This window comes from Streptomyces sp. NPDC030165 (assembly GCF_055573595.1).
On sequence record NZ_JBVIBD010000003.1, the window covers coordinates 212,622 to 269,915 of the forward strand.

45 protein-coding genes (1 of these 45 cut by a window edge) are annotated in these 57,294 nt (G+C 72.6%); 19 read left to right on the forward strand and 26 right to left on the reverse strand.

The window, feature by feature from the left end; translation table 11 throughout:
* The 6 genes from ACZ4Z1_RS07375 to ACZ4Z1_RS07400 form a co-directional block, all read right to left on the reverse strand.
* Nucleotides 1-488, reverse strand: the 5' portion of a protein-coding gene (locus ACZ4Z1_RS07375) for a DUF1796 family putative cysteine peptidase (protein WP_468485600.1). 166 nt of this gene lie to the left of the window's left edge; 488 of the gene's 654 nt are visible here — the first part of the coding sequence; its start codon is at nt 486-488; its stop codon lies beyond the left edge, outside the window.
* An 89-nt stretch (nt 489-577) separates the two neighbouring features.
* Entirely contained in the window at nt 578-2,095 is a 1,518-nt protein-coding gene (locus ACZ4Z1_RS07380) for a glycoside hydrolase family 3 protein (protein WP_468485601.1), read from the reverse strand.
* 169 nt (nt 2,096-2,264) lie between these two features.
* Nucleotides 2,265-3,461 (reverse strand): methyltransferase domain-containing protein, encoded by a 1,197-nt coding sequence (locus ACZ4Z1_RS07385; RefSeq protein ID WP_468485602.1) that lies wholly within the window; start codon nt 3,459-3,461, stop codon nt 2,265-2,267.
* Nucleotides 3,462-3,723: 262 nt separating this feature from the next.
* On the reverse strand, nt 3,724-4,185 hold the full coding sequence (locus tag ACZ4Z1_RS07390) for a universal stress protein (protein ID WP_073766926.1): 462 nt from the start codon (nt 4,183-4,185) through the stop codon (nt 3,724-3,726).
* Between the two features lie 101 nt (nt 4,186-4,286).
* The gene (locus ACZ4Z1_RS07395) at nt 4,287-7,148 is read right to left on the reverse strand and encodes a peroxidase family protein (RefSeq protein WP_468485603.1); all 2,862 of its coding nucleotides are present in this window, start codon (nt 7,146-7,148) and stop codon (nt 4,287-4,289) included.
* A 128-nt stretch (nt 7,149-7,276) separates the two neighbouring features.
* Nucleotides 7,277-7,945, reverse strand: coding sequence for a PAS domain-containing protein (locus ACZ4Z1_RS07400; protein WP_468485604.1), 669 nt, complete (start codon nt 7,943-7,945; stop codon nt 7,277-7,279).
* A gap of 105 nt (nt 7,946-8,050) precedes the next feature.
* Between ACZ4Z1_RS07400 and ACZ4Z1_RS07405 the strand changes: the two genes are divergently transcribed.
* From ACZ4Z1_RS07405 to ACZ4Z1_RS07415, 3 genes are all read left to right on the forward strand, one after another.
* Nucleotides 8,051-11,251, forward strand: a complete 3,201-nt coding sequence (locus ACZ4Z1_RS07405; protein WP_468485605.1) for a bifunctional cytochrome P450/NADPH--P450 reductase — start codon at nt 8,051-8,053, stop codon at nt 11,249-11,251.
* 144 nt (nt 11,252-11,395) lie between these two features.
* Nucleotides 11,396-12,568 carry an FAD-dependent monooxygenase gene (locus ACZ4Z1_RS07410; protein WP_468485606.1) on the forward strand — a complete coding sequence of 391 codons (1,173 nt, stop codon included), beginning with the start codon at nt 11,396-11,398 and terminating at the stop codon, nt 12,566-12,568.
* 57 nt (nt 12,569-12,625) lie between these two features.
* A complete protein-coding gene (locus tag ACZ4Z1_RS07415; protein ID WP_468485607.1) occupies nt 12,626-13,096 on the forward strand; it encodes a hypothetical protein in 471 nt (156 codons plus the stop codon).
* Nucleotides 13,097-13,161: 65 nt separating this feature from the next.
* Here the strand turns inward: ACZ4Z1_RS07415 and ACZ4Z1_RS07420 are convergent, their stop codons facing one another.
* The 6 genes from ACZ4Z1_RS07420 to ACZ4Z1_RS07445 are packed head-to-tail and all read right to left on the reverse strand — an operon-like array spanning nt 13,162 to nt 21,064.
* On the reverse strand, nt 13,162-13,695 hold the full coding sequence (locus ACZ4Z1_RS07420) for a DUF2165 domain-containing protein (RefSeq protein WP_468485608.1): 534 nt from the start codon (nt 13,693-13,695) through the stop codon (nt 13,162-13,164).
* A 46-nt stretch (nt 13,696-13,741) separates the two neighbouring features.
* Entirely contained in the window at nt 13,742-15,775 is a 2,034-nt protein-coding gene (gene glgX, locus ACZ4Z1_RS07425) for a glycogen debranching protein GlgX (RefSeq protein WP_468485609.1), read from the reverse strand.
* Entirely contained in the window at nt 15,775-17,028 is a 1,254-nt protein-coding gene (locus ACZ4Z1_RS07430; RefSeq protein WP_468485610.1) for a cupin domain-containing protein, read from the reverse strand. Before ACZ4Z1_RS07430 ends, glgX begins: the two co-directional genes overlap by 1 nt.
* Nucleotides 17,029-17,040: 12 nt before the next feature.
* Nucleotides 17,041-18,171 carry a cupin domain-containing protein gene (locus tag ACZ4Z1_RS07435; RefSeq protein WP_468485611.1) on the reverse strand — a complete coding sequence of 377 codons (1,131 nt, stop codon included), beginning with the start codon at nt 18,169-18,171 and terminating at the stop codon, nt 17,041-17,043.
* A 1-nt stretch (nt 18,172) separates the two neighbouring features.
* Nucleotides 18,173-19,981 (reverse strand): GMC oxidoreductase, encoded by a 1,809-nt coding sequence (locus tag ACZ4Z1_RS07440; protein WP_468485612.1) that lies wholly within the window; start codon nt 19,979-19,981, stop codon nt 18,173-18,175.
* Between the two features lie 12 nt (nt 19,982-19,993).
* A complete protein-coding gene (locus ACZ4Z1_RS07445) occupies nt 19,994-21,064 on the reverse strand; it encodes a gluconate 2-dehydrogenase subunit 3 family protein (protein WP_468485613.1) in 1,071 nt (356 codons plus the stop codon).
* 92 nt (nt 21,065-21,156) lie between these two features.
* On the opposite strand from ACZ4Z1_RS07445, the gene ACZ4Z1_RS07450 reads away from it, so the two are divergent.
* The 3 genes from ACZ4Z1_RS07450 to ACZ4Z1_RS07460 all read left to right on the forward strand — a co-directional run bounded on the left by ACZ4Z1_RS07450 (nt 21,157) and on the right by ACZ4Z1_RS07460 (nt 25,658).
* Complete coding sequence (locus tag ACZ4Z1_RS07450) at nt 21,157-22,143, forward strand: NADPH:quinone reductase (protein ID WP_468485614.1); 987 nt, start codon at nt 21,157-21,159, stop codon at nt 22,141-22,143.
* A 165-nt stretch (nt 22,144-22,308) separates the two neighbouring features.
* Complete coding sequence (locus ACZ4Z1_RS07455) at nt 22,309-23,790, forward strand: NAD(P)/FAD-dependent oxidoreductase (RefSeq protein ID WP_468485615.1); 1,482 nt, start codon at nt 22,309-22,311, stop codon at nt 23,788-23,790.
* Nucleotides 23,790-25,658, forward strand: a complete 1,869-nt coding sequence (locus ACZ4Z1_RS07460) for a transketolase (protein WP_468485616.1) — start codon at nt 23,790-23,792, stop codon at nt 25,656-25,658. The genes ACZ4Z1_RS07455 and ACZ4Z1_RS07460 overlap by 1 nt, the downstream gene beginning before the upstream one ends.
* Nucleotides 25,659-25,712: 54 nt before the next feature.
* Here ACZ4Z1_RS07460 and ACZ4Z1_RS07465 read toward each other — a convergent pair whose 3' ends face one another.
* Nucleotides 25,713-26,357 carry an HhH-GDP family DNA glycosylase gene (locus ACZ4Z1_RS07465; RefSeq protein WP_468485617.1) on the reverse strand — a complete coding sequence of 215 codons (645 nt, stop codon included), beginning with the start codon at nt 26,355-26,357 and terminating at the stop codon, nt 25,713-25,715.
* Nucleotides 26,358-26,590: 233 nt separating this feature from the next.
* Here ACZ4Z1_RS07465 and ACZ4Z1_RS07470 point away from each other — a divergent pair, with 233 nt between their 5' ends.
* Nucleotides 26,591-27,625, forward strand: a complete 1,035-nt coding sequence (locus tag ACZ4Z1_RS07470; protein WP_468485618.1) for a phosphatidylinositol-specific phospholipase C domain-containing protein — start codon at nt 26,591-26,593, stop codon at nt 27,623-27,625.
* Nucleotides 27,626-27,644: 19 nt separating this feature from the next.
* Here ACZ4Z1_RS07470 and ACZ4Z1_RS07475 read toward each other — a convergent pair whose 3' ends face one another.
* The 5 genes from ACZ4Z1_RS07475 to ACZ4Z1_RS07495 form a co-directional block, all read right to left on the reverse strand.
* Nucleotides 27,645-28,703, reverse strand: a complete 1,059-nt coding sequence (locus tag ACZ4Z1_RS07475; RefSeq protein WP_468485619.1) for a trypsin-like serine peptidase — start codon at nt 28,701-28,703, stop codon at nt 27,645-27,647.
* 65 nt (nt 28,704-28,768) lie between these two features.
* Nucleotides 28,769-29,890, reverse strand: a complete 1,122-nt coding sequence (locus ACZ4Z1_RS07480) for an alpha/beta hydrolase (RefSeq protein WP_468485620.1) — start codon at nt 29,888-29,890, stop codon at nt 28,769-28,771.
* Nucleotides 29,891-29,976: 86 nt separating this feature from the next.
* Nucleotides 29,977-30,882 carry a phosphatidylinositol-specific phospholipase C domain-containing protein gene (locus tag ACZ4Z1_RS07485; protein ID WP_468485621.1) on the reverse strand — a complete coding sequence of 302 codons (906 nt, stop codon included), beginning with the start codon at nt 30,880-30,882 and terminating at the stop codon, nt 29,977-29,979.
* A 152-nt stretch (nt 30,883-31,034) separates the two neighbouring features.
* Nucleotides 31,035-32,078: a phosphotransferase family protein gene (locus ACZ4Z1_RS07490; RefSeq protein WP_468485622.1), complete on the reverse strand. Its 1,044-nt coding sequence runs from the start codon at nt 32,076-32,078 to the stop codon at nt 31,035-31,037.
* A 71-nt stretch (nt 32,079-32,149) separates the two neighbouring features.
* Nucleotides 32,150-32,908: a bestrophin-like domain gene (locus ACZ4Z1_RS07495; RefSeq protein WP_468485623.1), complete on the reverse strand. Its 759-nt coding sequence runs from the start codon at nt 32,906-32,908 to the stop codon at nt 32,150-32,152.
* Between ACZ4Z1_RS07495 and ACZ4Z1_RS07500 the strand changes: the two genes are divergently transcribed.
* The 9 genes from ACZ4Z1_RS07500 to ACZ4Z1_RS07540 all read left to right on the forward strand — a co-directional run bounded on the left by ACZ4Z1_RS07500 (nt 32,883) and on the right by ACZ4Z1_RS07540 (nt 45,041).
* Nucleotides 32,883-33,674 carry a hypothetical protein gene (locus ACZ4Z1_RS07500; RefSeq protein WP_468485624.1) on the forward strand — a complete coding sequence of 264 codons (792 nt, stop codon included), beginning with the start codon at nt 32,883-32,885 and terminating at the stop codon, nt 33,672-33,674. The two genes, ACZ4Z1_RS07495 and ACZ4Z1_RS07500, sit on opposite strands and share 26 nt — an antisense overlap.
* Nucleotides 33,671-34,966, forward strand: coding sequence for a cytochrome P450 (locus ACZ4Z1_RS07505; RefSeq protein ID WP_468485625.1), 1,296 nt, complete (start codon nt 33,671-33,673; stop codon nt 34,964-34,966). Before ACZ4Z1_RS07500 ends, ACZ4Z1_RS07505 begins: the two co-directional genes overlap by 4 nt.
* 29 nt (nt 34,967-34,995) lie before the next feature.
* Entirely contained in the window at nt 34,996-35,814 is an 819-nt protein-coding gene (locus ACZ4Z1_RS07510; protein WP_468485626.1) for a thioesterase family protein, read from the forward strand.
* Nucleotides 35,815-36,103: 289 nt separating this feature from the next.
* The gene (locus tag ACZ4Z1_RS07515; RefSeq protein ID WP_468485627.1) at nt 36,104-37,627 is read left to right on the forward strand and encodes an AbfB domain-containing protein; all 1,524 of its coding nucleotides are present in this window, start codon (nt 36,104-36,106) and stop codon (nt 37,625-37,627) included.
* A 67-nt stretch (nt 37,628-37,694) separates the two neighbouring features.
* Complete coding sequence (locus ACZ4Z1_RS07520) at nt 37,695-38,243, forward strand: RICIN domain-containing protein (protein WP_468485628.1); 549 nt, start codon at nt 37,695-37,697, stop codon at nt 38,241-38,243.
* Between the two features lie 61 nt (nt 38,244-38,304).
* Nucleotides 38,305-38,844, forward strand: coding sequence for an RICIN domain-containing protein (locus ACZ4Z1_RS07525; RefSeq protein WP_468485629.1), 540 nt, complete (start codon nt 38,305-38,307; stop codon nt 38,842-38,844).
* A gap of 151 nt (nt 38,845-38,995) precedes the next feature.
* On the forward strand, nt 38,996-40,108 hold the full coding sequence (locus ACZ4Z1_RS07530) for an ALF repeat-containing protein (RefSeq protein ID WP_468485630.1): 1,113 nt from the start codon (nt 38,996-38,998) through the stop codon (nt 40,106-40,108).
* A gap of 164 nt (nt 40,109-40,272) precedes the next feature.
* Nucleotides 40,273-44,538 (forward strand): Hint domain-containing protein, encoded by a 4,266-nt coding sequence (locus tag ACZ4Z1_RS07535; protein ID WP_468485631.1) that lies wholly within the window; start codon nt 40,273-40,275, stop codon nt 44,536-44,538.
* Nucleotides 44,535-45,041, forward strand: a complete 507-nt coding sequence (locus ACZ4Z1_RS07540) for a hypothetical protein (protein ID WP_468485632.1) — start codon at nt 44,535-44,537, stop codon at nt 45,039-45,041. Before ACZ4Z1_RS07535 ends, ACZ4Z1_RS07540 begins: the two co-directional genes overlap by 4 nt.
* A 350-nt stretch (nt 45,042-45,391) precedes the next feature.
* On the opposite strand, the gene egtD is transcribed toward ACZ4Z1_RS07540, so the two are convergent.
* From egtD to egtA, 4 genes are all read right to left on the reverse strand, one after another.
* Nucleotides 45,392-46,354: an L-histidine N(alpha)-methyltransferase gene (egtD, locus tag ACZ4Z1_RS07545; RefSeq protein ID WP_468485633.1), complete on the reverse strand. Its 963-nt coding sequence runs from the start codon at nt 46,352-46,354 to the stop codon at nt 45,392-45,394.
* Complete coding sequence (gene egtC, locus ACZ4Z1_RS07550) at nt 46,351-47,106, reverse strand: ergothioneine biosynthesis protein EgtC (RefSeq protein WP_468485634.1); 756 nt, start codon at nt 47,104-47,106, stop codon at nt 46,351-46,353. Before egtC ends, egtD begins: the two co-directional genes overlap by 4 nt.
* A gap of 61 nt (nt 47,107-47,167) precedes the next feature.
* The gene (egtB, locus tag ACZ4Z1_RS07555) at nt 47,168-48,484 is read right to left on the reverse strand and encodes an ergothioneine biosynthesis protein EgtB (protein WP_468485635.1); all 1,317 of its coding nucleotides are present in this window, start codon (nt 48,482-48,484) and stop codon (nt 47,168-47,170) included.
* Nucleotides 48,481-49,836 carry an ergothioneine biosynthesis glutamate--cysteine ligase EgtA gene (egtA, locus tag ACZ4Z1_RS07560; RefSeq protein WP_468485636.1) on the reverse strand — a complete coding sequence of 452 codons (1,356 nt, stop codon included), beginning with the start codon at nt 49,834-49,836 and terminating at the stop codon, nt 48,481-48,483. The genes egtB and egtA overlap by 4 nt, the downstream gene beginning before the upstream one ends.
* Before the next feature lie 395 nt (nt 49,837-50,231).
* On the opposite strand from egtA, the gene ACZ4Z1_RS07565 reads away from it, so the two are divergent.
* On the forward strand, nt 50,232-50,744 hold the full coding sequence (locus ACZ4Z1_RS07565) for a phosphatase domain-containing protein (RefSeq protein WP_468485637.1): 513 nt from the start codon (nt 50,232-50,234) through the stop codon (nt 50,742-50,744).
* Between the two features lie 98 nt (nt 50,745-50,842).
* Here the strand turns inward: ACZ4Z1_RS07565 and ACZ4Z1_RS07570 are convergent, their stop codons facing one another.
* Nucleotides 50,843-51,454: a CGNR zinc finger domain-containing protein gene (locus ACZ4Z1_RS07570; RefSeq protein WP_468485638.1), complete on the reverse strand. Its 612-nt coding sequence runs from the start codon at nt 51,452-51,454 to the stop codon at nt 50,843-50,845.
* Nucleotides 51,455-51,567: 113 nt separating this feature from the next.
* On the opposite strand from ACZ4Z1_RS07570, the gene ACZ4Z1_RS07575 reads away from it, so the two are divergent.
* Nucleotides 51,568-52,437 carry an alpha/beta fold hydrolase gene (locus tag ACZ4Z1_RS07575; RefSeq protein ID WP_468485639.1) on the forward strand — a complete coding sequence of 290 codons (870 nt, stop codon included), beginning with the start codon at nt 51,568-51,570 and terminating at the stop codon, nt 52,435-52,437.
* Nucleotides 52,438-52,500: 63 nt separating this feature from the next.
* Here ACZ4Z1_RS07575 and ACZ4Z1_RS07580 read toward each other — a convergent pair whose 3' ends face one another.
* Nucleotides 52,501-53,319: a class I SAM-dependent methyltransferase gene (locus tag ACZ4Z1_RS07580; RefSeq protein ID WP_468485640.1), complete on the reverse strand. Its 819-nt coding sequence runs from the start codon at nt 53,317-53,319 to the stop codon at nt 52,501-52,503.
* Nucleotides 53,320-53,624: 305 nt separating this feature from the next.
* Here ACZ4Z1_RS07580 and ACZ4Z1_RS07585 point away from each other — a divergent pair, with 305 nt between their 5' ends.
* Nucleotides 53,625-54,749, forward strand: a complete 1,125-nt coding sequence (locus tag ACZ4Z1_RS07585; protein WP_468485641.1) for a selina-4(15),7(11)-diene synthase — start codon at nt 53,625-53,627, stop codon at nt 54,747-54,749.
* A gap of 58 nt (nt 54,750-54,807) precedes the next feature.
* Here the strand turns inward: ACZ4Z1_RS07585 and ACZ4Z1_RS07590 are convergent, their stop codons facing one another.
* Together ACZ4Z1_RS07590 and ACZ4Z1_RS07595 are read right to left on the reverse strand one after the other, a co-directional pair.
* A complete protein-coding gene (locus tag ACZ4Z1_RS07590) occupies nt 54,808-56,445 on the reverse strand; it encodes a phytoene desaturase family protein (RefSeq protein WP_468485642.1) in 1,638 nt (545 codons plus the stop codon).
* A gap of 148 nt (nt 56,446-56,593) precedes the next feature.
* Nucleotides 56,594-57,049 carry an SRPBCC family protein gene (locus tag ACZ4Z1_RS07595; protein ID WP_468485643.1) on the reverse strand — a complete coding sequence of 152 codons (456 nt, stop codon included), beginning with the start codon at nt 57,047-57,049 and terminating at the stop codon, nt 56,594-56,596.
* Between the last annotated feature and the right edge of the window lie 245 nt (nt 57,050-57,294).

A 57,294-nucleotide genomic window follows, 5' to 3' on the forward strand; every position in this document is an offset into this window, starting at 1 on the left:
GCGGTGCGGCGCAGCCAGTGCAGGCCGAAGCGGTGGCCCGGGTGCTGCGCCGCGATCACCGCGCGCAGCCGGCGCAGGTCGGCGGCGGTCAGCTCGTCCCAGGCGTCGTGGTGCACGTACAGCACCCGCTCGGCGGAGCCGGCGAGGGCCCGCCAGCGCCCGGCCAGGGCTGCGAACTTGGCACGTACGCGCGGGAGTTGCGTGTCGATGTCCTGCTGGGTGAGGGGTGTCCCGGCGCCGGCCGCTGGATGGAACTCGTGGTAGAAGCGGATGTCTGAGCCGCGGTCCAGGGCACACCGGCCCTCGTCGAACGGCTCGACCAGGCCGGGGCGCAGCACGTTGCGGAAGTCCTCCGCGACGGCCTCGACGACCGACTCGAAGTCGAGGTCCAGCCAGTCGAAGAAGTGGGCGCGGGTGACGCCGGTGACGCGCCGGATCTGGTACGTGGACTCACAGTGGTACCCGAGGCCCACGCAGTGGTCGTACACGCTGCTCGCTCCTTGTCCGTACCGGGCCGCCGCCCCTGTGCGCATCGCCCGGTGCGGGGCCGCTGCCCGGGTGCGCGCCTGGCGGGGGCTCATGGCCGCAGCGGGCCGCGCCAGGCGCGCCCGGTCAGGTACTCCGCCGCCGCGGTGGCGTTGGCCAGCCCGGCGCCGCGGGTGAACAGCGTCGCGGGGGCGCCGGCGGGCAGCGGCCGGGCCGGGGCAAGGCCCATCTCCACGGTGATCAGGTCCGGGCGCCGGGCCCGCAGCGCCTGGAGGACCGCGCGCTGCCAGGAGTCGCGCTCCGCGTCCCGTACGACGACCGCGAGCGGGCCGCCGTCGGCCGCCGGCGGGACGACCGCGGCCGGGTCGGTGCCCGGTGTCACATCGGCGGCGGAGGCCAGGGCCCCGAGGTCCCGCAGCGGGGCCGCCAGCCCCCACGGCGCGTCGCCCACCGCCATGTTGCCCGCGGTGGCCAGCCGTACGGTGTGCACGCCGCGGACGTCGGCGGCCCGGGGCACGCCGTGCGCGAGCAGGGCCCGGCGGGCGGCGGCCAGGCCGACGGGCGCACGGTGCCGGTCGGACGCGGGCGGGCCGGTGTCCGGCGTGCCGGCGCGTCTGGCCGGGTCGGCCCAGGCGCGCAGCGACGCGACCCGGCAGGCCGCCTCCGCCACCCGTTCGAGGGTCAGCGTGCCCCGGTCCAGCGCCTCCTGCACGGCGTCGTGGATCTCGGGCAGCAGCTTCTGGCCGTCGGTCGCGCCGAGCACCACGAGGTCCGCGCCGGCGGCCAGCGCGGCGACCGCCGCACCGCCGTACCCCCAGCGCCGTACGACCGGTGCCATCTCCAGCGCGTCGGTCATCACCACGCCCCGGTGGCCGAGCTGTTCGCGCAGCAGGCCGGTGACGATCCGGCGGCTCAGCGTCGCGGGCAGCCCGTCCAGCCGGGAGAGCCGGATGTGACCGGTCATCACGGCCTTGACGCCGGCCGCGATCCCGGCGCGGAACGGCGGCAGGTCCACCGCGTCGAGGGACGCCGCGTCACGGTCGATGTCCGGCAGTTCGGAGTGCGAGTCGGTACGGGTGTCACCGTGCCCGGGGAAGTGCTTGACGGTGGCGGCGACGCCGAGTTCCTGCACGCCTCGTACGTACGCCGCGGTGTGCCGGGCCACGAGGTCCGGGCGGTCGCCGAAGGAGCGGACGCCGATGATGGGGTTGTCGGGGCGGGAGTTGACGTCCGCGCACGGGGCCAGGCAGAGGTTGACGCCCTCGGCCCGCAGGTCGCGGGCGATCGCCGCGCCCACCTCCCGGGTGAGCCCGGTGTCGTCGACCGCGCCGAGGGCGTGGCTGCCCGGGTAGACGCTGCCGCGCCGGTAGTCGAGCCGGGTGACGTCACCGCCCTCCTCGTCCAGGGCGATCAGCAGGTCGGGGCGGACGGCGCGGAGCGGGGCGGTGATCTCCTCGCGCAACGAGCCGGAACCGGCGGGGAAGTTGGTCCCGAACAGGCCGACGCCCGCCAGGCCCTCGTCGGCCGCGCGCAGGATCCAGTCGGCGGGCGAGCGGCCCGCGTAGGCGGGGAGCAGGCAGGCGTTGACCAGGGAGATGTCGGCGCGCATGGGGGCCTTCCGGTACGGGGCGAGGGGGCGGCGGCAGCCCGGCGGACGGCCGGGCCGCGGCCGGTGGCGGCGCGGCGGGACCGGGACGGCGGGTGGCGAAGGCACGCCGGGAAAGGTGTGCCGGGTCAGGTGTGCTGGGTCGGGGGTGTGCCGGGTCGGGTCTGCCGGGTCAGCCGTCGGTGCGGCGCAGGACGAGCCCGACGCTGCCGCGCTTGCTCAGGTACGCGCGGCCGCCGCAGACCGGCTCCACCCGGGGTGCGACGAGCCGGGTCTCCTCCACCGTCCGCCACACCGCGGACGCGGCGAGCCACGGCCGCAGCCGCGTCTCCAGCGCCTCGGGTTCCAGGGCGAGGAAGAGCAGGCCGGTGGACAGGTCGTCGAGCAGGGCGAGGTCCTGGCCGTAGTACAGCATCTCGACCAGCAGGTACGCGGCGCCCTCCGGTCCGCCCTTGGCCAGTTCGGCGAGGTCTTCGTCGCCGGCCCGTACGGCGTCGGTGTCCCGGATCGCGGTGGCGAGCCGGGCCCGGAAGTGCGGGTTGGGCTCGGTGGCGTACACGGAGAAACCGTCCGCCGCAAGCCGGGACGTCAACGCGCCTTCACACGCGCCGACTTCGACCAGCGGTTGCCCGCCGGGCGGGCAGTGCCGCCGCACCCAGGCGGCGGTCGCGTCCAGGCGCCGGGCCTCGTACGGGGAGGTGGCGAACTCCCACGGGTCGGCGACCGCGGCGGCCTCGTCGCCCAGGCTGGCGAGCAGGGCGAAGAGCCGTTCGCGTTCGGTGGGGTCGGCGCCGAAGAACCGCTCGGCGGCCGGGATGCGGGGCGTCTGCACCACGAACTCGCCCGACGGTGTGTCGAGCAGTCCGGGGGCCGCGCGGTTGACGAAGTCCAGTTTGGCCGCGATCTGTTCGCGGCCGAGCGGGCGGTCGAGGTCGCTGACGAACTGGAGGTAGGGGGAGTATCCGACGGCGTGCCGCACGGTCAGCACCCGCGCGGCGCTCTCCCCGGCGGCGTCCGCCAGGCGCGCGCAGGCGATGGCGGTGTCCCGGCCGACGCGGCCCCGGCTGCGCCGGTTGTCGGCGGGGGAGTGGGTCCACACACGGGCGGAGTGGCCGCCTGCGGCCCGGCGTAGCAGGTCGGCGAGGGCGGCGGGGCCGGGGGAGACGGCGTCCTCCTCGGCCGGCCGTACGTGCGGCGCGAGCAGGGCGAGCCGTGCGGAGGGCGGTGTACCGGCGGGCAGGGGAAGGATGTCGCCGCGGTCGGCGAGGACCACGGCGGCCGGGCCGGCGCCGGGGCCGGGGTCGGTGAGGACGGAGAGGAAGTCGAGGACGGCGTCCTCGACCCGGAGTACGACCACGATTTCGATCATGGACCGGTCCCAGGGGCAGAGCTGGCGGGGGTGGCGGAGCGGGGTGCCGGCACCGGGTGGTCCGCGCCGGGGCGCGCCGGACCGGACCGGCAGGGCGGTGCTGTGAGCAGGGCGGTACGCGAACCGTACGGCCGGAGCGCCGTACGGGAAGGACCCTAACCGCCCCCACCTCCGTGGTCCAGACCAATCTGGTTGACCCCTGCATTCCGGCCGCCGCGGTGGCCGGAAACCGCCGGTGGGTGCACTCCGCGTCCCCGGCCGGTCACGGCACCACCGTCACCGGCCAGCGCCCCGCCTTGACCAGCCGTACCGCCACCGACCCCATGATCCGGTGCCCCGCCGACTCCGACGCCCCCACCACCACGGCGTCGGCCGTCAGCTCGTCGGCCATCTGCACCATGCCGGAGTACGGGTCGCCGCGCAGCGTGTGGAACTCCCAGCGCAGGTCGTAGGTCCCCTGCACCCGCTCCGTCGCCGCACGGATCTCCGCCATCAGCTCCTCGGCCACCTCGTTCGTCGCGTCCACGACCGGCGCCCCCATGGCGGCCCCGGCCGGCAGCACCGGCTGGACGTACACCAGGGCCAGCTTGGACCCCTGCCGGCGGGCCAGCCCCGCCGCGTAGGCGGCGGCGCGCCACGACGAGTCCGACCCGTCGACGCCGACGACGATGACCTTCGGGCCGTCCGTACCGCGCTCGAAGGGCGCGGGCGTGTTCTCCTCCACGTGAGGAGGTTATCGGGCGCCCTTCCGGAGCTTTCCGCAGGGCTGCGCGGGGCCCGCGCCGGGCCCCGCGCCCCGCCGAAGACGCGGCGCGGCCGCGTCCCTCACGACTCCGCGCCGCCGCCGCGCCCCGGGAGCACCGGCCGCCACGGCGCGAAGGCACTCGCGTCGCGCGGCAGCATCGCCGCCAGCTCCGGGCAGTGCCGCAGGATGACCGAGTTCATCCCGCCGCGGGCGACCCAGTCGATGCCGAGCGGCGTGTACAGCTCCGGCCGGAAATCGACGGTCAGGAACCGGTCCGACTGGATGCGGCGGGTCGCCATCAGGATGAAGATCCGGAAGGCGGTGTCGCTGAAGCCGAAGCCCTCCGGCGGGTTCTCGGCGAACAGCCCCACCATCGTGTCGACCTCGTCGACGTTGCGGTAGACCTCCTTGAGCTGCGCGACCGTCTGCGGGTCGGAGCTGATGTCCTCGAAGCGGCGCACCCGCGGCTTGCGCAGCCCGGCGCGGAAGTCGTTGTAGCGCGGCACCCCGCGCCGCCGGGTCCGTACGAGGTCGACCACGGACAGGTCGATGATCTCCCCGTCCCGCTCGAAGCGGGTCAGCGCCTGCGGGTAGTTGTGCAGGGTGATCGCGCCCGGGTGGGCGATGCCGAGGGAGTACAGCGTGTCGGTCAGGCCGGTCTTGCGGGCCATCCCTTCGGCCGCCGTGCCCTGGATGTCGTCGAACGTGACGGTCTCCACGCGCTGCCCGAAGCGGTGCTCGCGCAGCTCGTAGTCGTCCGGGATCAGCGGATGCATCCGGTAGACGGTGACGAAGTCCTCGGTCAGGGAGTACGGCACCTTGTGGTGGTCGGGCAGGGTCTCCGGGATGCCGCGCAGCGCGTGCGAGTCGACCAGCCACAGTCCCAGCTTGCTCAGCCACCTGTCCGGCGGGCCCTGCCAGTTCGTCTTCAGACCGACGTCGATGGCCTCGGTGGCCAGGATCGCCGGCGTCCACTCCACCGTGTGGATCTTCGCGATCAGCGCGGAGACGATCAGCCGGGCGGTGTGGTAGATCCGGTCCTGGCTCATGGCGGGGTACTCGGCGTGCAGCGCGTCGCACAGCGCGTTGTGCTCCCGGGCGAAGAGCGTGTGCATCACGCTCAGGCCCAGCCACCAGTTCTCGCTGAAGCCGGTGAGCGGGATGCCGCCGGCGCCGACCGGCAGATGGCCGTCCTCCAGGCGCAGCTTGGCGCCGTCCGGCTCGCGCAGCGACCGCGCGGTGGCCTCGTCGCCGCCGTACACCTCCGAGCCGTCCCACCACGGCGAGGTGGTGTTGGTGAACAGCAGCGGCGGCTCACCGGGCCGCTCCACGCCGATGTTCTCGGCGAACCGCATCACGTCCTCGGGCGGGCCGCCGGGGGTGTTGGTCCAGGCGCTGCCGGGCGGCATCGGGATCTCCACCGCCCGCTCGCCGGGCTTGTACCGCCGGTGGTTGACCCAGTCGTGCACCTGGAACTGGATCCACGCCGCGGCCAGGATGTTCAGCGAGGACGCGGGCTGGAACGCCGTACGGTGCAGCAACTGGCGGGCCGTGGTGACCGGGTTCGGGACGGTGTCCAGGTCCGGCCGGTACACCGGCTTGAGGTTGCGGCCGAACGCCGAGCCGATCGCGCCCATCCGGGGCTCCGACAGGTCGGTGGACGAACCGTCGTAGGTACGGGCCGTCCGTGCGCCCTCGTCCACCGTCTCCGGCACCGGCACGGCCTGCGGCGGCGCCTCCGGGACCTCGGCGTCGATGAGGTTGAAGCGGCGCAGCGCCTGCCGCAGTGCCACCAGGTTGAGCAGGCTCAGATCCAGCGGCAGCTTGTGCCACGGCACGTACCGGTTGAGGACCCGGAAGGCCGCGCGCACGGGCACCCCGATCACGGTGTTGCGCAGCGGCTCCTCCGTACGGAACCGGGTGCCGAGCCGGTGCCCGGCGCTCGCCCGGTACGCGGCCTTGCGCGCCCGGTTCAGATTGCCCAGCGGGCGGAACGCGTCCGTGGTGTGCCACGGGTTGAACGCCAGCGCCTCCACCCGGCGGCCCGCGGAGCGGGCCTCGGCGGTGGTGACGTCCTGCCGCGGGATGGTCAGCCGCCCGACCGGGACGACCGGCGCGTCCGCCTCCCGCCACTGCGCCGCCCCGTCCTCGACGGGCGTGCGCTCCTCGCTCACGTACCGCTGCACACACAGCTCGAACTCGACGTCGGCCAGCGCCAGCCGCCCCGCCAGCTCATGGCGCAGGTGGTCGGGGTCGTGCCGGTCCGGCCGCGGCGCGGGGGCACTGCCGGGGGCGGGCCGCAGCTGGTAGCGGACGGGTCCCGCGTCGCCCCACATGACCGCGCCCCGGCTCCAGTACGTCTCCCGCGCCAGCGAACCGACCACGTGCCGGGTGGCGGCCCGCACGTTGCGCCGCATCCGCGCCGCCGTGCCCCAGCCCACCGCCAGGGGCAGCTTCACCAGCAGCCCGAACGCCTTTTGCAGGGTGCTGTCCGCTCCGGCCATCGCCTTGGCGAACGCCACGAACTCCCGTGCGTCGCGGGCATGCGAGACCGGGAAGTTGGTGGCGAGCAGATCATGGGTCTCTTCCGCCGAAACCTCCACCCGTACGGCGATCCCCCGTAGATCGGGCGAGATGTCCGGCTGTGCCGTCCCGCTCGCGTTCGACAGCCGCACCACCGCCGGGTACTGCGCGCCCGGCTGCACGAACCCGGACGCCAGTGCGGCGGGCAGGTCTTCGTCGAACCGCAGCCGGGCGTTCTCCACCCCCAGCACCGCCTTGGCGTGGAAGGCCCGCTCGACCCCGTGCGCCCCGCCGCTCCCGCGGTTCACGAGCTGCACCCGCATCAGCTGCCGCGCCAGCTCCTCGAAGACCACCCGTTCCGCTTCCGGGCTGCCGCCCTCGTACCTCTCGTACTGCGTGTGACTCACGGTGTCGGCCATGGCAGGACACCCTCCGTACGGAAGAAGGGCGCCCGACGCTACTCGCCTCCCCGGCGGCCGGACAGGGTTCGTTTCGGGCGGATTCGTGGATCTTTGCGGCCGGGCGCTGCCGTCGGTGGCCCAGGGGGTCAGCCCTCCGGGGACTCCGGTTCCGGCGCCTTCGCGGGCGCCGGCGGCCACACCCCCGGCGCCAGCACGCCCAGCACGTACGCCTTGGCCACCAGGGCGGTACGGCCCTGGACGCGCCAGCGCCGGGAGAGGCGGGTGAGGTGGTAGTTGACGCCGTCGACGGTGAGGCCGAGGTGGCTGCCGATGGCCGCGGTGGTGGCACCGGAGGCGGCCAGCGCGAGGATGCGGGTCTCGACGAGACTGGCCGCCCCACGTGCCGGGCCCGGGGCGGGCGGCGCGTCCTCGTGGGCGCGGAGCAGCGCCAGCAGGGCGGGCGGGTTCTCCGACGGGTCGCCGACCGGATCGACCGTCAACTCGCCCTCCCGCTCGGTGCCGTCCTCGCCTGCCCGCCAGCGCACCCCGACCGGGTACCGGGACCTGCGGCCCAGGCGCAGTGCGTCGACCAGACGGTCTATCTGCGCCTGGGAACGGGGCCGGAAGAGGTCCAGCAGATTGCGGCCGCGCAGCTGACCCGGCGCCGCGCCCCACTCGGCGGCCATCGCGGGATTGGCGATCAGCACCTCGCCGTGTGCCGTGCACACCGCGATCGGCACCGGGATGCGGTACAGCAGGATCAGGAAGTAGTTGCGCCACGGGCCCGCCGGGCCGCCCGCCGTCGCGTCGTCCATTGCTCCTTCTCCGGTCCGGCCGCAAGAGCGGACAGCGAAAAACCACTGCACAATCATGCAGTTACCCGGCGTCGCACGGTACACCGGGCCGGTCACGCTGGAGTCATGACCGAGACGATCCCGTTCGAAGCAGTCGACGGCGCGGCGCGCCCGACCGAGGAGGTGCCGGTCGTCGATCTGTCGGCCACCGGGCTCACCACCACCCCCCTCCAGCAGGCCATGGACCTGGCCCGCGAGCACGGCCCGGTGTACCGGCGGCGGCTGCACGGCCACGAAGCGATGTTCGTCTCCTCGCTGGAGCTGGTCACCGAACTGGCCGACGAGGAGCGCTTCGCCAAGGGCATCGCGGTCGCCCTGGAGAACGTCCGCGAGTTCGCCGGGGACGGCCTGTTCACCGCGTACAACGACGAACCGAACTGGGCCAAGGCGCACGACATCCTCATGCCGGCCTTCGCGCTCGGCTCGATGCGCACCTACCACCCGGCCATGCTGAAGGTGGCCCGCCGGGTGACCGGCGCCTGGGACCGGCGCGCGGCCGACGGCACGCCCGTGGACGTCGCCGACGACATGACCCGGATGACACTGGACACCATCGGCCTGGCCGGCTTCGGCTTCGACTTCGAGTCGTTCTCCCGCGACACCCCGCACCCCTTCGTCGAGGCGATGGTCCGCTGCCTGGAGTGGAGCATGACCCGCCTCGGCCGGAAGCCGGGCGGCGACTACACCGAGCAGGACGCCGCCTTCCGGGCCGACGCCGACTACCTCGCCTCCGTCGTCGACGAGGTCATCGCCACCCGTACGGGCGAGGGCGGCGACGCGGACGGGACCTCCGACGACCTGCTCGCACTGATGCTCGGCGCCACCCACCCCGCCGACGGCACCACGCTCGACCTGGCCAACATCCGCAACCAGGTCATCACCTTCCTCATCGCCGGCCACGAGACGACCTCCGGCGCGCTCTCCTTCGCCCTCCACCACCTGCTCAAGGACCCGGCCGCGCTGCGCCTGGCCCAGCGCGAGGCGGACGAGCTGTGGGGCGACGAGACCGACCCCGACCCGTCCTTCGAGGACATCGGGCGGCTGCCCTTCACCCGGCAGGTCCTCAACGAGGCGCTGCGGCTGTGGCCCACCGCCGCCGCCTTCAGCCGCCAGGCCCGTACGGACACCCTGCTCGGCGGCCGCTACCCGGTGAAGGCCGGCCAGCTGATCACCGTCCTCACGCCGATGCTGCACCGCGACCCGGTCTGGGGCGACAATCCGGAGCTGTTCGACCCCACGCGGTTCGCGCCGGAGGCCGAGGCGGCCCGCTCCCCGCACGCGTACAAGCCCTTCGGTACGGGCGAACGCGCCTGCATCGGACGGCAGTTCGCGCTGCACGAGGCGACCATGCTGCTCGCCATGCTGGTGCACCGCTACCGCCTCATCGACCACACCGGTTACCAGCTGAAGATCAAGGAAACCCTGACCCTCAAGCCGGACGGCTTCACCCTCACCCTCGGCCGGCGCACCCCCGCCGACCGGGCGGCCCTGCGCGCCGCACTGGCCATCCTGCCCGGCGGGACGCCGGAGCCGGACGACACCCGTCCCGGCACGGACGACGGGCTGCCCACCCGGGCCCGGCAGGACACCGCCCTGCTCCTCCTCCACGGCACCAACTACGGCACCTGCCGCGACTTCGCCGAACGCATCGCCGACGAGGCCACCGGACTCGGCTTCACCACCGAGGTGGCCCCGCTGGACGCCGAGGCCGGCGCACTGCCCACCGACCGCCCGGTCGTCATCGTCACCGCTTCCTACAACGGTCAGCCGACCGACGACGCTGCGCGCTTCTTCTCTTGGCTCGACAGCGACGAGGCACGGGCCGAAGGAGTCCCCTACGCCGTCCTCGGCGTCGGCGACCGCAACTGGGCCGCCACGTACCAGCGCGTACCGACCGTGCTCGACGAGCGGCTGGCCGCCCTGGGCGCCGAGCGGCTGCTGCCGCGCGGCGAGGCCGACGCGTCCGGCGACCTGAACGGCGCCGTCAAGGCGTTCACGGCCGCGCTGCGCACCGAACTGCTGGTGCGCTACGGCGATCCCGCGACCATCGGCGCGAGCGCCGCGGCCGAGGCCACGGACGCGTCCTACACCGTCCGCGAGGTCACCGGAGGTCCCCTGGACGCACTCGCCGGCCGCCACGGTCTCCGGCCGATGACCGTCACCGAGGTCCGTGACCTCACCGCCCCCGGCCACCCCCGGGTCAAGCGCTTCCTGCGCCTCGCCCTGCCCGACGGCGTCACCTACCGCACCGCCGACCACCTCGCCGTACTCCCCGCCAACGGCCCGGCGGCGGTCGAGCGCGCGGCACGCGTACTGGGCGTGGACCTGGACACCGTCCTCGACATCCGCGCCGGCGCGGGCCGCGCCGGACGCGACGCCCTTCCCGTCGACCGTCCGCTGACCGTACGGCAACTGCTCACGCACCACGTGGAGCTGGGCGCACGGCCGGCCCCGGAACAGCTCAGGACCCTCGCCGCCCACAACCCCTGTCCGCCCGAGCGCACCGCCCTCCAGGCGGTCACCGGCGACGACCCGCGCACCACCCTGGACCTCATCGAGGAACACCCCGCCCTGTGCGGCGCGCTGCCCTGGCCGGTCGTCCTCGACCTGCTGCCCGCGCTGCGCATCCGCCACTACTCCCTGTCGTCCTCACCTGCCGCCGACCCGCGTCACGCCGACCTGATGGTGTCCCTGCTGCCCGGCGGCACCGGCTCCGAGCACCTGCACACGCTCCGGCCCGGCGACACCGTCCTGGCCCGCGTCCAGCCCTGCCGGGACGCGTTCCGCCTCGACCCCGCCGACCCGACGCCGGTCATCCTGGTCGCGGCCGGCACCGGCCTGGCCCCCTTCCGCGGCGCCGTGGCCGATCGCGTGGCCGCCACCCGCGAGGGCCGGCTGGCGCCCGCCCTGCTCTATTTCGGCTGCGACGCCCCCGAAGCCGACTACCTGCACGCCGACGAGCTACGAGCCGCCGAGACCGCCGGCGCGGTCTCCCTGCGCCCTGCCTTCAGCGCCCGCCCCGAGAACGGCTGCCGCTACGTCCAGCACCGCATCGCCGCCGAGGCCGACGAGGTGGGAGCCCTGCTGGACGCCGGAGCCCGGGTGTACGTCTGCGGCGACGGCAGTCGGATGGCACCGGGCGTCCGGGCCGCCTTCCGCGAGCTGTACGCGGCCCGCACAGGTGCCACGGAGGAGCAGGCCGAGGCATGGCTGCGCGACCTGACGGCCGCCGGGCGCTTTGTGGAAGACGTGTACGCGGCGGGGTGACACCCGGCGCCACGGCCTCCCGGCGGGAGCCGGGCCCCCGCCTCCGCGCACAGGTCTGGCTCCCCGCCGGGCACCGGCGGCATCGTGGACGGTGGCGGCGCGGCTCCGCGCGCCGCCGTCCGGCGATTCACCTGGGGGAACGCCATGACCAAGGCCCTGATCATCGGTGGTGGCATCGCGGGCGCGGTGACCGCGATGGCCCTGCGGCAGGCGGACATCGACGCGGAGGTCTTCGAGGCGTACGAGGAAGGCGCCGACGACGTCGGCGCCTTCCTCGTCGTCTTCGCCAACGGCCTGGAGGCGCTGCGCGTCATCGGCGCCCACGGTCCGGTCCTGGCCGCCTCCTTCCCCGCCGAGCGGGTGGAGTTCCTCAGCGGCACGGGGAAACGGCTCGGCGAGCGCCCGCTCGCGGGCTCCGCCGGCGATACGGGCATGGGGCCCCGTACGCTCACCCGCGCCACCCTCTACCGCGTGCTGCACGACGAGGCGCGCCGCCGCGGGATCGCCGTCCGGCACGGCAAGCGGCTGGTCGCCGCCGAGACCGTCGGCGACCGGCGGGTGGTGGCGTCCTTCGCGGACGGCAGCCGTGCCGAGGGGGACCTGCTCATCGGCGCGGACGGCATCCACTCGGTCGTCCGCAAGATGATCGACCCGGCGGCGCCCCGCCCCCGCTACACCGGCCAGAACACCGTCTGCGGCTACACCCGCGACGTCGAGCCGCCGTCCGCGCCCGACACCTACACCATGATCTACGGCAGGCGGGCCTTCTTCGGCTGTACGGCGGCGGACGGCGAGGTGTGGTGGTTCTCCAACGTGCCGGGCCCCGAGCGGTCCCGGCAGGACCTGGCCGCCGTCACCGCCGACCAGTGGCGCCGGCGCGTCACCGCGCTCCTCAGCGGCGACCGCACCCCGGCCGCCGACATCGTCCGGGCCACCGGCGACCACATCATCGGCTCCATGGCCTACGACCTCGCCACCACCCCGCGTTGGTTCTCCGACACCATGGTGATCATCGGCGACGCGGCGCACGCCGCCGCGCCCAACGCCGCCCAGGGCGCCTCGATGGCCATCGAGGACAGCGTCGTGCTCGCCAAATGCCTGCGCGACCAGCACGAACCCCGGCGGGCCTTCGGCGCGTACGAGGAATTGCGCCGCGCGCGCGTGGAACGGGTGGTGGCGCACAGCGCCCTGATGGCCCGCCGGGCGGCGCCGGGCACGCTGCGGCGGGTGGTGCGCGACGTGATGCTGCCGCGCAGCGTCGGGCGCGGAGGCGACGGCGCCGACACGTGGCTGACCGGTTACCGTATCGAGTGGTGAGAGGGCGGGTCCGACACTTCTGAGTCGGTCCGTGCCCAAGAGTGGGGAGTGAAGTGCGTGACGGGTACGGGTCTCGCGGGGCTGCTGCGAACCGGGGCGCTGGGTGTGGCCACGCCCGGGGTCCACTACCGCGACGTGGTGGCCCGCTGGGGCGAGCCCGAGGCGTTCGCCAGTGAGGCTCCGGAGCCGGTCTACTGCCTGTACGGCGACCTGGAGCTGGCGTTCACCGCGAAGGGAAGACTCTGGCATCTTCAGATCGAGCCCGGGGCCGGCGTCGTCTCCCTGCCCAGCGCACCGGGACAGTGCGTCCGTGAACCCGTTCCGGAGATCTCCCGGCTGGTCGCCGAGCTGACCGCGGACGGCTGCCGGATCACCGAGTGCGCGCCTTTCGACCCGGAGGATGACGTCTGGTACCGCGTCGGCCCCTCCGGTGTGCTGTTCCGCCGGGATGCGCCGGACGGGCCGACGAGGTTCCACAGCACCGCCATGGACATCCACCGTGAGGACGAGGGGAACAGCACCCGCTGACCGCGGTCGAGAGCCTGGGCCGCGCCCGGCCAGGGTGCGGGCCGGGCGTCGCGAGGCCACGGAGATCAATCAGAAGCGCCCTGGCGTTCGTCGGCCGCCCGCAGTTGCACGACCACCAGCGCGACGCCCGCCAGCACGAAGTTGCGCGTGGCGGCCTCCAGGCCGTTCCAGGTCTTGGACTGCCACATGGAGAACCACTCGCCGCCGATCGCGATGAAGCCCGCGCCGAAGAGCAGCAGCACCATCAGCAGGCCGGCGGTGGCCGCGCGCCGCGCGCCGGCGTATCCGGTGCCCCGGCGCAGTTCCCGCGCCCACAGTACGGTCGCCGCGATCAGCACCAGCGCCGCGAGCGTCTCCCAGGCGATGATCAGGACGTACGCGATGTTCTGGAGGGTGCGTGACTCGACGGCCCGCCACATCAGGTCGGGGTCCTTGAAGGTGGTGTCCATGGCCAGGACGTGCTGGACGAACGCCTGGTTGGTGCCGAAGTCGGTGATGTTGCCGAACGCGACGAGCGCCATGTAGAGCGCGACCGTGCCGGTGAGCACGGTCGCGGCGAGCGGTAGGGCCTGGAACGGTCTGGTGGCGCGTATCGGCATCCTGGTCTCTCCCTGCCTGCGGTGAGCGTGATTGTTCCCGGGCACCTTACGGGCGCCGGCGCCCGGCCGGCAGCTCCGCCGTCGCGATCAGGACCGTGCGGGCCGGGACGGTGCACACGTCGCCCGCCTTCAGCGTGGCCGAGGCCGCCGGGGCGCCGTCCGGCGCGGTGGTGTCCAGCACCACCTCGTAGACGGTGCCGGTCCGCCCGGGCACCGGGAAGTCCACCGCGTCAGCGCCCGAGTTGAGCAGGGCCAGGAGGTCGGTGTCCGGTGCCGCCGCGCGGTCCCCGGCGAGGAGGAAGGCCAGGAAGCGGGTGGCCGGGTCGTCCCAGCGTGCCGGGCTCATCGGGCGGCCGTCGCGGTCGTACCAGGCGATGTCCGGGGGATCGCCCGAGCCGGTCAGGAAGTCGGTGCGCCGGAGCACCGGGTGCTCGCGCTGGAGGGCCACCACCCGGCCCACGAAGTCGGTGAGCGGGGTGGGCGCCGACCAGTCGTACCAGCTCGTCGGGTTGTCCTGGCAGTACGCGTTGTTGTTGCCGCCCTGCGTACGGCCGAGTTCGTCGCCGCCGTACAGCATCGTGCAGCCCTGGGAGAGGAGCAGGGTGGCGAGCAGGTTGCGGCGCTGGCGTTCGCGGAGGGAGACGATGGCCGGGTCCCGGGTCGGGCCTTCCACGCCGTAATTGGCCGACCGGTTGTCGTCCGTGCCGTCCCGGTTGTGCTCGCCGTTGGCCTCGTTGTGCTTGGTCGCGTACGTCACCAGGTCCGTCAGGGTCATGCCGTCGTGGCAGGTGACGAAGTTGATGGAGGCGTCCGGGCCGCGCCGCTCGGGGGCGTACAGGTCGGACGAGCCGGCGATCCGGCTCGCCAGGTCGCCGACGGCCGGGCGGCCCCGCCAGAAGTCGCGCACGGTGTTGCGGTAGCGGTCGTTCCACTCGTTCCAGCCGGGCGGGAAGCGGCCCACCTGGTAGCTGTCGGGCGCGCCCACGTCCCAGGGTTCGGCGATGAGTTTGACGCGGCCGACGACCGGGTCCTGGTAGAGCAGGTCGAAGAAGGCGGCGAGGCGGTCGACGTGGCCGTACTGGCGGGCCAGCGTCGCGGCCAGGTCGAAGCGGAAGCCGTCGACGTGGGTCTCGGTGACCCAGTAGCGCAGTGAGTCCATGATCAGGCGCAGTACTTCGGGGCGGCCGGCGTTGAGGGTGTTGCGAGTGCCGGTGGTGTCGAGGTAGCGGGACGGGTCGGCCGGGTCCAGGCGGTAGTAGATCTCGTTGGCCAGCCCCCGGAAGCACAGTGTCGGGTCGTCGGGCGGGCCCTCGGCGGTGTGGTTGTAGACGACGTCGAGGATCACCTCGATGCCGGCGGAGTGCAGGGCCTTCACCATCTGTTTGAATTCGGTGATCTGGCCGCCGTCGTGGCCCGCCGAACTGTACGCGGCGTGGGGCGCGAAGAAGCCGACGGTGGAGTAGCCCCAGTAGTTGGTCAGGCCGCGGTCAAGGAGGAACGGTTCGGGCAGGAATTGCTGTACCGGCATCAGTTCGACCGCCGTCACCCCGAGACGGTTCAGGTGCCCGATGACGGCGGGGTGCGCCACTCCGGCGTACGTGCCCCGGACGGCCTGCGGCACCTCGGGGTGCCGCGCGGTCAGGCCCTTGACGTGCGTCTCGTACAGGAACGTCCGCGACCACGGGTGGCGCGGCGCCCGGTCGTCACCCCAGTCGAACGCCGTGTCGGCGACCAGCGGCAGCAGCGTACGCGCCCCCGTCGGCTTCAGGACTTCGGCGTACGGGTCGAGCAGCAGCCGGGACGGGTCGAAGCGCAGCCCCCGCTCGGGCGCGAACGGGCCGTGTGCGCGGTAGCCGTAGCCCTGGCCAGGTCGTACGCCCGGCACGTACGTGTGCCAGATGTCGCAGTCCACCGCCATCGGCACCCGCCGCTCACCGCCCTCGTCGAGCAGGCACAGCTCGACGGAGCCGCCGTACGCGCCCGCCGAGGAGTACACGGCGAAGAAGGTGCCCGAGCCGTCCCCATGGGCGCCGAGTCGGTACGGGTCGCCGGGGGTGGGGAGCATACGGGGGGTCGCCATCAGTCGTAACCGCCGAACATGAAGAGGGACGCCCGCTGGTCCGCGGGGTTCATCAGCCCGTGCAGGTTGCCGCCCTTGAGGAGGGCGAGGTGCCCGGCGGGCAGCCGGCGCATCTCGAAGGAGCGTGCCCGGCTGCCGGAGTCGGCCCAGTCGCCGATCACCATCAGCCCGTCACCCTCCAGCATCAGGAAGACCTCCTGGTTGTCGCGGTGCCGGTGCAGGCCGATGCCGCAGGCCGGATCCAGGACGTGCAGGTCCATGTAGGTGACGGCGAGGAACGGCTCCACGTCGCCGCTGGCGTGGCCCTTGCGGCCGAACGCGTCGAGATTGTACGGCTCCAGGCTCCGCCGCAGGTCGCCGGTGCCCGCCCAGCGGCCGTACTCGCTGAAGAGGGTGCGGTATTCCAGGAAACCGACGCCGCCGTGCGGAGTGGGGCTGGTACCGACGCCCAGGTAGTGGTCCCAGCCGCGGATCTTCATCTCGAAGCCCAGCCGCACCGACCCGGACGGCGGGTCGGCCGAGCCCGCGCCGTCCGGACTCGCGGTCCAGCGCACGTCGATGTAGCAGGGCAGTACGGGGTGCATGGCGTGCCGCGGGGCGACCAGCCGCAGATCCTGGTTGGTCATCTGGTCCCGGTGGAAGTCCTGGCCCAGGCCGGTGACGATGTCCGGGCGCGGTTGCAGCAGTCCGGAGTCCAGCGCGGTCCGCCCGCGCGGGCCGAGCAGGTCGCGCAGCCCCTCGCCGACCCGCCCCCACAGTTCCACGGTGTAGAAGTCGCTCTCCTCGTCGTACGGCACCCGGACCGGCACCGGCCGGCTGCCCTGGACGGACAGCACGCAGCCGATGGTGTCACCGAGCTGGCCCGCCTCGCGCCACAGCGCGGAGTCCGGGCCGCCCCGGTAGGAGAGCTGGAGGAACGGCCCGCGCCAGTCGCCGATCTCGGCCCAGCCGCGTACCGCCCGGGTGTCGGCGAGGGTGAAGTCGCGGACGTTCTGCTTCTGGAAGTCGGTCTTGTCGTCCTGCTGCGCCGGATCCAGCTGGTCCTGGTCGGGGGAGGCGGGCCCGTACAGCTGGAGCGAGCGCAGCGGGAACAGGTGCTGGAGCGAGGCGGGCTCGTAGTGTTCGCGCTCGGCGGCGAAGCGGGTGCGCTCGACCAGGCCCAGCAGCTTCAGCAGCGGGTTGGCCTCCGCGTAGTCCGGCGGTTTGACCGGGTCGACGCGGAAGACCGAGTCGGTGTGCACGATCTTGGGCATCGCGGGACCGCCTCAGGTGGTGTGGTAGAGGAACGCGACGAACTTCAGCGGCTCGGTGCCGGGATTGCGGATGCCGTGCACACCGCCGCTCTTGGTGTACAGGACACTGCCCGGTTTGACCGGCAGCTCCCGGCACTTGACCGGGCCGATGCCGAAGACGGGCCGCTCGACCAGCGGGTAGGCGGCCGTCGTCGGGTCGTCGCCGTCGCTCAGGTACGCGGTGCCGGTGCCGGAGACGACGTAGTACAGCTCCTCCGAGCCGATGTGCCGGTGGGTGCCCTCCACCGCGCCCGGCGGCACCGTCACCTCGTGGAAGAACACCAGGTCGCTGCCGAGTTCGCGCTGGAACAGCCAGCGCATCTGCACGATGTTGTCGTCCCGGCGCTCCGGGTTGCCCTCGTCGCTCATGGCGTTGCGGTAGTTGACCGGTGGGATCTGTGAGGCGTCGGGGATGAAGAAGCCACGCTGGAAGTCGAGCAGGTAGTTGCTGTCGGCGACGGTGTTGCGCGGGTCGCTGGGCTCCTGGGTGCGCGGTTCCTGGTGCGAGCGGAGGAAGGCGTTGTCCCACTGCGGATTGCCCAGCCGCTGGCCGGTCGGATACAGCACACCGTCCTCACGGAAGGCCATCGCGACCTCGGAGACCGAGCCGAGCAGCGGGGACAGCCGGGGCACCCGCGTGATCGGCGCGTCGCGGCCCATCAGGGGCAGTACCCGGTGGTCGTGCGCGGTGCCGTCCGGCGGCTCCAGCGTCTCCCAGATCTCCGTCGCGTACGCGCCGATCACCGGGTCCCAGTGCAGCGTGACGATGGCCTCGGCGGAGTCGGCCGGGTCCTCGCCGGTGACCTTCAGCCACGCCTTCGTACGGGGCCCGAGGCGCCGGTTGAACTCCCTGGCCTGCTCGACGAGCCGGATGCCGGAGTACTCGATGCGCAGCATCGGGCACAGCTTGGAGCCGCCGAGGAAGACGTCGCCCTTGATGGCGGTGCCGTCCGCAGAGCCGCGCACCTCGGCGACGTGGTAGCGGTAGCGGGAGGAGCGGGTCGCGTTGAGGTAGCGGGCGTGGTAGATCCGGTCCGGGTAGAAGACGACGCGGAAGATCTCGTTCTCGGGGTGGGTGTAGACCTCGTCGAAGCGGCTGTCCATGTCACGGCCTCCCGACCCTGTCCAGCAGCACATCGCCGACGCGGAAGGAGTTGGCCTCGATGGTCAGCGTCGGGTTGGCGCTGCCCGAGGTCGGCATGAACGCCCCGTCGGTGACGTAGAGGTTGTCGAAGTTCCAGGCCCGGCAGTCGGGGTCGAGGACGGAGTCCGCAGCGTCGCTGCCGAACCGGGCGCCGCCCAGTACGTGGTTGGCGATCCGTACCACCGAGCCGCCCACCGACCCCGAACTGACGTCACGCACGTCACCGCCGCGCACCAGGATCTGCCGGCACTGCTCGGCGAGGGCGTCCATCAGCGCCCGGTCGTGCGGGTGCCAGGTCTTGATGATGTACGCGACCGGGCGGCCCCACTTGTCCTTGACGCTCGGGTGCAACTCGATGCGGTTCTCCCGCTGGGGCACCTGGTTGGCCATGAACGCCACGGACAGGCGGCGCCCGAAGCTCTCCTCCAGGTAGTCCTCGAAGCCGTTGCCGACGAGGCTCGTGTCGTAGAGGTAGCCCTTCCACATGGTGTCCATGTCCATCGCGTGCCAGGTGCGGGCGAGGGAGATGGGCAGGGCGCCGTCGGAGGTGTTGTTGTAGATCACGCCGCCGGCCCACAGGCCCTGGGCGCGGTACCACTCGGGGCGCGCGCAGTGGTCGGTGGCCCAGTCGGAGTCCAGTGTCTTGGACTTGTCCGAGCGGTCCGGCACGGTGCACTGCGCGCCGCCGAAGCAGTGCGTCAGGAAGTACCGTCCCAGCAGCCCGTTGGCGTTGACGCGCTTGTCGAAGGCCGGGTCGAGCAGCCCGGACAGCTGGAGCAGCCGTACGGACTCGATCGCCGAGCAGGCCACGACGACGGTGCCGGCGGCAATCGTACGGGGCCGCCCGCCGGGGTCGCGGTAGTGCACCTTCGTCACGCGCGGGCCGTCCGCCTCCAGGTGTGTGACGGTGCAGTTGGCCCGCAGGTCCAGGCCGCCGCTGCCGTTCACGTCGCGCAGCGGCGCCAGCAGCGACACCCAGACGTTGGACTTCAGGCCCAGCGGGTCGCCGTAGCGGTTGACGAACGCCGTCTTGATGGTGTCGGCGTCGGCGGGCGCCGTGCGGCCGCTGGGCGCGTGGTCGCGGGTGATGACCGCGAGCGGGGTGCGGTAGCGGCGCATGCCGAGCGCGTCCATGCCGGCGGCCGCGTACGCGCTGATCGGGTTGGGCTCCAGCGGCGGCTGGTAGCGGTCCTGGGACGGGACCTTGGCCTGCCCGTCCCAGGTCCCGTTGATACCGACCAGTTCCTCGGCCTTGGTGTAGTACGGCTCCAGCGCGGCGTAGTCCAGCGGCCAGTCGCGGGCCTCCCGGCGCACGTCGCCGCCCGGGTCGTCGCGCAGGTCGCCGCGCGACGCGTTGAGGGTGGCCAGCCGCAGGTCCTCGGGCATGAAGCGGGGGGACACACCGCCGTACAACTGGGTACCGCCGCCCACTACTTGGGCCGTGTAGCCCTCGATGGTGACCCGGTCCTGCCCGTCGCTGCCGCGGTAGACGTGCGGCTCGTCGTTCAGGTCCGGCTCGACGTGGCTGGAGAAGTACGACTCGCCCGTGTTGGCCACGCCCTGGACGGTGATGCGCTTCTCCGACCCGGTGGCGAAGCACTCGTCGCGCTTGAAGTCCGACAGACCGGTGGGGCTCTGCGCCTGGGTGCGCAGCAACGGCCCCTTCTCCAGTACGACCACCCGGTGGCCCGCCCGTACGAGCGTGTGGGTGAGCGGCGCGCCGCCCGCGCCGCTGCCGATGACGACGACCGTGGCGCTCTCCCCGTCCATGCCGTCCTCCACTCAGCCGCGGTAGTCGGTGTTGTGGCCCAGCGGTGACTCCAGCGCCCGCCGCCAGTCGAAGAGCGTGCCGTCCCGCGCGTCCCGGAACCGGCTCTCCAGGTACATCCAGCCCGCCGCACCGGAATTTCCGCCGTGTTTCGGGTGCACGAACGCACCGGTCATCGCGTGCCGGCGCAGGAGCAGCAGGAAGAACCGCGGACTTCCGTAACGGGAGTAGTCCCAGCCGTCCACCTTTTCGGTTTCCATCTGCCGGTAGAGATCCGCGTACAGGTCCGCGGGCGCGGCCGCAGGATCGAGTCCGCCGAAACGGGACCGCATGATTTCACCGATGATTTTGAGGCAGGTGTGGTAATCATCGGCGTGGTGCTGTTCCTGGCGGGCGATCAGTTTGTCGATGTAGTTGACCGTGCCCACCTCGTCGTCCAGCTGGTAGGCCAGCGGGAATTCCTCGTCCCGGCTCGCGCGGTCCAGCGACTCGTACACCCCGCGGATCAGCCGCCGGTTCTCGTCGAGCCGGAAGGGCAGCAGGTGGCACACCAGCCGGCCCAGCAGGTCGCGCTCGGCGCGGCTCAGCGACAGCGGCACGGTGCAGGCGTCGGTGAAGAAGCGGGACCAGGGCTCGCCGTTGTCCAGGACGGTGCGCTGCGGGTTGACCGGGTCGAGCGCGTACACCCCGTCCACCGCGAACTTGTACGTGTGCACCTGCCCCTTCGGCACCCGCACGGTGGTCGCGTGGAAGCCGGTCGGCTCGCCCGCGAACACCAGCGGCCGCAGCGGCACCGGCGAGTGCAGCGGCCCGAAGGTGCCCAGTACGGCCACCGAGGCAGGGGCGTCGCGGCGGCCGTCGTAGACGAACGTCACATCGTTGTACGGATACGAGGCGGCCGCCGACGCCCCGTCCCAGTGCGCGTCGACGACCGGGAAACGCCAGGCCTCGCAGATCGCCGCCCGGTCGTCACCCGGCGCGTACTGCCCGAAATCATGGCGCGCGTCCCGGCTTTCCCTGGCGAGGTATTTGGTGCAGTGATTGAGAATGTACTGATCGTCTTTCTCGATGACCTCGATCTTCACCGCGCACCCCCGGGACGTCTTGAGGTGCCATTGAAAGTATTGCGCGGGACGGGAGTTGTCCACGCCGTCGGCAGACGCCGTATCGTGCCCGTATGCGCGCCGCTTGGTACGAGAACAGGGGCCCGGCCCGAAAGGTGTTCCAGGTGGGGGAGCTGCCCACACCCGAGCCCGGCCCCGGGGAACTGCGCATCCGGCTGGAGTTCTCCGGGATCAACCCCGGGGACGTCAAGAAGCGGCAGGTCTGGCTGGGCGCCGCCACGCCGGACTTCCCGCGGATCGTGCCGCACTGCGACGGCGCGGGAGTGGTGGACGCCGTCGGTGACGGGGTGTCCGCCGCCTGGGTGGGCCGCCGCGCCTGGTGCTCGTACGCGCAGAGCTACCGCCCGTACGGGACCGCCGCCCAGTACACGGTCGTCCCCGAGGGCTGCGTCGGCGCCCTGCCCGACGGCGTGACCGCCGAACAGGGCGCCTGCCTGGGCATCCCCGGCATCACCGCGCACCGCGCGGTCTTCGCGGACGGCCCGGTGGCCGGGCGGACGGTGGTGGTGGCGGGCGCGCTGGGCAGCGTCGGCCGCGCGGCGGCCGTCCTGGCGCGCCGCGCCGGCGCGCAGGTCATCGGCACGGTCAGCAGCCCGGACCAGCTCGACGCGCTACGGGAACTGGGGGTGGACCGGGCGGTGTGCGCGGGGGGTGATGTGGCGGACGCGGTGCTCGCGCTGACCGGCGGACGCGGCGCCGACCGGGTCGTCGAGGTCGCCTTCGACGCCAACGCCGCCCTCGACGCGCGTCTGCTCGCCCCGGGCGGCACCCTCACCGCCTACGCCACCCGAGAGCCCGCCCCCGCGCTGCCCTTCTGGCCGCTGGCCTTCAAGAACGCGACCGTACGGCTCCTCGGCTACGACGACTTCCCCCGGGAAGCGGTACGTCTGGCCCTGCCCGACATCACGGCGGCGGCCGCCGCGTCCGCGCTGCGCTACCCCGTCGCGGCCGTCCACCCCTTGGACGCCGTCGCCGCCGCGCACGAAGCCGTCGAACACCCGAGGAGGCCGGGGCGGGTGCTGCTCGCCCTGCCGGACTGAGCGGCCGCGGCGCCGTCCCGGTACACGGCGGCCGAACGCCGCCCGGTTCCCGGTGGCCGAACGCCCACCGGTACGGCGCGACTGGGCCGGACGGCGTACATACCCGCGCGGAATGCGGGCACCCGGGCCGATCAGGGCAGGACCCCGAGGTGAGAGGAGACGCAGATGACGGCGGAGGCCCATAACGGGAGGCGGCCGCGCGTGGTGATCGTGGGGGCGGGCTTCGCCGGGTACGAGTGCGCCCGCACGCTCGCCAGGAAGTACCGCGGCGCCGCGGAGGTCGTGCTGATCAACCCCAACGACTACTTCCTCTACCTGCCGTTGCTGCCCGAGGTCTCCGCCGGGATCCTGGAGCCGCGCCGGGTGTCGGTGTCGCTGACCGGCACGCTGCCGGACGTCCGGCTGGTCCTCGGCCAGGTCGGCGGCGTCGACCTGGACGGCCGCCGGGTGGAGTACACCGACCCGGAGGGCCGCACCGGAACCCTCGGCTACGACCGCCTCGTCCTGACCGTCGGCAGCGTCAACAAGCTGCTGCCCATCCCGGGCGTCGCCGAGCACGCGCACGGCTTCCGCGGCATGCCCGAGGCGCTGTACCTGCGCGACCACATGACCCGCCAGATCGAGCTGGCGGGCGCCGCCGAGGACCCGGCCGAGCGGGCCGCCCGGATGACCTTCGTCGTGGTCGGCGCCGGCTATACGGGGACCGAAGTCGCCGCGCACGGCGTGACGTTCACCCGGTCGCTGGCGCGCCGCAACGCCGGGCTGCGCGGCGAGCCGCAGCCCCGCTGGATCCTGCTGGATCTCGCCGACCGGGTGCTGCCCGAACTGGACCACCGGCTGTCGCGCACCGCGCACCGGGTGCTCAGCAAGCGCGGCGTCGAGATCCGCACCAAGACCTCCGTCAAGGAGGCCACCTCGGACGGGGTGCTGCTGGACGACGGCACGTCCGTCGACACCCGGTCGCTGATCTGGTGCGTCGGCGTGCGGCCGGACCCGCTGGTCGAGTCGCTGGGCCTGCCCACCGAACGCGGCCGGCTGTGCGTGGACGAGTTCCTCGCCGTACCCGGCCACCCCGAGGTGCTCGCCTGCGGCGACGCCGCCGCCGTACCGGACCTGACCCGGCCGGGCGAGACCACGCCGATGACCGCCCAGCACGCGCAGCGCCAGGGCAAGGTCGCGGCCCACAACGTCGCCGCCTCGTACGGGCAGGGCGAGCCGCGCGCCTACAAGCACCACGACCTGGGCTTCATGGTCGACCTCGGCGGGGTGCAGGCCGCCGCCAACCCGCTGCACGTCCCGCTGTCCGGCCCGGTCGCCAACGCCGTGACCCGCGGTTACCACCTGATGGCGATGCCCGGGAACCGGGTCAGGGTCGCCGCCGACTGGCTGCTGGACGCGGCACTGCCGCGCCAGGGCGTCCAGCTGGGCCTGGTGCGCTCCTGGTCGGTGCCGCTGGACACGGCGGCGCCGGAGCTGGCCCGGATACCGGCCGGCGGACGGACGGTGAAAACGGACAAATCGGGGGAACCGAAGGTGTCGGGGGAACCGAAGGGACCGGGGGGCCCGGGGGAGAAGACCGGCCCCGAGGGCCGGCCCGAGGCGGCCGGCGAGCAGCCCGACGGGACCCGAAAAGCGGAAGGAACCTGATGACCACGCAGAACGACCCGGGTGCCGACGCCCGGTACGACCGCCTGCGCGAGCTGGCACAGCAGCTGCGCGTCGACTCCGTACGGGCCGCCGACGCCGCCGGCTCCGGCCACCCGACCTCCTCGATGTCCGCGGCCGACCTGGCCGCCGTACTGCTCGACGAGCACCTGCGCTACGACTTCGACGACCCCGAGAACCCCGGCAACGACCACCTGGTCTTCTCCAAGGGACACGCCTCGCCCCTGGTGTACGCCATGGGCAAGGCCGCCGGGGCCCTCACCGACGAGCAGCTGCTGACCTTCCGCAAGAACGGCAGCCTGCTGGAGGGACACCCCACTCCGCGCATCCCGTGGGTGGACGTGGCCACCGGCTCACTGGGCCAGGGCCTGCCCATCGGCGTCGGCCTCGCCCTGGCGGGCCGCGACCTGGACCGCGTCCCGTACCGCGTGTGGGTGGTGTGCGGCGACAGCGAGATGGCCGAGGGCTCGATGTGGGAGGCGTTCGAGCACGCCGGGTACGAGCGGCTGGCCAACCTCACCGCGATCATCGACGTGAACCGGCTCGGCCAGCGCGGGGCCACCCGGCACGGCTGGGACCTGGACGCCTACGCGCGCCGAATCCGGTCCTTCGACTGGCACACCGTCGAGGTGGACGGCCACGACGTGGCGGCCGTGGACCGCGCGTACACCGAGGCGGCCGCCACCACCGACCGGCCCACCGCGATCATCGCGAAGACCCGCAAGGGCCAGGGCGTACGGGCCGTGGCCGACCAGGAAGGCAAGCACGGCAAGCCGCTGAAGGACGCCGCGGAGGCGATCGAGGAACTGGGCGGCGTGCGCGACCTGCACGTGGCGGTACGGCCGCCGCGCGAGGCCGCACCGCGGCTGCGGGCCGGCGGCGGCGAGCCCGAGCTGCCGGACTACAAGGTCGGTGACGCGGTCGCCACCCGCAACGCCTTCGGCGAGGCGCTCGCCGCGCTCGGCGCGGCCCGCGGCGACGTGGTCGCGCTGGACGGCGAGGTCGGTGACTCCACCCGCGCCCAGGCCTTCGGTGACGCCCACCCCGACCGGTACTTCCAGTGCTACATCGCCGAACAGCAGATGGTGGCCGCCGCCGTCGGCATGCAGGTACGCGGCTGGGTGCCGTACGCCACCACCTTCGCCGCCTTCCTCAGCCGCGCCTACGACTTCGTCCGGATGGCCGCCGTCAGCCGGGCCGACCTCAACCTCGTCGGCTCGCACGCGGGCGTCGCCATCGGCGAGGACGGCCCCTCGCAGATGGGCCTGGAGGACCTGGCCGCGTTCCGCGCCGTGCACGGCAGCACCGTCCTGTACCCGTGCGACGCCAACCAGGCGGCCCGCCTGACCGCCGCCATGGCCGACGCGAGCGGCATCCGCTACCTGCGCACCTCCCGCGGCGAGAGCCCCGTCATCTACGGCCCCGGGGAGGACTTCCCGATCGGCGGCAGCAAGACGCTGCGGGCCACCCCCGAGGACCGGGTCACCCTCGTGGCCGCCGGGGTGACCGTCCACGAGGCACTGGCCGCCGCCGACACCCTGGCCGAGGAGGGCGTGGCCGCCCGCGTCATCGACCTGTACTCCCTCAAGCCGGTGGACCTGCCCACGCTGCGCGAGGCCGCCGAGGTCACCGGGCGGATCATCACCGTGGAGGACCACCACCCCGAGGGCGGCCTCGGCGACGCGGTGCTGGACGCCTTCACCGACGGCGGCCCGGTGCCGCGCCTGGCCCGGCTCGCGGTGCGCACCATGCCCGGGTCGGCGTCCCCGGAGGAGCAGCTGCGGGCCGCCGGCATCGACGCCGAGGCGATCGCGGCGACGGCCAGGGGGCTGCTCACCTCGACACCGTGAGCGCCCGCGGCCGGCGGCCCCGCCCCCTCCTCGGGGGCCGGGGCCGCCGAGGGCTCAGCGGGCCTGGCGGATCTCCTCCGCCCCCTTCTTGTCGAGCGCCGCACGCACGAGCGCTGCCGCCAGTACGGCGGGCTCCGTCTTCCCCGCGGCCTTGCGCAGCGCGTCGGGTGAGGTCGGCAGCCCGACCCGCTCCGCGCCCTGCAGCGCCTTGGCGTCCAGGTGCGGAGCCAGGTCGGTCCACACGGCCTGGGCCTCCCGCAGGAAGATGTCGATGCCGGCCGGTCCGAGGCCGGGGACCTCGCGCAGCAGCTTGCGCAGCCGGTCCGTGTCGCCGTCCGCCGCGTCCCGCATCCGGCGCAGGTCGCCGCCGTACGTGTCGAGCAACAGCTCGGCGCCGTCCCCCAGTTGGGTCGCGGTGCGTTCGTCGTAGCGCCGGTAGCCGCCCTCGCCGAGGGCGTCCACCCGCTGCTGCCAGGTCGCGTCCTTCATGCGCCGCGCGGTGCGCAGCCCCGCCCCGGACAGCGCGCGGCTCGCCGCCACCGCGATGCCCGCCTGGATGCGGGCGCTGAGCAGGCAGGAGAGCACCAGCAGCTGGTAGAGCGGCTGCGGCGTGTCCTTCAGCCGGATGCCGGCCTCGTCGGCGTAGGTCCGGCCGTACGTGTCCAGAAGGGCCCGGACCCGGGCGCGGTCGCCGCTCATGACCGCCTCCGGAAGGCCGTGCCGTACAGAGGTGTGTCCACGGTGTCCACGATGCCGTACATCTTCCTTCCCTCCTGGTTTGCTCGTTCTTCCCGGCGTTTCCCGGCCCGCGTACCCACCCGGCCACCGGACCACCCGTCACCTCCCGTACGCTGCTCCTTCGACCGGAGGGGCTGGTGATTCCGGGGCCACAGGGGGCTGCCGGGGGGCCAGTGGAGTGAAAGCGGGGGAACGTGAACAGAACACGGTGCGCGGGGACGGCCGCGGTCGCGACGGCAGTGGTCATGGCGCTGGCGAGCCCGGCCGGCGCGGCACAGCCCGCGGGATCGTACGGCGCCACCACGTCCGTCGGCGTCCACAACGCCTACGAGAAGACCAAGTACCCGTACTTCGCCGACGCGTTGGACTCCGGCGCGAGCCTCCTCGAACTGGACGTGTGGACCAACGCGCTCGGCACGTCCTGGCGCGTCTCCCACAGCAACCCGTTCGGCAACAACAGCAACTGCGTCAACGCCGCCACCGCGGGCGAGCTGCGCACCAAGAAGCGCGACCAGGACCTCGCCGGCTGCCTCGCCGACATGAAGGCGTGGCACGACGCCCACCCCGGCCACCGGCCGGTCACGGTCAAGGTCGAGCTGAAGGACGGCTTCAACGACAAGGGCGGCCGGGGCCCGGCCGCCTTCGACGCGCTGGTCCGCGCCCGGCTGGGCGACGCCGTGTACGGGCCCGGCGACCTGGCCGCCGGCCACCGCGACCTCGACGCGGCCGTACGGGCGGACGGCTGGCCCACCCGCTCCGCGCTGAACGGCAAGTTCCTCTTCGAGCTGATACCGGGCACGGTCGAGGAGGGCAACCCGCTCGACAAGTTGTGGACCGACCGCGAGTACGCCACCCACCTGAAGAACCTCGCCGCCCAGGGCAAGCTCGCGCAGTCCACCGCCTTCCCCGCGGTGCACGGCGCGGCGGCGGGCGACCCGCGCGCCCGGTACACCGACGCGGCGCTGCGCTCCTGGTTCGTGGTCTTCGACGGCGACGCCGCGACGTACCTGAAGAACGGCATCGACACCGCCTGGTACGACAGCCGCCACTACCTCCTGATCATGACCGACGCGCACAAGGTGCCCCCGGTCATCGACGGCACCAGGCCCACCGAGGCCCAGGCCCGTGCCCGGGTGAACCAGCTCGCCGCCGCCCACGGCAGCATCGCGACCGCCGACTGGTACCCGCTGCCGCAGGTCCTCAAGACGGTGGTGCCGCGCGGGAAGTAGGGCGTACGGGCGCGCCGCCTCAGGCCGGTTCCGCGGTGGCGCGCCGGTAGAGGGCGGCGATGTCCGGTCCGAACCAGCTGCTGTAGGAGGTTGCGTCGTCGCCGCCCTCGTCCAGGCCGCCGATGACACCGGTCACCGTACCGAGGCCGGTGTCCGGGTCGACGGCGGTGAGCATCGGGCCGCCGCTGGTCCCGTTGGGGAAGCCGGCGCAGTCGAAACGCAGCTGGCCGGGCACCGCGGTGGTGGTGTTCTGGCAGCTGACGGGCGTCTCGCGGTCGTCCGGGTAGCCGACGGTCCGCGTCGGCAGCCCGGCGGGCGGGGCGAACCGTATCCGCTCGGCGCCGGTCAGCTCCTCGACGCGCTGCTCGCCGGAACCGGACCCGGTGCCGTGCGGGCGGCGCACCCGGAGGAACGCCACATCGAGGTCCTCGTCGCGGCCGTCGGCCCAGCGCGGGTCGACGACGATGCGCGACGGCACCCAGACGCCGTACGGCAGGACCCCGTCGTGATACCCGGGCGCGAAGACGAGATTCGTACGGAAGCCGCCGTCGTAGACGCAGTGCGCCGCGGTCACGACCAGGTCGCCTGCTGCCGAGTGCACCACGCTCGCCGTGCAGTGGTGGTCGGCGTCGCCGTCACCGCCGGGCGAGAACAGCGGGCCGACGGCGGGGGAGACGGTCGCCGGAGCGGCTTCGAGGGGCCGGGAGACGGGCAGCTCGGCGGTCTGCCGCGGAGCTGCCGGTGCGGGTGCCGTGGCCCGTTCGGTCTCCGCTGTCCGACCGGTCCGCGTGGCCCGGCCTCCCGCCGCGCGCGGCGGGCCGGGGCGTTCGGTGTACGGGCCGGAGAGCAGCGCGTCGGCCGCCGCGTCCCCGTCGGCCGCTTCCCCGGCGTACGAACCCTTGGCCGGGTCACCGGACGCCAGGTACCCGCCGTGCGCGAAAGCCCGTACGGCCAGGACCGTGCCGGCACAGGTCAGGGTGAGTGCTGCGCAGAGACCGAGGGCAGTGGTCCGGCGGCGCCTGCGCGGCCCGCCCGGGGCCGGGGGCCACGGGACGCGGTCACGCTCGGTCGTACTCACCAGCAGATCATACGGTTCCGGGACGCCGTCCTTCCGTCCGGGCCGATCTCCGGCGGCACGGTTCCTCAGGCGCCCAGCGCGCTCATGAGCATCGGGAACGACGCCACCAGCTCACGCTCCCAGTACGGCCAGGTGTGCCCGCCCTTGGAGGCGCACACCGTCGCCGGAATGCCCAGCCGCGTCAGCTTGCCGCGCAGCTCCTGGTTCATCCCGTACACGGCACGCTCGACCGGGTCCTGGGTGCCGTGCACGGGCGGGTCGGTGCAGCGTGCGGGCGACGGCGTGGGCGGGCGGTCGCCGTCGCCCCACGACCAGCCCGGACCGCCGTCGGTCGTCCCGTCCCCGTACGAGAGGTACAGCGGAGTGCCGCGCAGCGAGGCCGCCTGCTCCAGCGGGCTGTTGCGCTTCCACAGCCACTGCTGGCGCAGGTCGGCCGGGTCGTCCGTGTCGAACGGGTAGCCGGGCTCGCCCCAGACGCGCTTCCAGTCGACGAGGCAGGTCAGCGCGCCCAGCTTGACGCCGTCCGGTCCGGAGAAGCCGCCGTCCGGCGACCGGTACAGCGGGTGGACGGCGCCGCTGTACGAGGCGGCGGCGCGGAACATCCCGGCGCGCGCCGCGGTGAACTTCAGCGCGCCGAGCCCGCCCATCGACAGCCCGGCGACGGCCCGTGCCGTCCCGGCCCGGTAGTTCCGCTCCAGCAGCGGCCGCAGCTCGTCGAGGAGGTACGTCTCCCAGGCCGGGGAGCCCCAGGCGCCGTAGTTGTACCAGTTGCTGTAGCTGCTGCACCCGCTCGTCTCCGGCATGACCACGATGACGTCGCGGTCGGCGGCCAGCTGCTCGACATGGGTGTTGGCGGTCCAGTCCTGGTGGTTGCCGCCACCGCCGTGCAGCAGCCACAGCACCGGCCACGTACGGGAGGCGTTCTTCGACCAGCCCTTCGGCAGCAGCAGCCGCACCCACTTGACCGGCGCGTCGGTCTCGGGGGACGAGATCCCGAGGTCGAGCATCCGGTCGCCGACCGGTACCTCGGCGACGACGCGTGCCGGATTGCGCGCCGGGGCGACGGCCGGATTCGCCGGGGCGACGGCCGGCCCGCTTGCCGGGCCGCCCGCCGCGTACGCCGCCCGGCCGGTCGCCGGAACGGTGAGCAGCGGCACCAGCAAGGTCAGCACCAGCAAGGCCGGCATCAGGCCCGCCCGGGCCGCACGTCGCGCTCCGGAAGGACGTAAGGCCGGAGGGGACAGGCGGCGACGTCGTCCACGTGTCCGCATGATCAGCCTCCCGTGTTGTGCCGGATCAGCGTCTCGGCCAAGCCCGTTTCGTCGGGGAAGTCCATCGGGACGATGCCCAGCCCCGTCCAGTCGCGCGCCTCCGCGCCGTTCAGGAAGTTCTTCACCTGCGGGTTGAGCCGGTCCGCGTTGGAGCGCGGCGGCAGCAGGGCAGCGGTGCTCACGTAGTTGACGAACAGCTTGCCGGGCTCCTTGACCGCCTTGCGGAACTGCCCCTCGATCAGCGGGTACTTGCGCAGCGGCTCGGCCATGTACGCGTCCTGGATGTCGAAGACACCCGGATCGGCGTACCGCACGCCCGGCAGCCCGTCGGAGTCGGCCAGCAGCACGACCTTGCCCCGGGCCTGCCCGAGGGAGGGCAGTGAGCCGTCCAGCCGGAACAGCGGCCGCCAGCCCTTGCCGTCCAGGTAGATGTCGAAGATCCGCCGGAACTCCGCCGCGCTCTCCTCGGAGTACTCCTGCTTGACGCGCATCAGCACGGTCTCCGACGGATGCGCCTGGAGGAACGCCCGGCACGCCACCAGCACGTCGCCGAACATCAGGTTCTGGTAGAACGCGCCGTGGTGGATCGCGAAGACCGAGTCGACGGCCCGGCAGCGTACGTCCAGGAAGCGGATGCCGCTGTCCAACTGCTGCGCGACGGTGGTGCTCTGGCAGGCGACCCAGGGACCGCCGAACCGCGCCCCGGAGTCGTGGGTGCCCGGTATGGACAGGCGCCGCATCTCCGTACCGTCCGGGAGGGCCGCCATCCAGTCCTGTACGGAGACGGCGCGCCGGCTCCGTGCCGCCGCACGCCCGACGGCCGCTGCGGACGGCCCGCTCCCGACTCCCGCCAGCACCCCCGCGGCCGACACCGCTGCCGTCCCCTTCAGGAACCCCCGCCGGTCCATGCGCCCACCCGGTCCCTCCGCCGCTCCGCCGCCCCTGTGCGAACGGGTGATCGCAGCATCGAAGCACAGGAAGAGCACGCTGAACAGACAGCTGAACAGGCAACGACGTGAACGCGCGGGGAAGGCCGTGACGGTCGGCCGTGGAACGGCCGCTATGCGTCCGCCGGACGTTCCCGCGGCGGCGGCGCGAGGCCGGGCCAGCGGCTGAGCATCCGCTCGCGCAGCGCGCCGGCGAGGCGGCTCAGACCGCGCAGGTCGTCACGGCCGGCGGTGAGCCGGGCGACGACACCGAGCCGGTACGCGAGCCGCTGCCGCGCGGTGACCGTGCCCCACTCCCAGTCCTCCTCGGGGAGCCGGGCGAGGTGGTCGGCGGTCCCGCGGTGCGCGCGCTGGACCAGCGCGTCGCCCCTGACCAGCCAGCCCGCGCAGGCGTCGACGAGATCACCGGCCGGTGCGCTGCCGGTGGCCGCCTGCCAGGCCGCCCCGTACGCGGCTTCCGCCTCGCGCAGCAGCGGCCCGGGCGTGTCCGTGACGCACCAGCAGGTCGGGAAGCCCATCCGCAGGTAGGCGAGTTCGGTGAGGCCGTTGCCCAGGGACGCCTGCTCGAAGTCGATGAACCGGATGCCGTCCGGGGTGTGCAGATCGTTGCCCGGGCACGGATCGCCGTGCAGCAGGGCGCGTCCGGGCGCGGCGCCGAGCCGCCGCACCAGGGCTTCCAGTTCGGCTCCCGTACCGTCCGGTACCGGCACCGCGAGGCGTCCGGCGAGGGCGAGGAAGGCGCCGAGGTCCGCGTGGACCGGGCCCGACCAGACGGGCAGGGACACGCCGTCCGCCGGCACGGACGCGGTGGCCGCGTGCAGGCGGGCCAGCGCCGACGCGTAACCGACCACCCAGTCCGGCGACGGCCGCCGGTGGGTGACGTGTTCCAGCACCAGCACGCGTACGCCCGGGTCGGTGCCGAGCAGCCGCGGCACCACCGGCGGCGTCACCCGCGAGGCCAGCCGCAGCGCGGCCACCTCACGGGCGTACCGCTCGCCGGCGTCCGCGCTCTCCACGGCCTGTTTGACCACCGCGGGCGTGCCGCGCAGATCGACGCGCCACACTCGGGAGCGCGGGCTGCTCCCCAGCCGCACCGCCTGGCGGGCCGGGCCGAGCCGGTCCCGCAGATCATCCGTGAACGGCATCTCCGTCGCCATGCGCGCATGGTCGCACGAGGTGATCGCCGCCGTCGCCGGAATCACGCCCGCACACGGGCCGTGTGGTCGCGTCACACCCGCGGGAAGAGATCCGTGAACGGCTCGGCGGAGGTCGTGATGCCCCGGCTGAACGGCGCGTCGAAGTCCCAGACCAGGAACAGCAGGAACGCGATCAGCGCGCTGAAGAGCGCGGCCATCAGCAACTCGCGGCCCGACCGGCGGATCTGCAGCGTGAAGATCAGCCCGATGGTGATCGCGGCACCCGTGATCAGCCCGAACCAGACCACCGGCGGCAGGGTCGGCTCGATGCTGTCCGCCCGCGCGTTGCGGGCGTCGTCCGCCGCCGCGACCTGGTCGAGCAGGGGCTGGTAGGACTGCCCCTCGTACTCGTCGCGCGGCCGGTAGTCGCTCACGTCGGCCCGCACCTTGTGCAGCAGCTCGGTGCCCCGGTCGGTGACCTGCCCCTCTTCGTCCATGGCCGGCCACTCCTTGTGGACGACGTGCGAGACGTAGGCGTCGACGTCCGCGCGGATACGGTCCCGGGTGGCCTCCGGGTAGACCCGTGCCCGCTCGCTGACCTCGTGCAGGGCCTGCGCCTCGGTCCGTACGGTGTCCTCGGCGGAGCTGCGGGCCTCCCAGACCCCGGCGATCGCCAGGCCCAGGACGATCGCATACACCACCCCCACCATCATCGTCATGTACTCGATGACGTCGGGCGTCTCGGACGGGTCGTCGTCCTCGCCGATGCGGCGCTGCCTCAGGACCGTGATGGTCAGCACGACGGCGCAGACGGCGGCCATCGCGATGGTCAGGACCAGCCATTCCGACAAGGTGGCCTCCTACGAGGAACGGCGCCCGGACGATCCGGACGAGCTGGACGAACGGGGACGCAGCGCGGCGGCCGCCAGCACGGCGGGCGCGGTGAGCAGCAGCATGATGGTGACGGTCGAACGGCTGCTGTGCTGCTTGCGGGCGGCCGGCGTGTACTTACGGGGCAGGACGACCGACGGGCTCGGCGTCGGGGTGGGACGCGGCGCCGCGGGACGGCTGGACGGCGGCGGAGACGGCGTCGTCGAAGGCGCGCCGGGTGTGGGCGTGGGCCTGGGCGCGGCCTCGGTCGGTCCGGGCGCGGCGGGAGCGGGCGGCCGGGGGAGCGGGCGCGACGGCGTGGGGGCGGGCGTGGGGCGGTGGGACGGGGGAGGGGTGTACGTGGGCGTGGGAGACGGCGGTGTGGGCGACGGCGGCGTGGGCGTGGGCCTGGGGGGCCTGGTGGGGGTCGGCGTCGGGGTCGGCGTCGGAGTCGTACAGGGGAAGTGCCAGTCCGGCGGCATCGGCCAGCCGGTCGGCACGTGCACCGGCCCGCCCGTCCCGGCAGTCGCACAGGCGTCGGCGGGCCGGTCCGGCGCTGCGTGCGCGACGGCGGGTGCCAGCAGCACCGCGACGGCCGCCAACAGCGGTATCAAAAGCGCAGGTTGCACGCTGCGGAAACGTTGCGATCCCTTCACGCCCGTGATGTTGCGCAACGCGGACCGCCATCAGCCGCCGAACGGGCCTGATTCCCCCGAACGATGGAATACCGTACGGTCGCCTGCGTGAGAGCAGCCGAGGTGTTCACACCGCGGACCTACGCCACCGCGGTCCCGTACGACCTGTTCCGCCGCCTGCGCGCCACCCGCCCGGTGTGCTGGATCGAGGAGCCCCCGGTCGGCGACTGGCCGGCCGGCCCCGGCTACTGGGCGGTACTGCGGCACGCCGACGTCAAACACGTCCTGCGCAGCCCCGAGACCTACTCCTCGTACCTGGGCGCCACCCAGATCCGCGACCCCGACACCGAGGACGACCTCGCGTTCGTCCGGGCGATGATGCTCAACCAGGACCCGCCGGACCACGCGCGGATCCGGCGGGTCGTCGCCGCGGCCTTCACCCCGCGCGCCGTACGGGAGTTGGAGCAGGTCATCGACGCGCGGGCCGGGCACCTGGTGACGGCGGTGGCACAGGCGGGCGAGGCGGACTTCGTCAGCGTGGCCGGCGACCTCCCCGTCTGGACACTGGCCCACGTCATGGGCGTCCCGCAGGAGGACCGGCAACTGCTCTTCGACTGGTCGAACCGCGTCATCGGTTACCAGGACGCCGCGTACGCCACCTCGGAGACCGCCGACCCCGCCCGCCTCAGCCCGATGGGCCGGGCCGCACTCCGCGCCCGCCCCGCCCCGGCACTCCGCCCCGACGGCCGCCCGGCCAACCCGCGCTCGCGCCACGCCCTCGCCGACATGTTCGCGTACGCCCACGCCCTGGCCGAAAACCCGCGCCCCGGCAGCGTCATGGCCCATCTGCGCCAAGGCGGCCTGACCCGCGCCGAGTTCGAGAACATGTTCTTCCTCTTCGCGGTGGCCGGCAACGAGACGCTGCGCAACGGCATCCCCGGCGGCCTGCTCACCCTCCTCCAGCATCCGGACCAGTTCGCCCTCCTCCGCCGGGAACCGGAACTGATCGGCAGCGCGGTCGAGGAAATGCTGCGCTACTGGCCCCCGGTCATCGACTTCCGCCGCACCGCCACCCGGGACACCGAGCTCGGCGGCCGGCGCATCCGGCGCGGCGAGAAGGTCGTGGTCTACCACGCCTCCGCCAACCGCGACGAAACGGTCTTCCCCGCTCCCGACCGCTTCGACATCACCCGCACCCCGAACGACCACGTCAGCTTCGGCTTCGGCCCGCACTTCTGCCTGGGCAGCCACCTCGCACGCGTACAGATGCGGGCGGTGCTGCGGCATGTGGTGGAGCAGCTGCCCGGCCTGGAACTGGCAGGGGAGCCGGTCCGGCTGGTCTCCAACTTCCAGAACGGGCTGCGGAGCCTGCCGGTGAGGGTGGGGGTGGGGTGGCGGGTGTGAAACGGGCGGGCGGGGTGTAGGCAGTCTCCATGACTGATCTTCGGCCGGCCGAGCAGCCGGAAGCGGGACACCAGGCCTTCTACAGGAGCCTCGGCGGTGGCCGCTACGAGAGCAGCACCGCCACCGCGGGGCCGTGGAGCCCCAAAACCCAGCACGCAGGCCCGCCCTCGGCCCTGCTGGGCCGGGCAATGGATAGACACGAGGCCCGCGAGGGATTCCGTGTCGCGCGCGTCACCGTCGAACTGCCGCGCCCCGTACCCGTCGCGGAACTGCACGTCCAGGTGCGCACCCTCCGCTCCGGCGGACGTACGGAACTGGTCGAGGGCGAACTGGCCTCGGGCGGCGACACGGTGATGCTGGCACGGGCGTGGCGGATAGCCGCCGGCCCGGCCGACACACCGCAACTGCGCCCAGAGACCGACCCGCCGCCCCTGCCCGGACCGCAGGCGCCGCAGACCATGGCCGGCGCCCACCTGGACGGCTACATCGCCGCCATGGAATGGCGCTTCGAGCCCGGCAAAAACTTCGACACCCCTGGCCCGGGAACAGCCTGGGCACGCCAGCGCATCCCTCTGGTGGCCGGCGAACCGGACACCCCCCTGACCCGGGCGCTCACCCTGGCCGACAGCAACTGGGCGGTCTCCTTCGAACTCGACCACGTCCGGCAGTTCGTCATCAATACCGACATCACGCTGGCTCTGCACCGTGAGCCGGTCGGTGAATGGCTCTGCATCCGCTCGGCGACGGCGGCCAGTCCCGGCGGGTCGGGACTGGCCGCCGGTCAGCTGCATGACGGGGCGGGGGACTGTGGGCGCATCGTGCAGACGTTGTTGGTCGCCGGGCGCTGATCCCCTCGCTGACAGGCGCCTCCGGAGTGCGATGGCCCCGTGTCCGACGAATGGCCAAGGCGAAAACCTACCAGGTTGCCTGTAGGTGGCGAAAGCGGACAACTTTGGAAAGTCTGATTTGACTCTTTTTTAGAGAACATTAAGACTTCGCTGGCGTTCGACGTGTACACATCCAGGTCGCCCGTACGGGGGGCTAGAGGGGTTCCTGACTACAAAAATGCATAAGAGCGACATAAGCATCACGCGTACCGGTTCTGCCCGCGCCCGGCGCCTCGTCACCCACGGCATCGTGACCGCCACGGCCCTGGCCGCCGTCACCGGCATCGCCGCTCCGGTCGGCGCCTTCGCGGCTCCTTCGGGAGCGGTGAGCGCGGCGGATGTCATCCGCACCACCGAGAAGGACCGGGTCAACGCGGGACTGAAGATCGAGTACGAGGTGACCGCGGAGCAGCTCGGGATGAGCGACCGCGACTTCATCATCGTGCTGTGGGAGAAGGCGAAGGACGCCGGCGGGAAGTGGGACACGGTGCGTCAGGCCGCCGAGGAGGCCATCGCCAGCACATCCGCCGACGACCACGTCCGCTTCATCACCACCGGTATCGGCGAGGCCCGTGAGATCGACTGGCAGCGGGCGCAGGAGCAGGAAGCCGCCGACCGTCTTGCGCGCAAGCTCAAGTCCCAGGCTCTGATCGCGGTCGGCATCCCCAACAGCCCCGACCTGCTGGCGCTCAGCGACGACAACTTCATCCGCGCGATCATGCAGCACGACGCCGCCACGCCGGAGGTCAAGAAGGCCGCCTCGCGCGCTCTGGGTGACAAGGACCCGGCCGTCTGGCGCGACTTCATCGCCAACGGTGTTCGCGAGGCACACGACCTCGACATGGAGAACGAACGCAAGGAACTGGAGCGCAAGGACCGCGAGGAGGCCCAGCGGCGCGTGGAGACGGACGCCCGCCGGAGTGCCGCGTCCCTCTTCGGCCTCGAACTCACCGAGGCCATGCGGAGCGCCGGTGACGACGACTTCATCCGCACGCTGATCCGCTCGATGTCGGCCGAGGCCCGGAGCACCGTGCTCTACGACGAGGCGCAGAAGGCTCTGAACAGCTCCGACCCGGCGGACTGGAAGACGTTCATCCACTCCGGCGCCAAGCAGGCCAACAAGCGCGACTTCGAGATCAGCGAGAAGAAGAAGGCCGACCAGGACAAGGAGCTCGCCCGCATCATCCAGGCTCAGGCGGCGAAGACCGGGGTGCGCCCCAACGTCGTCGCCGCGGCGGAAAAGGCGCTCAAGGGCACCCCCGCGGACGTCGCCACGTTCCTCAGGGAGGGCCAGTACCGGGCCCTGCGGCAGTCCATCCAGCCCGTCAGCTCCAAGCTGAGCGGCTGGTACCTCCGTCAGTCCAGCGTCGACGGCGGCGACACCTTCGTCACGCCCGTCAGCGCCAAGAGCAAGGAGTCCGACCGCGAGGACGCCACGTGGGTCGTCAGGGACGCGCTGGTCAAGGCACCCGGCTGCTACTCCTTCGAGTCCGTGCGCAAGCCCGGCAGCTACCTCGCGCTGAAGGGCTCCCAGGCCCGGATCGCGCAGAACGACAACAGCACGGCTTTCCGGAACGACGCCACCTGGTGCGCGCGCGAGGGCCTCGCCAAGGGCGGCAAGTCCTTCGAGTCCATGTCCCAGAAGGGCCACTGGCTGCGGCAGTACAAGGGTGACCTGTACGCGGCCGCCAGGAACGGCAAGCGTGGCTTCGAGGCGGCCAAGGACTTCGAGCAGGACGCCACCTGGAAGATGTCCACCCCGCTCGCCGGCTGACCTCGGCCCACCAGAACCACCCGACGTCGCCGACGTCACCATCTTGCACAGAAGAACGGAACACACGATGTCTCGGCCCATCCGAGCCGCGCTGGCCACTGCCGCCGGTCTCACCGCGCTTGTCAGCGGCGCGACCACCGCTCACGCCGCTCCGGCCACGTCTGCCGCCTCCGCACCGGCCGTGGTGAAGCTCCAGGCCGCACACAGCGGCAAGTGCCTCACCATCGCAGGCGGCAGCTTCCGCAACGGCGCCAACGCCGAGCAGGCGACCTGCGTCGACGGCCTCGACAACCAGGCCTTCGAGCTCGCCCCCGCCGGTGACGGAACCTTCGAGGTACGGGCGAAGCACAGCGGCAAGTGCCTCGAAGTGCGCGGCGCCGGGACCAAGGCGGGCGACAACGTCTGGCAGTGGTGGTGCGGCGAGGGCGACCACCAGCGCTGGCGGTTCCGCCTGGTCGAGGTCGCCAAGGAGCTGTTCGAGCTGCGCCCCGAGCACGCGCCGAACCTTTGCCTGGAGGTCAAGCACAGCGAGATGGCCGACGGTATCAACGTCGGGCAGTGGAACTGTCACGGCGGCGACAACCAGCGCTGGCGCATCCTGCCGGTGACCGGCTGACCTGTCGCCTGCCGACCGCGTACCCCTTGAAGACAACACTGTGAGAAGAGAGAACCACACCATGGCACGGATCACCCGAGCCGCGCTGGCCACGGCCGGCATGGTCGTCGCGCTGGCCGGCGGTGCGACGACCGCCCACGCGGCGGGCGCCGCACCCGCCCCGGTCGCGGAGACCGTCCAGTTCCAGCTCGCCGCTACCGGCAAGTGCCTGGACGCCTCCCCTTACACGGCGGGGGACCAGATGAAGGTGCAGCAGCTCTCCTGCAACGGTGCCGACGCCCAGAAGTGGCGCGTCGTACCCGCCGCGGAGTCCACCTTCGAGCTGCGCAACATGGTCAGCGGGCGATGCCTGGAGGTGCGCCGGTCGCAGCTCCAGTCCGGCGCGGAGGTCTGGCAGTGGCCCTGCAACGGTGGCAAGCAGCAGCGCTGGACGTTCGGTCTCCTGGACCCGATCAACAAGCTTTACGAGATCCGCCCCACCCACACCGGCGACCAGTGCCTGGACATCGGCCACGCCCAGGACACAGAAGGTGCCGCGATCTGGCAGTGGAAGTGCAACCAGGGCATCGCCCAGCAGTGGCGCATCCAGCCGGTCAAGTGACCGGCCGGACCGTGCCGTCCGTGCCGACGGACACCCGCAGTGAAGAGACAGGGCTGCGCCGATCCGGTGGCGGCGCTGTCCTTCCTTCTCTACGTATCCGGCTGCAGCACCTGCCGTGCTGTCTGCCGCACTTCTCCACGAAGGGACTGGAGTGAAACGTCAGTGGTGGATCGCCAAGGCGTTGACGTGCACCGTGCTGACCGGCGCGAGCGCCGTCGCGGTCACGGGACCGGCGTGGGCGGATGCCCCGGCAGGCCGCCCGGCCGTCCGGAGCGGGACCTTTGCCCAGGTCTCCGGCACGACCGACCTCATGACCGCCGAGGCGGCCGAGAGCGCCCGTAAGGAAGTGCGCCGCCTGGCGACGGCGCACCCGCTCGCGGAAGTCCGGATATCGGCCTGGAACGCCCTGCGGAGCGAAGACCCGGAGGCGATCGCGAAGTGGTACGCGCCCGACGGTGGTTTCGCGTACGCCCGTGACCGCGCCCGGACCACCAGGGCCCGCAACAAGGCCTTCATCGAACGGGTCGTCCGCACCCACCCCAAGAGCTACTCACCCGAGGTGCGGGCCGCTGCGGAGCGGGCGCTCAAGGGCTCCCCCGCCGAGCAGGCGGCATTCGTCCGCACCGGATACGCCGAGGCTCAGAAGCTGGACCGGGCCAAGCGGGAGGCCGACACCCAGCGCAAGCATGAAGTCGCCGCCGCGGAGCGCGAGATCGTGCGCGGCATCGCCACGGACGACCCGGGCGAGCAGGTGCGGACGGCGGCGCAGTGGGCGCTGCGGCCCGGTGCCACGGACGAGGACATCGCGGAGTTCTTCGGCTACGGCTGGACGACCGGTGCGACGCTCGACCTGGAGAGCCGCCGGTCCCGGATCGCGGACGCGGAAACGACCCGCCACTACGAGCTGACCCGCCTGATCCAGGAAGCCGCGGCGGCCGAGGAGTCCGTCAAGACCTCCGCCGACGCGGCGAAGGCCCGGGCCGAGGCCGCCCGCGCCTGGCAGACGGTGGCCGACCACGCCGACGCCGCCCGCAAGGCGTGGCAGGCGGAACGGAACGCAGCCGAGGCCCAGTCGGCGAACTGGCGCGCCATCGCCGAACGCGCCAAGAACTCCGCCGACGACATCTGGAAGACCATCACCGAGCCGGCCGAGGCCACCCGCGACGCCTGGGCCAAGGAACAGGCGGACGCCGTCGAGTCGGCCACCTTCTGGCAGAACATGTTCGACCGGGCCAAGGAAGGCGAGAGCCGGGTCAAGGGCTGACCGTCCTTCCCCTTCTACGCCGCCATTTCCGGCTTTCCTGCTCCTGCCCTGCCCGGACGCTTCTCGCATCCGGGCAGGGCAGGGTTCATTTCTATCCATTGACCGAAGGGGACTTTCCCTTGATAGCCAGATTCCGGCCCAGAGCCGGACGATCACGCACGCGCGTGACCGCGACCATGAGCAAGGCCGTCTCCGCGGTGGTCGCCATGGCGGTGCTCGGCACCACGGCGACCGAAGCCATGGCCGCCGTTCCCGCCAAGCCCGCCGAGAAGTCGTCGTTCGCCCAGGCGATGGCGACGCTCGACGCGGCCACCGCGTCGCTGCCCAAGCCCGGGGCCACGACGAAGGAGCCCGGCCCGTCCCAGCTGGACCGGCTGAGCGCGGACCGTGACCGTCAGCTCGTCGAGGACTTCGCGGAGTTCGACGAGGAAGAGGAGGTCCGCGAGGCCGCCAAGAAGGCCCTGGAGAGCGACGACCCGAACGCGATCCGGGAGTTCCTGGAGCACGGCGAGGCCGAGGCCCGTAAGCGGGCCAAGGACAAGAAGACCGACGACGACGCCGAGAACCGCAAGAAGATCGAGGCGATGCGCGGCACCGGCGGGCCGCACTTCAACGCCGAGGTCGAACGCGTTCTGGGGGCCAAGGCCACCGCCACGGACCGGGCGAACTTCCTGGAGTTCGGCGCGCAGATCGCGCGGGACCAGGACGCCAAGGACGAGAAGACCGCCAAGGAGCGCGCGGCCGAACTCCGCAAGCGGGTGGAGACGCTGGCCAACGTCGGCGGTCCGGAGGTGCAGGCAGCGGCGAAGGCCGCACTCGCCACCGGTGACGACGCGGCCATCACGGAGTTCCTGGAAAAGGGCTACCTGGTCGCCGCGCGGAAGGACGCCGACAACCAGGCGGCCCACGAGAAGGCCCTGAAGGAAGCCCAGGAAGCCGCCGAGAAGCTGCGGGACCTGGCACGCAAGGCCGCCCGCGCGGCCGAGGCCCGTACCAAGCTGATCGGCCACCACGGGGAAGCCGTCAAGGCCCTCAAGGACGCGTCCAACGCCATGACGTCGGCCGCCACGGCCGCGCGTGAGGCCGACCGGATGCTCTCCGCCGACCGGGCCGGGAAGAGCCTGTCCTCCTACGACGCGGTCAAGGCCGAGGTGGCGCGCCAGGTGGAGTACGCCACCGTCGCGTCCAAGGCCGCCCGGATCGCGGCCGCCCAGGCCAAGATCCAGGCCGACATCCTGGTGGAGACCGGGCTGACCCACGGAACCGAGTGGTCCGAGGTCGCCTCCGGCATGGCGGCCGCCGCGGACGCGGCGGTCAAGGCCGGCGAGACCGCACAGCACGCCGTGGACGCCACGGCCGCCGACGCCGCGGCGCTCAACTCCAAGAACGCGGCCGAGGCGCACGAGCAGCAGGCCAAGCAGTGGCGCGCCAACGCCGAGCAGCACGCCAAGGCGGCGGCCACGATGGCCGCGGCCGCCGAGAAGCAGGCCAAGGTCGCGGCCGACGCGGCGGCCCGGGCCAGGACGGCCCGTATCGCGGCGGAGAAGGCCGAGGCGGAGGCGTGGGAGCACGCCAGGAAGACCCGTGCGGCCCGTCTCGAGGCCGAGCGGCAGGCGAAGATCGCCGCCGAGCAGCGGCAGATCGCCGAGCGTGAGCGCAAGCTGGCCGCCGAGGCACGGGCCCGCGCCGAGCGCGAGCGCGACGCCGCGGCTGCGGCACGGGCCCGCGCGGAAGCCGAAGCCCGTACCGCCTCGGCCCTGAGAGCCCAGGCTCAGTCGGCCGCCGCCACCGCCGCCTCGGCGCGCGCGAGCGCCGCCGAGAAGGAAGGCATCGCCGCCAAGGCCGACGAGCGGGCCCGCGGCGACGAGCGGGCGGCTCACGAGGCCCGCGACAAGGCCTTCCAGGCCGAGCAGAACCACCGGGCCAAGGAGGCCAAGGCCAAGGCCGCCGAGGCGATCGCCGCCTCCGGCCGCGGCACCCTCGATGCCGCTGAGGCCCGGGCGGCGGCGGACGGCGCCCGCCAGGACGCCAACACCGCGGGCGCGGCGGCCGGTCAGGCACGCAGCGCCGCCGACGGCGCCAGCGGTGCGGCAGTACGTTCCCGTGCCGCCGCCACCGAAGCCGCCGGGCACGCCGCCCGCGCCCGCGCCGCGGCCGCCGAGGCCAGTGCGCACGCCGCCAAGGCCAACGCCGCCGCGAACAAGGCCGAAGCCGCCGCCGCTGCGGCCAACGCCGCTGCGAACAAGGCCGAGGCCGAGGCCGCTGCCACGCACGCCGCGGCGCAGCGCGCCAACGCGCAGGCCGCCGAGGCCACCGCCCAGGAAGCCCGCGCCGGCATCGCCGCCCACGAGTCCGCCCGCCTGGCGGGTCTGGCCGCGATGGAGGCCAACAACTCCCTCCAGGCGGCCAACCGCACCAAGGAGGAGGCTGACGGCGCGGTCCGCGAGGCCGCCATGGCCCGGCTTCAGGCCACCACCGCGGTGCAGGCCTCGGTGGCCGCCCGCGGCACCGCCGCCGGCATCGCCGACCCGGCCAACACCGCCATCGAGCTGACCACTCCCTTCTCCGGCTCGGACGTCGACGCGGACTTCGCCGCGCAGGTGGCCAAGGCCGCCCTGGAGACCGGCAAGGAGCAGGTCGAATCGGCCGAGGCCAAGGCCGTCGAGGCGCTCAAGGCCGCCAAGGCCGCCGAGGACGCCGCCAAGCGCGCCAACGCCCAGGTCGCGCCGGCCTTCAAGGCCGCCTCCGAAGCGGCGAACTCCGCCGCCAACGCGGCGCGTTCGGCCGCCAACGCCATGAAGTCCGCCGCCCAGGCGGCCGACGACGGCGCCAAGGCCCGGGCCGCCGCGGCCAGCGCCAACAAGGCCGACGCCCAGGCCCAGGCCGACGCCAAGGCCGCCCGCCAGGCCGCCAACCAGGCCTACGCCGACGCCAAGGCCGCCCGCGAAGCGGCCAACGCGGCCGAGGCCGAGGCATCCCGCGCCCGCGGCGCCGCCGCCGAGGCCACGCAGCACGCCAACGCCGCTGCCGCCGCCGCTTCCAAGGCCGAACACGAGGCCGCGGTCGCCCAGAGCGCCGCCACCCAGGCCGAGAACGACGCAGCCGCCGCGAGCAAGCTGGCCGATTCCGCCGAACAGCACGCCAAGTCGGCCGAAGCCTCCGCGAAGAACGCCAACAAGTACGCCCAGGAAGCGAAGGAAGCCGCCGAGAAGGCGGAGGCCTACGACCGGGAGCAGGAGCGGAAGCGGCGCGAGGAGTCTTTGAAGGAAGGTGGATCCAAGGACGTCTCCGAACTGACTCTGGCTGACCATCTTGCGCTCAATGGCTCCGGAATGACGCGCGATGAGTACGATGCAGCTCGCAAGCTTGACGAGAAGGGATTTCTCGGCTTCCTCAAGGAAGAAGGCGGGGAAATCCTCGTCAAGCTCCTTGGCCTGGACGATGTCCAGAAGTGCTTCACTGAAGGAAACGTCGAAAGCTGCGTATGGACGCTCGTCGGCGCTCTTCCCTGGGGCAAGGCCCTCATGGCCATCAAGGAGTTCCCGGCAATCTCGAAGGCTCTATACCGGACCGTCACAGGCGTCAGTAAATTCATTGACGAGTCTGACGCGGCTAAAAAGCTAATTCGCAAGGGTCGGGAGGTAATTGAGAAGATCCGCAAGACTCCTTGTGTAAAGAAGGAGAAGAAAAACAGCTTCACGCCGGAAACCCCGGTCCTGATGGCCAACGGAATACACAGACAGATCAAAGATGTTCAGATCGGTCAGCAGGTTCTGGCTACTGATCCTGTATCCGGCCGGACCGAAGCTCGGACGGTCACCGACGTGATCGTTGGCTATGGGCAGAAGCGCCTGATTGAGGTCACCATCGACACCGATGGTGCAGCTGGAAAGGCCGTAGGCACCCTCAAGGCCACGGACGGCCACCCCTTCTGGGTCGCCAACCGGGGTCTGTGGCTGGACGCAAAGGACCTCAAGGCGGGCGATCAGCTCCGTACAGCTGACGGTGACCAGCGCACGGTCGTCGGTACCCGTGCTTGGACTGAGGTTCGTAAGGTCTACAATCTGTCTGTCGCGGGCATCCACACGTACTATGTGGTGGTGGGCGGAACTCCGGTTCTGGTTCACAACAGCACCTGCTCCATCGACTCCGTCACTGGGCCTGCTGGAGAGGCGTTGCCCCTACCCAAGGGGGCGGTTGGCACACCGGTGGCAACGGGTAAAGGCTGGGCGTACGACATTCCGGCGGGCACCAAGGGACTCGACTCTCGGGTTACTCACGTCCGGGTAATGGATCCTGTCACCACTGGTAAATATCAGTACCCCAACGGTTATGTGGTCTACATGAATAAGGCGGGGCAATCGGTGAATCCGGTAACCGGGCAGACGATCAGCAAGGCTGATTCCTACAACCATATCGAAATTCCATGATCTCGATCAACGATCTCGCCAACACAAAACATCACTCGCCGGGTCTTGGCTCGGTGGAGGTGGACCCCCTACGGGATGTCGATGCACTGCAAGAGGCGCAGTTGCTCGGGTCTAAGGTTTGCCACTTGACCTCGACGGCAACTCTCCTCTTTGAGCTGCGCACTTCCCTGCAGTTTGAAGTTGGGAATGCCGCACTGCTTGTAGTGCGTGGCCTTCGCTCGCTAGGATGGGCAACGCCAGTGGGGCAATTTCCCCTTTCGGCGCTGACGGTCGTCTCTAGTGCATCTGACCAATCCGGCGATTTCGTCCGCGCGAAGTTCGCATTTTTCCCTGAGGCGCAGCTTGAAGTTGTGGGCAAAGAAGCGGAATTCTTCGTTCTCGAGGTAGAAGGAATCAGTGAAGTGCCGCCCGACTATTCAGACGTGAGCTTGGAGTGCGTTCAGGGAGACTTGCCGACCTGGTCTTCTCTGTGCCGTGTGCTTCAATCGTCAAGTTCGCGCTGATGCAAGAGATGTGATAACGAAGAGGCGTGGTTCCACCACCGGGTGATCCCAGTCCCTTTGTTACCGCCTACGAACCGAAGCCCCGTCAGGTTGTACCTGCCGGGGCTTCGGTGGTATGTGACGAAAATAGTCAGGTGGGCGAGATGACGCTGAGTGTAATCCGCCGTCGGTAAAGACTTCCGTTCCGAAGTGATACGGAAAACGAAAATAACTGAATCGAGTCAGCTCGTTCCCTCGCGGTGCATCTGGGCACTTGCTAGTCTCGCCGAATCGTGCCGACTTTCCGGATTTTCTGTGTGAGCAGATTTTAATTAACTATGGTCCGCCTGTGTTGTCACGGGCTGCACCGTTCACCCCCGCACAGCCAACGAAACCCCGAACCTCTCCTCCCCATCAGTCCACCACCGCCTCATCTCGAACCCGGCGTCCTCCAACTCCCCCCGCACCCCCTCCTCCCGGAATTTCGCCGAGACCTCTGTCCGGATCTCCTCCCCCTCCGCGAACGGCACGGCCAAATCCAACGCCGGGACCTTCACGGTCATTTCCTTGTTCGCCCGCAGCCGCATTTCGATCCACTCGCGCTCCGCGTTCCACAGCGCCACGTGCTGGAAGTCGGCCGGGTCGAAGTCCGCGCCCAGTTCTCGGTTGATGACGTTGAGGACGTTTTTGTTGAAGTCGGCGGTGACGCCGGTCGGGTCGTCGTAGGCGGCTACCAGAGTCGCCTCGTCCTTGACGAGGTCGGTGCCGAGGAGGAGGGCGTCGCCGGGGGAGAGGAGAGCGTGGGTGGCGCGGAGGAAGGTGGTGCGTTCCTCCGGGAGGAGGTTGCCGATGGTGCCGCCCAGGAAGGCGAGTAGGCGGGGGCCGGGGGTGTGGGGGAGGGTGAAGCCTTGTTGGAAGTCGGCTACCAGGGCGTGGAGGGTGAGGGTTGGGTGGAGGGCTAGGAGGGCTTCGCCGGCGGTGATGAGGGCGGATTCGCTGACGTCGACGGGTACGTAGGTGTGGAGGCCGGTCAGGGCCGCGATGAGGTGGCGGGTTTTGTCGGAGGAGCCGGAGCCGAGTTCGACCAGGGTGCGGGCGCCGGTGGCGGCGGCGATCTCGGTGGAACGGGTGATGAGGACTTCGCGTTCGGCGCGGGTCGGGTAGTAGTCCGGCAGTGTGGTGATCTCGTCGAAGAGTTCGCTGCCGCGGGCGTCGTAGAACCACTTGGGCGGGAGTTGCTTCGGTGTGCGGGTCAGTCCGTGTGCGACATCGGCGCGGAGCGCGGCGGTGGTGGCGTCGGCGGGCAGGGCGCGGGTGACGGTGAGGGGACTCACGCAGCGGGCTCCTTGAGCGGGGTGAGCAGGACGTCGGTGGGCGTGGCCGCGAGCAGGGTGTACGGCGGGACCTCGGTCCAGTGGGGGGAGGCGTCGTACGGCTCGGAGGCGACGGTGGTGCTGCGGCCGGGTTCGGCGAGGTAGAAGAGGGAATCGCCCCACGTGGTCGCGGCGATGGTGGCGCCGTCGGTGAGGAGCAGGTTCAGCCGGGCGCCGGGCGCGGCGGCGGACACCGCCGTGACGGTGTCGGCCAGTGCCTCGGCGGGGTCCATGCCGGCGCTGAGCCGGTGGTGCACCAGGGCCCAGATGAAGGCCGAGTCGCAGCGGGCTTGGAGGGAGAGGAGTCGGTGCGGGGGGAGGCCGGCGGCCAGGTCGGTCAGTGAGCCGGGCCAGCCCGGTACGGCGCCGTTGTGGCTGAAGAGCCACGGTCCGTCGGCGAACGGCGCGGCGGCGGCCTCGGGGTCCGCGCCGGCGAAGGTGGCGTCCCGTACGGCGGCGAGCAGTGCGGTGGTGCGCACCACCCGGCACAGGTCCAGGATGCCGGGGTCGGACCAGATGGGGCCGGCCCTGCGGTACCGGGCGGGCACCGGGTCGCCGGGCGCGTACCAGCCGACGCCGAAGCCGTCCGCGTTGACCGTGCCGTGGATCTGGTGGCGCGGCTGCCACGACTGGCGGTACAGGCCGTGGGAGGGGGCGGTGATCAGGGAGCCGAGGGGCAGCTCCGGGCCCAGGTAGGCGAGGTGGCGGCACATCAGTACCACCTGCCCGGGCCGGTGCTCTGCGCCGGAGGGCGCTCCGGCCGGTTCGGGGCCCTCATGCGCCCGCCGGGTCCGCGTCGCGGGCGGTGCGGAAGCCGGCGAAGATCTGGCGCCGTACCGGCAGGTCCCAGTTGCGGAAGGTGCCCCGGCAGGCCACCGGGTCGACGGCGAACGAACCGCCGCGCAGCACCTTGTAGGGGCCGCCGAAGAACACCTCCGAGTACTCGCGGTAGGGGAACGCGGCGAAGCCGGGGTAGGGGAGGAAATCGCTGGCCGTCCACTCCCAGACGTCGCCGATCAGCTGGCGTATGCCGAGGGGGGACTGGCCGTCCGGGTAGCTGCCCACGGGGGCGGGGCGCAGGTGCCGTTGGCCCAGGTTGGCGTGGGCCGGGCCGGGGTCCTCGTCACCCCACGGGTAGCGCCGGGACCGGCCGGTGGCCGGGTCGTGGCGGGCGGCCTTCTCCCACTCCTCCTCCGTGGGCAGCCGCCGGCCCGCCCATCGCGCGTACGCGTCGGCTTCGTACCAGCTCACGTGCAGCACCGGCTCGTCCGGTGGTACGGGCTCGGTGACGCCGAAGCGCCGCCGCAGCCACTGGCCGCCGTCGCGCCGCCAGAACAGCGGTGCGCGCAGGTCGTGTTCGCGTACGTGGTCCCAGCCCTCGGCGGACCACCAGCGCGGTTCGTCGTAACCGCCGTCCTCGATGAAGCCGGTGTACGCGCCGTTGCTCACCGGGGTCGTGTCGATGAGGAAGGACGGCAGGAGACGGCGGTGTGCGGGGCGTTCGTTGTCCAGGGCCCACGGTTCGGTGGAGGTGCCCATCGTGAACGGGCCGCCGGCGACGAGGACCTCGGTGGGCAGGATGCCGTCGGAGGTCACCGGCGGCTCGGGGGCCGTGAGCGCGGCCGGGCCGCGCCGCAGCTGGTGCGTGATGAGCATGGTCTCGTCGTGCTGCTGCTCGTGCTGGGCGATCATGCCGAAGGCGAAGCCGGAGTCGAGCAGCGGATCACCGCGCAGCGGGCTGCGCTCCAGCACGTCCAGGACCCGGCTGCGTACGTCCGCCACGTAGCCGTGTGCTTCGGCGGGCGGCAGGAGGGGCAGGGACGGGCGCTCGGCACGCGGGTGCTCGAAGGCGTCGTACACGGAATCGATGTCCGGGCGCAGCGCGTCCTGCTTGCCGACTGCGCGCAGCAGCCACTGCTCCTCCTGGTTGCCGATGTGCGCCAGGTCCCAGACCAGCGGCGACATCAGGGGGGAGTGCTGGGCGGTGAGGTCGCGGTCGTCGACGCAGGTGGTCAGCGCGCGGGTACGGTCACGCGCGGCGAGCAGGGCGCGCGCCGCGCGTTCCCGGAGCGACTCGGGATCGTGGGTCACAGACTGTCCTTCCCGGGGGTGAGCTCGTCCTCGTACGCGATGGCAGGCTCCGGTGGCGGCGCGGTGGCGACCGGCCAGGGGGGCTTCGCCGCCGGTGCCGGCGCGGGCTCCTCCGCGTACGCCCCGTCCAGCAGGTCGTCCGCCGGGCAGCGGCCCCGTGCCACATAGCGTTCGGCGAACCGGGCGACCGCGCCGCACACCCCGGCCGGGGCGCCCAGCCGGGGCAGCGCCTCCTGCGCGATGGTGAAGCAGGACAGCGCGGCGGCCCGCAGCTCGGGGTCGGTCAGCGCTCCCCGGGTGGCGTGCCGCCACAGCGGGTTACGCGGCGCCGGCCGCGCACCGGCCGTCTCGGCGAGGGGTTTGACCACGCGGTACGCGCTCTCGGCGGCCTCCGGGTCGTCGAAGAGCGCGGCCGTGACGGCCAGCGGCACGATCCAGCCGCCGTCTCCCGGCTGTGCGTCGATCATGCGCAGTTCCAGGTGGCCGCGCGGCCGTACGGGCGGGAAGAGCGTGGTGACGTGGTAGTCCAGGTCCTCCTCCGTCGGCGGGCGCGGCACACCGGTACGGATCCAGTCGCGGAACGTCAGCCCCTCGGGCGCGTCCCAGGGGCCGTCGTCGCTGCGCAGGCACATCACGGGCGCGTCCAGGGCGTACGCGACCCAGGCGGCACGCGGGTCCGGGCCGTCCGGCGGGGCGAGGGTGCGGGCCGGATCCATCTGGGACCACACCACTTGGCGGGTGGAGCGGTAGCCGGTCGGGCAGCCCTCGCTGACGGGCGAGTTGGCGAAGGCGGCGACCAGTACGGCGCCCAGCAGGTGGGCCAGCCGCCAGCGGCGGCCGAGGCCGAGCGGGCCCGGCTCCTCCTGGCCGGCGTCCAGGCAGACCTGTACGGACGCGGTGCCGCACATCATGGACCTGCCCGCATGGCCCCAGCGGTCGAAGTACGCCTCCATGGCGTCGTAGCGGGGTTCGGTGAGCACCCGCCGTGGAGGGTGCCAGGGGTTGTGGCCGTGGCCCGCCATGCCGAGGCCCATCTCCCGCATCGCGGGACGTACCAGGGCGAGGTCGGCCGAGACGGCTTCGATGCACGCGGTGAGAGACGTGGCGGGCAGCGAGCTGAGCTCCAGCTGTCCGCCGGGTTCGAAGCTGAGGGCCGACCGCAGGGGGAGGGCGCGCAGTGCGGCGGCCGCTTCGCGGTGTCGTACGGGGTCGACGGGACATCGGGGGTTGTGGGCGTCGTGGACGAGCCACTCGATCTCGACGCCTATGCGGCGGGGTGGTCCGGTCTTGAAACAGATGCCACGCAGGTGGGCCTCCAGCTCCGCCTCCGTGACCGCCGGCCGTGCAGGCATGGGCTCCAACTCCCTCGGACCGGGACGGCGGCTGCCGTCCGACAGCGGAATTGCCGCCCTCCACCTAAGCGGGTGCGGGCGGTGCGCTCAAGGGCACATTCTCGTCGGCCCGGTGCCGGTACGCGAGGGGCACGGCCCGGGACGGCGTGGCCCAGGGGCCGGTGAACCCGTCTCTGCCTGGGGTTTTGCGGGGGCCTGCGCGATGCGGAAGGTTCGGCTCTTTGTGCGAATTTGGTGGGAGGTGCGGGTGGGGGAGGCGGTGAGGAACCGCGTGCGGCCCCGCCATGTCTCCGCTCCCCGCGGCGCGCGGTACCGGGGCTCTGCGCAGGGCTCACGTACGATCCCCCCGGCCGCCGCGATCGGCGGCCGGGCAGCGTACAGGGCGAGGGGACGCGATGACGAGAACGGGAAGTGGCAGCCGCGGCAAGTCGGCGCGGCCGCTGGCGGTCTTCGACCTGGACGGCACGCTGGCCGACACCGGGCACCGCCAGCACTTCCTGGAGCGCCGGCCGCGCGACTGGAAGGGCTTCTTCGCCGCGGCTCCGGACGACCCGCCGCTCGCGCCGGGCGTGGAACTGGCCCGGAAGAGCGCCGAGGAGTGCGAGGTCGTCTACCTGACCGGCCGCCCCGAGCGCTGCCGCCGGGACACACTGGCCTGGCTCGGACAGCAGGGGCTGCCCGAGGGCCGGCTGTACATGCGTCCGAACGGGGACCGGCGGCCCGCCCGCTACACCAAGCTGGAACTGCTGCGCCGTTTGGCGGGCAGTCGCGAGGTGCGCCACGTCGTGGACGACGACGAACTGGTCTGCGACGCCTGCGAGCAAGCGGGCTACCCGGTCGTACGGGCCCGCTGGGCAGTCCCCTCCACCGACCTGAAGGACGCCCAGGAGCGTGAGGGGCGCACCTGACGTACGGCGGCTTCGCTTTCTCAGGGGACGGTTCCGTCCGCAACCCTCAGTCTTCACCCCCCGGACCGGTAGCGCGGAGCGTGATTCCCGCCGCGCCGTCATCCATCTCCGTCCCGCCGCGGTGAACACCCCGCCCGTGCCTGGTGGCGGCGGGCCTTGACGCGGTTGCCGCAGCGTTCCATGGAGCACCAGCGGCGGTTGTGCGCGGGGGAGCGGTCGACGAAGCGCAGGGCGCAGCCGTCCGCGCCGCAGATGCGTACCCGTAGCACTTCGGGCGACGGCAGCAGCGCGATCGCGTCCTGGGCGATCAGGGCGAGGCCCGCGGTCAGGTCGGCGGCTGCCGGGACGCTCGCCGTCGACAGCGTCAGCTTGCCGCCGGATACGAGCAGTTGGGGAGTGGGGGCGGGGAGTGCGGCCGCTGTCCGGTTGAGGAGGTGCAGGTCGGCCGGGGTGGGGAGGGAGCCGCCGGCCGTCGCCAGCACGGCCCGGTCTGTCGCGGCCCGCAGATCGCGTGCCAGGACGAGTGCCTTCTCGTCCTGTTCCGCCGAGGGAAGGGCCGGTACGGGCAGTCCGGCCCACTCCAGCCACCGCCGCAGGTCCCGCGGTACGAGCAGTGTCTCGCGCGGGGTGCGCAGCCGGTCCCGCAGGGTGTTGACGAAGTCCAGGCATATCCGCCCGCCGTACCGGAGCCACGCGTCCTCGCTCGACATGCTTGCCATGGTACTAACCCCCTGAGAGGGTTAGGGTGGTGTACGGGCCGCGGGTGTGTGTACGGCGGTCCCGTACGGAAGCGGATCGTGAACGGAGTGGAAGGGAACGGACGGTGGACGGTACGACCACGGGTGTGGCCCAGGTGGACGGCTTACGGCTGCACTACACCCGGGCGGGCTCCGGCCCGCTGGTGGTGCTGCTGCACGGCTGGCCGCAGACCTCCCGGTGCTGGCGGCCGGTCCTCGGCGAACTGGCCCGGGACCACACCGTCGTCGCGCCCGACCTGCGCGGCTACGGCCGCAGTGACAAGCCCACGACCGGCTACGACAAGCGGCGGATGGCCGCTGACATGGCGGGTCTCGTCGAGTCGCTGGGATATGACCGGGCCGCCGTCGTCGGGCACGACCGGGGCGCGCGGGTGGCCCACCGCTGGGCCCTGGACCGGCCCGGACAGGTGGAGCGGGTCGCGCTCCTGGACATCGTGCCGACGCGCGAGATGCTCCGCCGGATGGACGCCGCCATCGCCGCCGGGTACTGGCACTGGTTCTTCCACCTCCAGCCCGACCTGCCCGAACGGCTGGTCGGCCCGGATGTCCGCGGCTATCTGGAGTACTTCTTCGAGCGGTGGACCCACAACCGGCACGCGCTGACCGAGGAGGCCGTGGACGCGTACGTGGCGGCGTTCTCCCGCCCGGGCGCGCTGCGTGCGGGCTTCGACGACTACCGGGCCGCGGAGGCCGACGCCGCGCTGGACGACGCGGACTTCGCCGAGGGGCGGCTGCTGACCGTGCCCGTACTGGCCCTGTGGGGTTCGGTCGGCCTGCCCGCGCAGCTGCCGACGCTGGACATCTGGCGGGACTACTGCGCCGATCCGGACCAGGTGACCGGCGCGGAGATCGCCGAGTGCGGTCACTTCATCGCGGAGGAGGCGCCGGAGGCGCTGCTCGCGCATCTGCGGGAATTTCTGCCGAAGCCGGGGTGAGGGGGTCGGGGGCCGGTGCGCCGAAGTCTGTCCGGTGGGCCCGCTCGCCGACGGCCCGCCTCCTCACCTCCGTCCGCTCCCCAGCAGCGCGGCGTGCGGCAGGACGAGCCTCCCGTCCGGTCCCGCGAATTCCGCGCACAGCGCGTCGTACCGGCGCTTGATCTCCGCGATGTCCGCGGGCGGCCGGCTCACCACGATCTGGCCGGCCGACGCCACCCCGGCGGCGGGGCCGCTCCACCACTCCTCGGCGGTGGCCCGGTGTTCCCAGGTGAGCGTCGTGCAGCGGACGCCGGTGAGTCCGGCTTCGTGCAGGAGGCGGGTGAAGCCCTCTTCGGTGCGCGGGAAGTCGTCCTCGGGGGCGAGTGTGGGCAGATGGGCGGGGCGGGTGACGCCCGCGGCGCGGATCGCGCGGCCGAGCAGGGCCTGGCCGGGGGCCGGCGGGGCCGCCCAGATGGAGAGCGCGATGCGGGCGCCCGGGCGCGCGACCCGGCGCAGTTCGGTGACTGCCGCGCGGGGACGCCCGACGTGATTGAGCACGAAGTTGCCCACCACGGCGCCGAACCGGCCGTCGGCGAAGGGGAGGCGGGGCAGGGCGGCGACACACACGTACGCGTCCGGGGCGGCCGAGGCCGCGCGGGCGGCCATGCCGGGGTCGGCGTCCACGGCCGTCACCGCGGCGCCGCGCCGAGTCGCGGCGCGGGCCGCCGTGCCGGTGCCGGTTCCGGCGTCGAGGACGCGCAGGCCGGTACGTACCTCCGCCGCGTCGAGCAGCGCGGGCACCGGGTGGGCGCAGAGCGAGGCGAAGCTCCGCTCGTACGCGTCCGCACGCCCGGCCCAGGCGCGGCGCTCGGCGGCGTCGAAATCGGTGGAGGTCGTCGGCATGGTCATGGCGTCCTTTCCCGGGGCGGGGTGACGGTTCGTCGAATGGTGGGAGGCGCCTCGGTGTACGGGCAGCGCCCTGGTTTCACGGGTGCGGCGGTCCTGGTCGGTCGTGTGGCGGGCGAGCGGCCGGGCTTCCACGGAGAAAACGGACGGGTCGCCTCCGAAACTTGTCAGAGACACGGAGACGCTATTGGATCAGGGACGCCGGGTGCGTACTATGCGCCATAGTTGATCAGTCAAAGACCGGCATGTCTGTTTCCATATCCGGCCGAATGTGCCATGACGCTGCTGAGAGGTGGTCAGGAGTGGGACCCGAGCTGACCGTTCCGCCGACCTACTCGCCCCTTCCGCCCGCCATCCACCCCCGGCACGTGGAGATCGAGGCCCGGACGACCGCATGGGCGAATCGTTTCTCCATAGGCTCCGACGAGCTGCGCGGACGCCTGGTCACCCATGGGATCGGCGGCTTCGCCGCCCGTATCCTGCCCGACGGCCGCGAGGAGGTCGTCTGCCTCCTCGCCGACTTCGTGCTGTGGCTCTTCGGCGTCGACGACGGTTACTGCGAGGAGAGCGACCTCGGGCACGACCCGGGTGCGCTGACCGGCGTACTGCACCGGCTGCTGCGCGTGGCCCAGAACCCCGAGGCCCCGATTCTGCCGGGCGACAGCCTCGCCGAGGGCGTCCGCGACCTGCGCCACCGCGTCTCCCGCCACGGTACCGCGGGCCAGGCCGCCCGCTGGATCGACGCCCTGCGCGAGTACTTCTTCTCCGTGGTGTGGGAGGCGTCCTACCGGCGCTCGGGCGCCGTGCCGAGCCTGCCCGACTACACCCTGATGCGCCTGTACGACGGGGCCACCTCGGTCGTCCTGCCGATGCTGGAGATGGGGCACGGCTACGAACTCCAGCCGCACGAGCGCGAGCACACGTCCGTGCGCGCCGCGGCCGAGATGGCCTCCTTCATCATCACCTGGGACAACGACATCTTCTCCCACCACAAGGAGAGCCGGGGCCCGGGCTACTACCTCAACGTCCTGCGCGTCCTGCAGAACGAGTACGGCATATCCCCGGACGAGGCCCTGACCACGGCGATAGCCCAACGGGACCGCGTGATGACACTGTTCATGCGCCTGAGCGCGCACCTGCGGCAGCAGGCCAGCCCGCAACTGCGCCAGTACCTGCACAATCTGGGTACGTTCATCCGCGGGTCCCAGGACTGGGGCATCACCTCCCTGCGCTACACCACCCCGGACGACCCGGCCCAACTGCCCTCGACACTGCGCACCACGCCCACCGACGACAGCCACGCGCCGCTGGACATCCCCGTCATCTCCTGGTGGTGGAATCTGGTCCCGGCCGCCCACGCCCAGGCGCGCGAAGGAGTGGACGACGGCGCGCGCCCGCACGCCTGGGCGGCGCAGCCCGCCGGCTGACCACCTGCCACTCCACCCGTGCGCCCGGCCGAGCCGGTCCGCCGAGCGCCCGGCCGGGTCACTCCGCCGGATCGTCCGGGCGCTCCCCGAGCCGGTTGCGGCTGGTCAGCGACCGCTGGAGACGGGTGAGCGTGTTGCTCGGCGACCGCTTGCGCAGGGCGGCGCGCGCCGCGTTGGCGCCGGGCGCGCCGTGCACGCCGCCGCCCGGATGCGCTCCGGCCGAGGCCAGGAAGAGGCCCTTGACCGGGGTCTCCGGGCGCCCGGTACCCGGCAGCGGGCGGAAGACGAGCTGCTGGTGCATCGCGGTCGTACCGCCGTTGATGGCGCCGCCGTGCAGGTTGGCGTCGAGCGCCTGGAGTGTGGGCGGCGCGAGGATGCGGCGGGCCCGGATGCGGGTGCGGAAGCCCGGCGCGTACCGCTCCACCTGCTCCTCCACCCGGTCCGCCATCGCCTCCTGCTCGCCGGGGCTCCACCTGCCGGTGATGCCGGCGTCCCCGGCGTCCGCGCGGACGTCGTGCGGTACGTGGGTGTACGCCCACGCCGACTCGGTCCCGGCCGGTGACCGCGTGGCGTCGGACGTGGTCATCTGCCCGAAGAGGGCGAACGGCCGGTCGGGGACCCGGCCCGCCGCGAGCTGCGCGGCGAACCGCGTCAGTTCATCGACACCGTCGGCCAGGTGCACGGTGCCGGCGCCCGCCGCCTCCGGGGCGGTCCACGGCACCGGCCCGTCCAGCGCCCAGTCGACCTTGAAGGTCGCGAAGTCCCACTGGAAGCGGCGCAGGTCCGCCAGCAGCCGGGTGGGCAGGTGCCGGCTGTCGATCAGGTCGCCGTAGAGGGACGGTACGGAGACGTCGGCCAGTACGGCCCGGCCCGCCGGCACCGACTCACCGCCCGCGGTACGCACCCCCACAGCGTGGCCCGCCCGTACGACGACCTCGGTCACACGCTCACCGCAGCGCAGTACCCCGCCGCGCGCTTCCAGCCGCCGTACCAGGGCCTCGGAGAGCGCGCCGGCGCCGCCGACCGGCACGGGGAAGCCGTACGACTGGCCCAGCATGGACATCAGCCACCCGAAGCCGCCGCTGCCCGCTGCCTCCGGCGCCAGGTCGGCGTGCAGCGCGTTGCCCGCGAGCAGCAGCCGGCCGCCTTCGCCGCCGAACTCCTCCTCGCCCAGCCGCCGTACGGGCAGCACCATCGTGCGGGCCAGCCGCAGGCCGCCCGCGCTGTGCAGCCGGGCGGCGAGCCGGGCCGTGGCCCGTACCGGCGGGAACGGCGTGAACAGGGCGCCCAGGACGTCCGGACCCACCCGGTCCCAGATCGCGCAGAGCCGCTGCCAGGCGACGCCGTCGCCGCTCGCGAAACGCTCCAGCCCGTCGGCGGTGGCCGGCTGCCGGCGCTCCAGCACCGCGCACCGCCCGTCGGCCAGCGGGTGGGCGAGGACCCGGGGCGCGTGGCTCCACCGCAGCCCGTGGTCGTCGAGGCGGAGCGAGGCGAGCACGGGCGAGGCGGCGGCCAGCGGGTAGAAGGAGCTGCACAGGTCGCTGACGAAGTCGGGGTGCACGCCGCGGTCGCTGCGGACCGCGCCGCCCGCTTCGGGCTGCGCTTCCAGGACCTCCACGCTCCAGCCCGCGTCGGCCAGCAGATTGGCCGCCACCAGCCCGTTCGGTCCGGCGCCGATCACCACCGCGTCCGGCATCGCCGCCCCCTCTCCACGGGGCCCGGGGCCGCCGGGGCCGTCCGTGGCGCCGGAGCCGTCCGCGAAACCGGGGCCGTCCGCGAAACCGGAGCCGTCCGCGTCACCGGAGCCGCGCTCCGGCCGGCCCGTACGCCCCGGTTCCGGCCCGTCACACCGCCTCGCTCGGCTGTCGCGGGCAGCTCTCCACGACCCTGGCCAGCCGGCCCAGCATGCTGCGGTGCCGGAGCTGGAACAGCGCGTCCAGGACGGTGTTGTGCACCAGTCCGCCCGGTCCTTGCAGGGGGTGTTCGTCCATGATGATCAGGCTGTGGTCGCCCCAGGGGCGGATCTCGATCGCGATCCGCGCGGTGCCCAGCGCGCCGCTGTCGACCTCCAGCTCCAGTTCCCGCGGGGCTTCGCAGCGTCGCACGATGGTCCGGCCGGTGAGCTTCCACGGGCCCAGGTGCACGCTGTAGGAGAGCGTGGCCCCCAGCTCCGGCCAGTCGCCCTCGCACGGCCGCGACCGGTACGGCCCGACCACCCAGTCCTGGTACCGCGTGCCGTCGGAGAGCACCGCCCACACCACGTCGGGATGCCTCTTGATCAACTGATGTCTTACCGCCATGCGGTCTCCAACGTCGGGGGGAACCGGTCGCCGGGGTCGCCTGTCAGCCTAGGCCGGTCCGCTCGTTTCGGCCTCCGGGACCACACCCGTGTGCCCTCGGGGCACCGGGCCGCACCCGGGCCGGGCCGGGGCGCACGCCGGGTGGCAGCGGCGCCAGGGCGTTACGTTCACAAGACCCGGCCCGGGGTACTGACCCCCTGGCTGCCCACCGCCCGGCACCGTACGCAGCCCGTGGAGGCCCGACC

What these genes read in the sequence shown, in the direction of transcription:
- ACZ4Z1_RS07380 (WP_468485601.1), bottom strand. Translation starts at nt 2,095, where the DNA reads ATGCGCGCCGACATCTCCCTGGTCAACGCCTGCCTGCTCCCCGCCTAC.
- ACZ4Z1_RS07385 (WP_468485602.1), bottom strand. Translation starts at nt 3,461, where the DNA reads ATGATCGAAATCGTGGTCGTACTCCGGGTCGAGGACGCCGTCCTCGAC.
- ACZ4Z1_RS07395 (WP_468485603.1), bottom strand. Translation starts at nt 7,148, where the DNA reads ATGGCCGACACCGTGAGTCACACGCAGTACGAGAGGTACGAGGGCGGC.
- ACZ4Z1_RS07400 (WP_468485604.1), bottom strand. Translation starts at nt 7,945, where the DNA reads ATGGACGACGCGACGGCGGGCGGCCCGGCGGGCCCGTGGCGCAACTAC.
- ACZ4Z1_RS07405 (WP_468485605.1), top strand. Translation starts at nt 8,051, where the DNA reads ATGACCGAGACGATCCCGTTCGAAGCAGTCGACGGCGCGGCGCGCCCG.
- ACZ4Z1_RS07410 (WP_468485606.1), top strand. Translation starts at nt 11,396, where the DNA reads ATGACCAAGGCCCTGATCATCGGTGGTGGCATCGCGGGCGCGGTGACC.
- ACZ4Z1_RS07420 (WP_468485608.1), bottom strand. Translation starts at nt 13,695, where the DNA reads ATGCCGATACGCGCCACCAGACCGTTCCAGGCCCTACCGCTCGCCGCG.
- glgX (WP_468485609.1), bottom strand. Translation starts at nt 15,775, where the DNA reads ATGGCGACCCCCCGTATGCTCCCCACCCCCGGCGACCCGTACCGACTC.
- ACZ4Z1_RS07430 (WP_468485610.1), bottom strand. Translation starts at nt 17,028, where the DNA reads ATGCCCAAGATCGTGCACACCGACTCGGTCTTCCGCGTCGACCCGGTC.
- ACZ4Z1_RS07435 (WP_468485611.1), bottom strand. Translation starts at nt 18,171, where the DNA reads ATGGACAGCCGCTTCGACGAGGTCTACACCCACCCCGAGAACGAGATC.
- ACZ4Z1_RS07440 (WP_468485612.1), bottom strand. Translation starts at nt 19,981, where the DNA reads ATGGACGGGGAGAGCGCCACGGTCGTCGTCATCGGCAGCGGCGCGGGC.
- ACZ4Z1_RS07450 (WP_468485614.1), top strand. Translation starts at nt 21,157, where the DNA reads ATGCGCGCCGCTTGGTACGAGAACAGGGGCCCGGCCCGAAAGGTGTTC.
- ACZ4Z1_RS07455 (WP_468485615.1), top strand. Translation starts at nt 22,309, where the DNA reads ATGACGGCGGAGGCCCATAACGGGAGGCGGCCGCGCGTGGTGATCGTG.
- ACZ4Z1_RS07460 (WP_468485616.1), top strand. Translation starts at nt 23,790, where the DNA reads ATGACCACGCAGAACGACCCGGGTGCCGACGCCCGGTACGACCGCCTG.
- ACZ4Z1_RS07465 (WP_468485617.1), bottom strand. Translation starts at nt 26,357, where the DNA reads ATGAGCGGCGACCGCGCCCGGGTCCGGGCCCTTCTGGACACGTACGGC.
- ACZ4Z1_RS07480 (WP_468485620.1), bottom strand. Translation starts at nt 29,890, where the DNA reads ATGCCGGCCTTGCTGGTGCTGACCTTGCTGGTGCCGCTGCTCACCGTT.
- ACZ4Z1_RS07485 (WP_468485621.1), bottom strand. Translation starts at nt 30,882, where the DNA reads ATGGACCGGCGGGGGTTCCTGAAGGGGACGGCAGCGGTGTCGGCCGCG.
- ACZ4Z1_RS07490 (WP_468485622.1), bottom strand. Translation starts at nt 32,078, where the DNA reads ATGGCGACGGAGATGCCGTTCACGGATGATCTGCGGGACCGGCTCGGC.
- ACZ4Z1_RS07500 (WP_468485624.1), top strand. Translation starts at nt 32,883, where the DNA reads ATGGTCAGGACCAGCCATTCCGACAAGGTGGCCTCCTACGAGGAACGG.
- ACZ4Z1_RS07510 (WP_468485626.1), top strand. Translation starts at nt 34,996, where the DNA reads ATGACTGATCTTCGGCCGGCCGAGCAGCCGGAAGCGGGACACCAGGCC.
- ACZ4Z1_RS07520 (WP_468485628.1), top strand. Translation starts at nt 37,695, where the DNA reads ATGTCTCGGCCCATCCGAGCCGCGCTGGCCACTGCCGCCGGTCTCACC.
- ACZ4Z1_RS07525 (WP_468485629.1), top strand. Translation starts at nt 38,305, where the DNA reads ATGGCACGGATCACCCGAGCCGCGCTGGCCACGGCCGGCATGGTCGTC.
- ACZ4Z1_RS07540 (WP_468485632.1), top strand. Translation starts at nt 44,535, where the DNA reads ATGATCTCGATCAACGATCTCGCCAACACAAAACATCACTCGCCGGGT.
- egtC (WP_468485634.1), bottom strand. Translation starts at nt 47,106, where the DNA reads ATGTGCCGCCACCTCGCCTACCTGGGCCCGGAGCTGCCCCTCGGCTCC.
- egtA (WP_468485636.1), bottom strand. Translation starts at nt 49,836, where the DNA reads ATGCCTGCACGGCCGGCGGTCACGGAGGCGGAGCTGGAGGCCCACCTG.
- ACZ4Z1_RS07565 (WP_468485637.1), top strand. Translation starts at nt 50,232, where the DNA reads ATGACGAGAACGGGAAGTGGCAGCCGCGGCAAGTCGGCGCGGCCGCTG.
- ACZ4Z1_RS07570 (WP_468485638.1), bottom strand. Translation starts at nt 51,454, where the DNA reads ATGTCGAGCGAGGACGCGTGGCTCCGGTACGGCGGGCGGATATGCCTG.
- ACZ4Z1_RS07580 (WP_468485640.1), bottom strand. Translation starts at nt 53,319, where the DNA reads ATGCCGACGACCTCCACCGATTTCGACGCCGCCGAGCGCCGCGCCTGG.
- ACZ4Z1_RS07590 (WP_468485642.1), bottom strand. Translation starts at nt 56,445, where the DNA reads ATGCCGGACGCGGTGGTGATCGGCGCCGGACCGAACGGGCTGGTGGCG.
- ACZ4Z1_RS07595 (WP_468485643.1), bottom strand. Translation starts at nt 57,049, where the DNA reads ATGGCGGTAAGACATCAGTTGATCAAGAGGCATCCCGACGTGGTGTGG.